The organism is Bacillus australimaris, from assembly GCF_001307105.1.
GTDB classification, from domain to species: Bacteria; Bacillota; Bacilli; order Bacillales; family Bacillaceae; genus Bacillus; species Bacillus australimaris.
On sequence record NZ_LGYN01000012.1, the window covers coordinates 461,374 to 507,519 of the forward strand.

42 protein-coding genes (1 of these 42 only partly in view) are annotated in these 46,146 nt (G+C 42.0%); 18 read left to right on the top strand and 24 right to left on the bottom strand.

Annotated elements, in window-relative coordinates; genetic code table 11:
- The 3 genes from AKG37_RS08940 to tagD form a co-directional block, all read right to left on the bottom strand.
- A protein-coding gene (locus AKG37_RS08940; protein WP_060698479.1) for a CDP-glycerol glycerophosphotransferase family protein crosses the window boundary here: on the bottom strand, positions 1 to 775 show its start. Its footprint begins 1,490 nt before the window's first position; only the first 775 of its 2,265 coding nucleotides appear in the window; the start codon lies at positions 773 to 775; the stop codon falls past the left edge of the window.
- A gap of 43 nt (positions 776 to 818) precedes the next feature.
- Positions 819 to 2,285 carry an alpha-glucosyltransferase N-terminal domain-containing protein gene (locus AKG37_RS08945; protein ID WP_060698480.1) on the bottom strand — a complete coding sequence of 489 codons (1,467 nt, stop codon included), beginning with the start codon at positions 2,283 to 2,285 and terminating at the stop codon, positions 819 to 821.
- 96 nt (positions 2,286 to 2,381) lie between these two features.
- Positions 2,382 to 2,771, bottom strand: coding sequence for a glycerol-3-phosphate cytidylyltransferase (tagD, locus tag AKG37_RS08950; RefSeq protein ID WP_008343212.1), 390 nt, complete (start codon positions 2,769 to 2,771; stop codon positions 2,382 to 2,384).
- 359 nt (positions 2,772 to 3,130) lie between these two features.
- Between tagD and AKG37_RS08955 the strand changes: the two genes are divergently transcribed.
- Together AKG37_RS08955 and AKG37_RS08960 are read left to right on the top strand one after the other, a co-directional pair.
- Positions 3,131 to 3,901, top strand: coding sequence for a WecB/TagA/CpsF family glycosyltransferase (locus AKG37_RS08955; protein ID WP_060698481.1), 771 nt, complete (start codon positions 3,131 to 3,133; stop codon positions 3,899 to 3,901).
- Between the two features lie 11 nt (positions 3,902 to 3,912).
- On the top strand, positions 3,913 to 5,097 hold the full coding sequence (locus AKG37_RS08960; protein WP_078060993.1) for a CDP-glycerol glycerophosphotransferase family protein: 1,185 nt from the start codon (positions 3,913 to 3,915) through the stop codon (positions 5,095 to 5,097).
- Positions 5,098 to 5,114: 17 nt separating this feature from the next.
- On the opposite strand, the gene AKG37_RS08965 is transcribed toward AKG37_RS08960, so the two are convergent.
- The 12 genes from AKG37_RS08965 to AKG37_RS09020 form a co-directional block, all read right to left on the bottom strand.
- Entirely contained in the window at positions 5,115 to 7,745 is a 2,631-nt protein-coding gene (locus tag AKG37_RS08965; protein WP_060698482.1) for an N-acetylglucosaminidase, read from the bottom strand.
- Between the two features lie 124 nt (positions 7,746 to 7,869).
- The gene (gene manA, locus AKG37_RS08970; RefSeq protein WP_060698483.1) at positions 7,870 to 8,820 is read right to left on the bottom strand and encodes a mannose-6-phosphate isomerase, class I; all 951 of its coding nucleotides are present in this window, start codon (positions 8,818 to 8,820) and stop codon (positions 7,870 to 7,872) included.
- Between the two features lie 148 nt (positions 8,821 to 8,968).
- Positions 8,969 to 9,790 (bottom strand): carbohydrate ABC transporter permease, encoded by an 822-nt coding sequence (locus tag AKG37_RS08975; protein ID WP_060698484.1) that lies wholly within the window; start codon positions 9,788 to 9,790, stop codon positions 8,969 to 8,971.
- Positions 9,787 to 10,758 carry a carbohydrate ABC transporter permease gene (locus AKG37_RS08980; protein WP_149865073.1) on the bottom strand — a complete coding sequence of 324 codons (972 nt, stop codon included), beginning with the start codon at positions 10,756 to 10,758 and terminating at the stop codon, positions 9,787 to 9,789. Before AKG37_RS08980 ends, AKG37_RS08975 begins: the two co-directional genes overlap by 4 nt.
- Before the next feature lie 56 nt (positions 10,759 to 10,814).
- On the bottom strand, positions 10,815 to 12,080 hold the full coding sequence (locus AKG37_RS08985; RefSeq protein WP_060698485.1) for an ABC transporter substrate-binding protein: 1,266 nt from the start codon (positions 12,078 to 12,080) through the stop codon (positions 10,815 to 10,817).
- A gap of 103 nt (positions 12,081 to 12,183) precedes the next feature.
- A complete protein-coding gene (locus AKG37_RS08990) occupies positions 12,184 to 13,602 on the bottom strand; it encodes a response regulator (protein WP_060698486.1) in 1,419 nt (472 codons plus the stop codon).
- Entirely contained in the window at positions 13,602 to 15,038 is a 1,437-nt protein-coding gene (locus AKG37_RS08995) for a sensor histidine kinase (protein ID WP_060698487.1), read from the bottom strand. The genes AKG37_RS08990 and AKG37_RS08995 overlap by 1 nt, the downstream gene beginning before the upstream one ends.
- A complete protein-coding gene (locus tag AKG37_RS09000) occupies positions 15,035 to 16,039 on the bottom strand; it encodes a sugar-binding protein (RefSeq protein ID WP_060698488.1) in 1,005 nt (334 codons plus the stop codon). The genes AKG37_RS08995 and AKG37_RS09000 overlap by 4 nt, the downstream gene beginning before the upstream one ends.
- Before the next feature lie 65 nt (positions 16,040 to 16,104).
- The gene (locus tag AKG37_RS09005) at positions 16,105 to 16,560 is read right to left on the bottom strand and encodes a GNAT family N-acetyltransferase (RefSeq protein ID WP_060698489.1); all 456 of its coding nucleotides are present in this window, start codon (positions 16,558 to 16,560) and stop codon (positions 16,105 to 16,107) included.
- A 120-nt stretch (positions 16,561 to 16,680) separates the two neighbouring features.
- Positions 16,681 to 17,280: a bifunctional 4-hydroxy-2-oxoglutarate aldolase/2-dehydro-3-deoxy-phosphogluconate aldolase gene (locus AKG37_RS09010; protein ID WP_060698490.1), complete on the bottom strand. Its 600-nt coding sequence runs from the start codon at positions 17,278 to 17,280 to the stop codon at positions 16,681 to 16,683.
- On the bottom strand, positions 17,252 to 18,268 hold the full coding sequence (locus tag AKG37_RS09015; protein WP_077233704.1) for a sugar kinase: 1,017 nt from the start codon (positions 18,266 to 18,268) through the stop codon (positions 17,252 to 17,254). The genes AKG37_RS09010 and AKG37_RS09015 overlap by 29 nt, the downstream gene beginning before the upstream one ends.
- A gap of 86 nt (positions 18,269 to 18,354) precedes the next feature.
- Positions 18,355 to 19,365 (bottom strand): LacI family DNA-binding transcriptional regulator, encoded by a 1,011-nt coding sequence (locus AKG37_RS09020; protein WP_060698491.1) that lies wholly within the window; start codon positions 19,363 to 19,365, stop codon positions 18,355 to 18,357.
- Between the two features lie 258 nt (positions 19,366 to 19,623).
- Here AKG37_RS09020 and kduI point away from each other — a divergent pair, with 258 nt between their 5' ends.
- The 5 genes from kduI (at position 19,624) to AKG37_RS09045 (ending at position 25,048) form a co-directional block, all read left to right on the top strand.
- The gene (gene kduI, locus AKG37_RS09025; protein WP_060698492.1) at positions 19,624 to 20,451 is read left to right on the top strand and encodes a 5-dehydro-4-deoxy-D-glucuronate isomerase; all 828 of its coding nucleotides are present in this window, start codon (positions 19,624 to 19,626) and stop codon (positions 20,449 to 20,451) included.
- Between the two features lie 6 nt (positions 20,452 to 20,457).
- Positions 20,458 to 21,231, top strand: coding sequence for a 2-dehydro-3-deoxy-D-gluconate 5-dehydrogenase KduD (gene kduD / locus AKG37_RS09030; protein WP_060698493.1), 774 nt, complete (start codon positions 20,458 to 20,460; stop codon positions 21,229 to 21,231).
- A 104-nt stretch (positions 21,232 to 21,335) separates the two neighbouring features.
- Entirely contained in the window at positions 21,336 to 22,802 is a 1,467-nt protein-coding gene (locus AKG37_RS09035; protein WP_060698494.1) for a spore germination protein, read from the top strand.
- Positions 22,803 to 22,805: 3 nt separating this feature from the next.
- Positions 22,806 to 23,906, top strand: coding sequence for a GerAB/ArcD/ProY family transporter (locus AKG37_RS09040; RefSeq protein ID WP_060698495.1), 1,101 nt, complete (start codon positions 22,806 to 22,808; stop codon positions 23,904 to 23,906).
- Positions 23,903 to 25,048 carry a Ger(x)C family spore germination protein gene (locus AKG37_RS09045; RefSeq protein WP_060698496.1) on the top strand — a complete coding sequence of 382 codons (1,146 nt, stop codon included), beginning with the start codon at positions 23,903 to 23,905 and terminating at the stop codon, positions 25,046 to 25,048. The genes AKG37_RS09040 and AKG37_RS09045 overlap by 4 nt, the downstream gene beginning before the upstream one ends.
- A 13-nt stretch (positions 25,049 to 25,061) precedes the next feature.
- Here AKG37_RS09045 and AKG37_RS09050 read toward each other — a convergent pair whose 3' ends face one another.
- Both AKG37_RS09050 and AKG37_RS09055 read right to left on the bottom strand, forming a co-directional pair.
- Positions 25,062 to 26,459 carry a bifunctional glycosyltransferase family 2 protein/class I SAM-dependent methyltransferase gene (locus AKG37_RS09050; RefSeq protein WP_060698497.1) on the bottom strand — a complete coding sequence of 466 codons (1,398 nt, stop codon included), beginning with the start codon at positions 26,457 to 26,459 and terminating at the stop codon, positions 25,062 to 25,064.
- A 135-nt stretch (positions 26,460 to 26,594) separates the two neighbouring features.
- Complete coding sequence (locus tag AKG37_RS09055; protein WP_149865074.1) at positions 26,595 to 27,959, bottom strand: sugar porter family MFS transporter; 1,365 nt, start codon at positions 27,957 to 27,959, stop codon at positions 26,595 to 26,597.
- 268 nt (positions 27,960 to 28,227) lie between these two features.
- Here AKG37_RS09055 and AKG37_RS09060 point away from each other — a divergent pair, with 268 nt between their 5' ends.
- Together AKG37_RS09060 and AKG37_RS09065 are read left to right on the top strand one after the other, a co-directional pair.
- Positions 28,228 to 29,193 carry an LCP family protein gene (locus AKG37_RS09060; protein ID WP_060698498.1) on the top strand — a complete coding sequence of 322 codons (966 nt, stop codon included), beginning with the start codon at positions 28,228 to 28,230 and terminating at the stop codon, positions 29,191 to 29,193.
- 237 nt (positions 29,194 to 29,430) lie between these two features.
- Positions 29,431 to 30,312 carry a Cof-type HAD-IIB family hydrolase gene (locus tag AKG37_RS09065; protein ID WP_193391703.1) on the top strand — a complete coding sequence of 294 codons (882 nt, stop codon included), beginning with the start codon at positions 29,431 to 29,433 and terminating at the stop codon, positions 30,310 to 30,312.
- 55 nt (positions 30,313 to 30,367) lie between these two features.
- On the opposite strand, the gene AKG37_RS09070 is transcribed toward AKG37_RS09065, so the two are convergent.
- The 5 genes from AKG37_RS09070 to pgsB form a co-directional block, all read right to left on the bottom strand.
- Positions 30,368 to 31,591: a C40 family peptidase gene (locus AKG37_RS09070; protein ID WP_060698500.1), complete on the bottom strand. Its 1,224-nt coding sequence runs from the start codon at positions 31,589 to 31,591 to the stop codon at positions 30,368 to 30,370.
- A gap of 108 nt (positions 31,592 to 31,699) precedes the next feature.
- Positions 31,700 to 31,870, bottom strand: coding sequence for an extrachromosomal elements maintenance protein EdmS (gene edmS / locus AKG37_RS19000; protein WP_162838477.1), 171 nt, complete (start codon positions 31,868 to 31,870; stop codon positions 31,700 to 31,702).
- A complete protein-coding gene (locus AKG37_RS09075; RefSeq protein WP_060698501.1) occupies positions 31,867 to 33,039 on the bottom strand; it encodes a CapA family protein in 1,173 nt (390 codons plus the stop codon). The genes edmS and AKG37_RS09075 overlap by 4 nt, the downstream gene beginning before the upstream one ends.
- A gap of 18 nt (positions 33,040 to 33,057) precedes the next feature.
- Positions 33,058 to 33,507: a poly-gamma-glutamate biosynthesis protein PgsC gene (pgsC, locus tag AKG37_RS09080; protein ID WP_007497520.1), complete on the bottom strand. Its 450-nt coding sequence runs from the start codon at positions 33,505 to 33,507 to the stop codon at positions 33,058 to 33,060.
- A 15-nt stretch (positions 33,508 to 33,522) separates the two neighbouring features.
- Complete coding sequence (gene pgsB, locus AKG37_RS09085; protein WP_039181962.1) at positions 33,523 to 34,704, bottom strand: poly-gamma-glutamate synthase PgsB; 1,182 nt, start codon at positions 34,702 to 34,704, stop codon at positions 33,523 to 33,525.
- 747 nt (positions 34,705 to 35,451) lie between these two features.
- On the opposite strand from pgsB, the gene AKG37_RS09090 reads away from it, so the two are divergent.
- The 9 genes from AKG37_RS09090 (at position 35,452) to rbsB (ending at position 44,903) form a co-directional block, all read left to right on the top strand.
- A complete protein-coding gene (locus AKG37_RS09090) occupies positions 35,452 to 36,933 on the top strand; it encodes a spore germination protein (RefSeq protein WP_060698502.1) in 1,482 nt (493 codons plus the stop codon).
- A complete protein-coding gene (locus AKG37_RS09095) occupies positions 36,923 to 38,020 on the top strand; it encodes a GerAB/ArcD/ProY family transporter (protein ID WP_060698503.1) in 1,098 nt (365 codons plus the stop codon). The genes AKG37_RS09090 and AKG37_RS09095 overlap by 11 nt, the downstream gene beginning before the upstream one ends.
- Positions 38,010 to 39,152, top strand: a complete 1,143-nt coding sequence (locus AKG37_RS09100) for a Ger(x)C family spore germination protein (RefSeq protein ID WP_060698504.1) — start codon at positions 38,010 to 38,012, stop codon at positions 39,150 to 39,152. Before AKG37_RS09095 ends, AKG37_RS09100 begins: the two co-directional genes overlap by 11 nt.
- A gap of 117 nt (positions 39,153 to 39,269) precedes the next feature.
- Positions 39,270 to 40,256 (top strand): LacI family DNA-binding transcriptional regulator, encoded by a 987-nt coding sequence (locus tag AKG37_RS09105; RefSeq protein WP_060698505.1) that lies wholly within the window; start codon positions 39,270 to 39,272, stop codon positions 40,254 to 40,256.
- On the top strand, positions 40,253 to 41,131 hold the full coding sequence (gene rbsK / locus AKG37_RS09110; protein WP_060698506.1) for a ribokinase: 879 nt from the start codon (positions 40,253 to 40,255) through the stop codon (positions 41,129 to 41,131). Before AKG37_RS09105 ends, rbsK begins: the two co-directional genes overlap by 4 nt.
- Entirely contained in the window at positions 41,128 to 41,520 is a 393-nt protein-coding gene (gene rbsD / locus AKG37_RS09115) for a D-ribose pyranase (protein WP_060698507.1), read from the top strand. The genes rbsK and rbsD overlap by 4 nt, the downstream gene beginning before the upstream one ends.
- A gap of 15 nt (positions 41,521 to 41,535) precedes the next feature.
- On the top strand, positions 41,536 to 43,017 hold the full coding sequence (locus AKG37_RS09120) for a sugar ABC transporter ATP-binding protein (protein WP_060698508.1): 1,482 nt from the start codon (positions 41,536 to 41,538) through the stop codon (positions 43,015 to 43,017).
- 1 nt (position 43,018) lies between these two features.
- A complete protein-coding gene (gene rbsC / locus AKG37_RS09125; RefSeq protein WP_060698509.1) occupies positions 43,019 to 43,972 on the top strand; it encodes a ribose ABC transporter permease RbsC in 954 nt (317 codons plus the stop codon).
- Positions 43,973 to 43,985: 13 nt separating this feature from the next.
- Entirely contained in the window at positions 43,986 to 44,903 is a 918-nt protein-coding gene (gene rbsB, locus AKG37_RS09130) for a ribose ABC transporter substrate-binding protein RbsB (RefSeq protein ID WP_060698510.1), read from the top strand.
- A gap of 47 nt (positions 44,904 to 44,950) precedes the next feature.
- Here rbsB and AKG37_RS09135 read toward each other — a convergent pair whose 3' ends face one another.
- Together AKG37_RS09135 and AKG37_RS09140 are read right to left on the bottom strand one after the other, a co-directional pair.
- Positions 44,951 to 45,556 (bottom strand): VanZ family protein, encoded by a 606-nt coding sequence (locus AKG37_RS09135; protein ID WP_060698511.1) that lies wholly within the window; start codon positions 45,554 to 45,556, stop codon positions 44,951 to 44,953.
- A gap of 62 nt (positions 45,557 to 45,618) precedes the next feature.
- Positions 45,619 to 46,041, bottom strand: coding sequence for a hypothetical protein (locus AKG37_RS09140; protein WP_060698512.1), 423 nt, complete (start codon positions 46,039 to 46,041; stop codon positions 45,619 to 45,621).
- Positions 46,042 to 46,146: the final 105 nt, after the last annotated feature.

The window sequence follows — 46,146 nt, forward strand, 5'->3', positions numbered from 1 at the left end:
CTTCAGCTAAGAATTGATAAAGCTGTGGTACTTGTTGATCATCACGATATTCAACCACTTCATCTTTAACATCAGTTATATTTACCGGAAAACGATGCTCAATTGGTTCTTCACCATTTCTCTTCAATAGAAGCTTTACCTCTTTAATCAGATAAGGATGTTCTGCACTTAGAACGCCTGCATACCCAGATAAAGATAACGTACACTCTTGCTTGAGCTCGATGTGATCAAATTTCACAACCTTTAGCTCACGCTTGATTTTGAAAGATGCATTCCCTTTGTCTGTGCGATAAGGAATGACATAGAGCATTGCGTCTTTATTTTCTAAGAAAGTGAGCTCTGGCTTATCAATTTCCATTTTTAAACGGCGTTTATAGTATGGCTTTTTCTCTTCTTCTTCGGAGTTATCCGTTTCTTTTACTTCTTCTTCCTCTTCTTCAGAATCAGAATCATAGGCTGAGTCCTCAAGCTCATCCTCATCCTCTTCTTTGTTTGCGCTCAGATAGTCCGTGACATACAGGTTATATGTCTGGCCTTGCTCTAACGCAATCGGTAACGAGCCTTCACTTAATATCAATTTGAATAGATTCTCTTCTTGATGAACAAGCGGAAGGAAAAGCTCTTGTTTTGATACCCTTTCCCTCATAAACAAATAAAATTCCCTATCTGTTAATGGCATGTCATCATCGATGCGAATAAGCATTTCTAATTTCTCATGATGATTTTTTAACCCTTCAATAACACTCTTCTTCTTATGAATTCCCTCTTCAATCATTAATCGTTAATCTCCTCTGTTCAGAAATCTAACCGTTATATGGCTATTTCACTTTCCAAGAATAGTTCCCTTGTTTCGTTTGATACGACCACCCATCGATTGACGATGGTTTATTGGTGAGCAGCTCCCCTTCTACTTCTAGACGCTGCAAAACCTCTTGAAGTTCTACTGTTTTAAAACGAATGTAAAAATCCACAAATTTCGTTTGATTGATTTCAATGTTTTTCTTTGTTTGAAAATGGCCAATTGGGAAGCTGACTAGATGGTTTTCGTCAATAGTTTGAGCGATAATTTCAGCTCCGTTCACTCGATCATATCCTGCGAAATCGATTTGCACATGATCCGCATGACTCATTTCATCTTTTACCTCGAGTTGAAGGTGAAGAACATGGTGCTCAGAGCTCAGATCACGCAAGACCCATTTCATGCGGTCCACAAACCTTCTCAATTCATCTTTACGTATACGGTTATCGAGCATCTGATGAAGTGCTGTATTCCAAGCCGGCATTTCATGAGATGACACATGATAGAAATAAGCTTGTTCTCCAAGCACCTTCTCAACATCTTCTTTATGCTTAGTATCCCCAAAGAAGACAGCATCCAATTGCTGTTTTCTTATTTGTTTAAATAATTCTCCATATTGAGAATAGATTTGATGCGGGTCTTCTTCATAATGTGCGTCATGCACAAATGCAGCATAATAAGTTGTTTCAGACTGCTCCATTTTAAACAGATGGCGATCTTGATCCCGGTCTTCTGTCATCATCAGTTTCAAACGGTCATTTTGTGATTGAATGCTGGATAGCCATAATTGCTTAATATCCGTCTTCTTTACAAATGTTTGAATTCCTGTTTTTTTATACCAATTAATATGCCGAACTGGATTCTTTTTTGCATCTCCAGGATAGATGATCTCCATATAGATGCTGCCGTCCTCTTTGATCAATTCCTCTAAGTAAAGAGCACCTGTATGAGGTACAAAGCTTTGTACTCTGCACAGAACGCCCTGCCAATTGTATTCTTCCCTCTTCACTAATTGCTGCTCTTCATTAAATTGGTCAACATAACAAATGGGGGAAGAAGGTAATTCATATCTCGTCACTTGAATCAAGGGCTCATTTTCTGAAAAAACGGCTTCATTGATCTGATGCGATGCTTCACCGGCAATACATTCTGAATAACGCCTTTTACTTCCGCTTTCCGGTAGAATATAGTGTTCAAATACATTCAAGATGTCAACTTGGCTAGGAAAGGACTCCTCCAAGCTGTGAATACGTTCTTTCATATTTACATCGTAATTCAACGTTAGTATTGCAGTACGTTTATGTTCATCAGCCAATGGCTTTATTCTTGCCTTTAAAGATTTCGCTAAGCTCTCATCCTGTGTTGGCACATCACCCATAATAAAGTAGTAGTCCATATCAGGCATGTCAACTGATGTCATTGTTTCTTGTTGTTCAGGTTGATCTAATGTGTGTTCAACTTTTTTCTTCATCCAATTTTGAAACAAAGGAAGCTCTCCTTAAAAATAATGATGGCTTGCTCATTGTATTTTACATGAAAAAGTACTTCTCACCAAAAGATAAGAAGTACTTTTTTCGATCTATTAAAGTCCCGCAATTTCTTCCTTAATTTGTGTTGTCGAGATGCCTTCTGTTCTCTTCAAGTACACGACTTCGCAATGCTCTTTTAAGAAATCGAATTTACCTTCCCAGTCATCTCCCATGACAAACACATCAATATCGTGCTCTTGCACATCACGGACTTTTTGATCCCAGCTGTTTTCTGGAATGACTTCGTCTACATAACGAATGGTTTCAAGAATCAGCTTTCTATGCTCGTAGCTATGGTAAGCTTTTTTTGATTTTTGTAAATTAAACTCATCTGTAGAGATGGCCACTACTAGGTAATCTCCAAGCTGCTTTGCACGCTCTAACAGCTTAATGTGCCCCCAGTGTAATAAATCAAATGTACCGTAAGTAATAACTTTCTTCATTGCAAACATTAACTCCTTTCTTCAATCCTTATTCGACTGCATCCGTGCAGTAATTTATCCTTAATCCTAATATCTTCGATTCGCTCTTCGGAATCTCATTATATCACAGCGCCCAACAAACGTTAAGCGGATGTAAAGACAAACTATTTCCAATTTATTGGGCGCAAGAGGAAAAGTCCGAAGAATCAATGTTTCACAAAGGAACACTGTGATAAATTGATGAAAATGTCATGAAATTTAAAGGTTTGTAAAGTTATTGTTAATATTTCATGGAGCATCTATGATAAAATGATGAATAGGCGAAGAATGAATTTACAATGAACGTTCATAGATAACAAGATAAAAAGGAGGTCTAAACGATGCAGACAGAAGTGGTCTCTAACCTTTCTTATGTAAACGGCGATTTAGATGAATTTATCAGCTATTTGAACGAGCACCACATTTCTCAAAAAAGAGGCGCCATGATTGCGACTGTCAATCCAGAGATAGGCTATGCCGTCATGAAGGATCATGCGTATCATCAAGTCGTCTCTTCTGCGGATTATGTGCTGCCGGATGGTGTAGGTGTCGTATTGATGTCACGCATGACCCAAAGCCCGCTTAAATCAAGAATTGCTGGCTTTGATGTCTTCATGTCTATGCTTGATCTAGCAAACCAGCAGTCTAACAGAATCTTTTTATATGGTGCGAAAAAAGAAGTGCTTGAGGCTGTTAAACAGCGGATTGATACGGAATATCCAAATGTGATTCTTGCAGGAAGCTGTGACGGCTATCAAGCCGATAAGCGTTTCGTAGCGAAGCAGATTGCACGCTCGAAACCAGATATGGTGTTCGTTGCTTTAGGTTATCCAAATCAAGAGAACTTTATTTATGAATACCGTCATTTATTCCCGCAGGCTGTTTGCATCGGTTTAGGCGGAAGCTTTGATGTATTTAGCGGAACGGTGAAACGAGCACCACGCTTGATGATTAAGACAAATACTGAATGGCTCTACAGACTGATTGTGAATCCATGGAGATGGAAACGAATGCTCAATATTCCTAAGTACGCTTTTGCTGTATTGAAAGAAAGCAAAGGAAAAAAACGCTACTATCCTGAGCAAGTAAAGGATCAGACGAAGCAGCTGTGAGAGACTGACAAATGATGAATATACGCTCAATGATCATTTCATGCTACGCAGCTTTCGTTTCTTTTATTGGATGGCTGATGAGCGGCGTGAAACCGCGTGAAAACCAGGTGACGCTGCTTGTTTCATTTCAAGAGAATGCGGCTGCTCTCATTGATACTTATCAACAACAGGCGAACATGACGATGAAGCTTACGGTCCTCTATACGAAGCATGCTTCCGTGATAGAAAAGGACGGGCCTCATCTGTCATTTCGCTATTTTCATGAAAAAAATCCTCTCCATCTCATTCACTGTATTTATACGATGTTTAAAAGCAAGGCTGTCGTGACGGATAATTACTTTCTCATGACTAGTGTACTCAGAAAACGTCCTTCGACAACCTGTATTCAAGTATGGCATGCTAATGGGGCTCTGAAAAAATTCGGGCTTGAAGATGCTTCAAATTCAGATAGGAGTCCACGTGATATTGAACGGTTCAAACGCGTCTATGCGTCTTTCGATTATATTGTTACAGGCTCAGATCACATGCGGGAGATTTTCAAAACCTCCTTTGGTGTCAGTGACGAACGTTTTTTACCAACTGGTGTCCCACTAACGGATGTGTACTATCAGCGCCCGCCTTCCTTGAAGCAGTATCATATTCCTAAAGGGAAAAAGATTCTGCTCTATGCACCGACCTATCGCGACTTTGCAATGGACGGTCTTGTCCTGCCTTTTTCAAAAGAGCAATTGCAAACAGAGCTGAATGGCGACTATATTCTGCTCGTCAAGCTTCATCCTGCGGTCAAACATTTAGCGAAAGCAGAAACAGACGGTGAATGGATCTTTGATGTGTCCGATCAGCCGCTCTATCCATTGCTTTGTGCTTGTGATGTCCTGATAACAGATTACTCGTCGATTGTGTTTGAATATGCGCTGCTTGAAAAGCCTGTCTTGTTCTTTACTTATGACTTAGAAACGTATCGAGAAAAACGAGGCTTAGTTGATCAGTATGAAGACATCATTCCTGGCAAGGCTTGCGTCACTCAAGACATGCTCTTGCAAGAGCTTCTGCATCTAAACGCATCAGCCAATAGAGAACGAATCAAAACCTTTGCTGAGGAATGGAACCAATATTCAAAGGGACAATCAAGTCAGCAGCTCCTATCCTTTATTGAACAGCAGCTCTTACACAAAAAACGTCCGGCTTCTCATTAGGAAGCACGGACGTTTTTTTATTTGTTATAAACCGGAATATCGTAATACAGGGTATAGTTATCAAGCAGGTTATACAAACTATACATACGAGTGACTTGCTTATATGCCCAGCCAATATCTGTTGCATATTGATGAGTGGCTGAAGCAGACCAGCGCATTTTATAAATCGTATCTTGTTTGTATGTCGCATTATTGATGTAGCTGTTGCCAATGAATTTGGCCCCGCCAATAATGGCGGCCTCTGGCGTGAACCATTGCTGTTCATATGCATATTTTGCCCCGAGATAATTCGGGTTGCTGTCGTATGCGCCAATGCCATACATGTTATATACTTTCTTTCCATTAAACATTGTACCGTTCGCTAAAATGGAACTTCCGTTACCTGTTTCAAGCAGCGCATGAGAAATGAGATAGATTTCGTTAATATGATACGTTTTCGCTGCTGTAATAAAGGCTTGTCCTTTACCCGCAAGAATCCCTTTGCCTGCTAAAATCTTTGTATTAACTTCTGCCGGATCAAGATTTGCAGCTTCAGAGAGTTTCAGAAATTGAAAATAGGATTTAGTGCCCTCAACAATATTGGCTGGATCTACATATTTTTGCACCTCTGCGGAACTTGCATTTCTCCAGCCAAGGTTGATCTTGATCCAGTTTCCTTCTTTTCCGAGCTGCTTCACTTTTGTTCCTTTATTCAGCTGTGCCACAATGTTGCTTGAAGAGCTTGAATCAGGTGTAGAACGGACATTTAAACCGTCCGTATTCACAGTTGACGTTGCCGTGTCTACATAAGGTGCATAAACATAAGCTGCACCGTCAGTCTGTGGCGACACCTTCATTTGTTTGTTCACCATCTCATTGACCGTGAGGTTGTAGTTCGTTTGCATGACCATTGGGCCATTTTTAATTTTTACAGCTGTGGCTGTCCAGCCATATTGGCTTTTCACAAAAGAAATGGCATCATTTACAGTTTGTAATCCTGTAAATTGCTGCGTCAAGTTGATTTTATAAGTTGGTTTCGTTGTTGTGGTATACGCAGCTGTTTCATTCCGTTTTTTGAAAAATGCGATGCCTTTGTCACGCAATGCAGCTGTTGAGATGACACCTGTTTTGATCTGATATTGACTATAATCAGTTGCACCTGTTTTTTGAGTAGCTGCCTTCATTTTTTGTTTTGTCAAATAGCTGATTGCTTGATTCAGTTTTGTCTGATTCACTGTCGGCTCTGTCGTGATACGGTATTGCTTGACCGCTTCTGTCAGCGTTTTTGTACTGCTGGCAACACCATTTTTCTTGATGATGTCTTGAGCCTGCTTGACTTTACTTTGGTCAAATACAGGTGTTGTCTTGAGACTATATGTTTTGCTGACAGCTTGTCCCTTACCTGTTGTGATGCTGCTTGTCATTTTTTGCGATTTTAAGTATGCGGCACCTTTATCTACTTTCGCTTTGTCCACTGCTTGATTGACGACAAGTCGATATGTGCTGTCAGATACCTTGCCTGTTTTTTTCGTTGTCGCAGATACCTTTTTCTTTTTGAAGAAATCCGATGCTTTTTTCGCTTGAACATCTCCTAAAAGGTTTCCTGTCACTACTTGGTATGGCTGTGTAGAAGAGATCTTTTTGGACGTGTAGCGCCATTTCTTTTTCTTGAAAAAGGCTACCGTTTTTGCGTAAGCTGTATCGTTTAATTGATTAAGCTTCACGATATAATTTTTTGTTTTCCCCACTCGCTGCACAGTACCTGCAGCACCGGTTTGTTTCTTAATCTGAGCTGCAGCTGAAGCGGCTTGTTTGTTGTCTTTGAAATAGCCCGATTCCATGCTGTAGACATTTTTTAAGGCGCCTGTCTTTTGAATCTTCCCGCTGATCTTTGCTTCTTTTTGCAGCTGGGTTAAAAGCGTCTGCGCTTTCGACTGGTTGGCTTGCGCAGCAGATGTAACAATGTAATACGGCTTGCCTGCCGTCACTGTTTGAAGCGCTGGTTTTAAACCAGATGCCTTTTGAAAGCCTTGCAGGATGGTATTTGCCTTACTTTGTCCAACAACACCGCTTGAAATCAGCTGATACACAGTACCAGCTTTGGTTTCGGTTTGGTATGTACTGTTGACGCCTGCCTGCTTTTGTAATTCGGTTTGAATGTTTTTGACTTTCGTTTCAGAATCAATGGTTCCTGAGATGACCTGATAAGAAGGTTTGCTTTGATTGATGACTTCATAGGTGCTATTGAGCCCTGATGTTTTCGTTAGCTCAAGTGAAAGCTTTTTTGCCTGAGCTTCATCATTGACTGGGTCAGATACGACCTTTTGTAAAGGAAGGAGGCCACCTACTGGAGACACCGTACCGCTCATGCCCACCTCTTTTTTTAATGCAGCTGCACTTGCACTTGCTGCTGCTTGCGACTCATATCCTGAGGCAGTGAGCTGATAGGTCGTCGTATTTCCTGAAGTTTGATATGTCGCTGTCCAATTTTTGTCCTTCTTCAGTGTTTCCACTGCTTTTTTCACTTCTGATTCTGTTGTAAATACCTTTGTGGTGTTCATCGTGTAAATGGATTGATCGACATAGGAGGCTGCTTGCACTTCTTTACCTGTGTGGAATGTCATACCAAAGGCAGCTGCGAGTAACATAATCTTGATGGTTTTTTTCACGTTCCCTGTCCCTCTCTTAACTTTGCATAATAGTCTACTAATCTCTTTATCGACAAAAACAAGTACTCTTTCAAGTCGTTTATGCAATCGAAAAATAGAGGACTCACTCGAAGCCCTCCATTCCTTATATATGAGATACAATCAGTTCACAAGATCCTTCAATTGAGAAGCTTCCTGTTTCAGCTGGCAAGATAAAATGAGCTCCTTTAGGCAGTGGATATGTGTTTCCATCATGCTCTAAAGAGCCTTCCCCACTAATCACACTGCACAGCAAAAATGGATAATCTTGCGAAAGCTCTACTTTTTGATCAATCTCCCATTTATACACGGAGAAATATTCTGCTTCGACAAATGTTCGAATGGTGATTCCCTGACGTGTTTCAACTGATTCATCTGCATAACCGTCTACATGAGGGACCGTTGTGACATCAATGGCTTGCGCAAAATGAAGTTCACGTTCATTGCCATCCTGGTCTTTTCGTTCATAATCATATACCCGATAGGTTGTGTCTGAGCTTTGCTGCGTTTCAAGGACAAGCGTTCCCTCGCAAAGTGCATGAATGGTACCGCTTGGCACATAATAAAAATCACCAGGCTTAATCTTCACCCGCCGCAAAAGACCTTCCCAATCTCCACTGTTCATCATGGTTACGAGCTCAGTTCTTGTTCTTGCATTGTGCCCATAGATCATTTCTGCTCCTTCATTGCAGTCAATGATATACCAGCACTCTGTTTTTCCAAGCTCACCATTTTCATGTCTTTCCGCATAATCATCGTCTGGATGAACTTGAACGGACAAGTCTTGATTTGCATCTAAAATTTTGGTTAAGAGCGGGAATCGATCGCCTTCCATCCCTCCGAACAATTCTCTGTGATTGTCCCACAGTTCGATCAGCGTTTTCCCTTTATACGGTCCGTCTTGCACGACATTTGGTCCGTTTGGATGAGCAGAAATTGCCCAGCATTCTCCCGTTTGATCAGAAGGAATATCGTAGCCAAATTGATCCCTTAAGGCTGTACCTCCCCATATTCTCTCCTTCAATTCAGGCAGTAAAAAAATTGGTGACTGCTTCATTCAGAATGACTCCTCCCTTTTCTACCCTTTGATCATCCTTACCTAGTTTCATTGAAAACTAGTAAGTCTCAACTTTTATTATGACGCTATCTAAAAAGAAGTCAATCCTTTCAGTACACCTAATGAAAACGATATCACAAAACATGTTTTACCCTTTGACAGAGCCTGCGAGAAGCCCTTTGACAAAATATTTACCAAGGAGAATATAGACTAATAGTGTCGGCAGTGCAGCCAATATCGCCCCTGCCATTTGGACATTCCATTGCACAATTTGACTCCCTGATAGATTTTGCAGCGCGACCATCACTGGCTGATGCTCCGCAGTGGTCATCGTGACGGCAAATAAGAATTCATTCCACACATTGGTGAACTGCCAAATGGCCACCACCACAAATCCTGTGATCGAAAGCGGAAGAATCATGTGTCTGAAAATCCCGATAAACCCTGCGCCATCCATTTTCGCCGATTCAATCATTTCATCAGGGATGCTCACATAGAAATTTCGGAACATGAGTGTTGTGATTGGAAGTCCGTATACAACATGGACAAGCACAAGCCCTGGGATTGAATTATACAATCCGACTTCACGCAAAAATTGAATGAGCGGGATGAGAATACTTTGGTATGGAATGAACATTCCAAACAGCATCAATGTAAAAACGACTTCTGATCCTTTAAAGCGCCATTTTGACAGCACATAGCCATTCATCGCACCTAATGCAGCAGACAATAAAGTAGCAGGAATGACAAGATACAGTGAATTCATTAAATTGGGAGAAAGCTTTTCAAAAGCGATTTGATAGCTTGAAAAATCAAGTGTAGATGGAAGCGACCACATTCGCTCAAGGGTCACTTCACCTAATGGCTTTAAGCTTGTGACGAGCATGACATAGACCGGCATGAGAAAAAACAGACTGCACAAAATCAGTAAAGCATAGAGCACTGGGCGTACAAACCGTCTTGCGGTCATGATGATGCCCCCTTTCGGCTAGACAGAAGATACGGCACGATAAAGACCGCAACAGAAATCAGCATGACGATCGCAATGGCAGCACCGCCTGCATAATGATTTCCTCTAAAGGTCATTTCAAACATATATACGCCTGGTACATCCGTGACAAAGTTCGCACCTGGTCCTGTCATTGAATAAATCAAATCGAAAATTTTCAAAGAAATATGAGCCATGATAATAATGACACTTGCTGTAATCGGTTTTAAAAGAGGGAAAATGATCTTCCAGTAAATCTGCCACTCCGATGCGCCATCCATTCTAGCAGCCTCTCTCACTTCCTCAGGAATTCCTCTCAGACCCGCCAAATACATGGCCAGAGAAAAGCCTGTCATTTGCCAAACAGCTGCAATCACAACGGCAATCATCGCCGCAGGTACACCAAACTCAATTTTACCCCAGACAAATCCGGCCAATATGTTCGTATCCGTATACCACTTAGGCTGGATACCAAGCGTTTTCAAAAATAAATTCACCCCAGTTGATGGGTTTAAAATCCATTGCCATACGACTCCTGTGACAACGAAGGAAAGGGCCATCGGAAAGAAAAATAGATTCCGAAAAATAGATTCACCCTTGATCTTCTGATCTAGTAAAATCGCAAGTGCCAGACCAGAAACAATGACCGCTCCAATAAAAAAGAGAGTAAAAAAGACCGTGTTTCGAAGATCTGATTGAAAGCGGAAATCTTGAAACAGCATGACATAATTGCGAAGACCTGCGAAAGAGAAATCAGGAACAAGCGAGGTCCAGTTTGATAATGAAACATACCCTGTCCAGCCGATAAAGCCGTAAACAAAGATAAATAATAAAACCGCTGACGGGGCTAAAAATAGCAGCGCCAGCAGCTGGTCCCCATTCCACTTTTTCCGAACACATTTGACCTTGGGTGCGGGTGTTTTGGTGATCGGCGATGTGTCCATGCGCATGAAGCTACACTCCTTTTTAAAAAAGAGGCGGTGCTAAGTCGCCGCCTCCTTCGTCTTTATTTCATTGAATCTTTTAAAGATGACACAAACTGACTGCTGTCTTTTTGTGTCACGAAGATATTGACGGCTTGATTTGCTTTTGTCACAAACCCTTCTTCAGCAGCTGAGCCATGAGCAAGAGACGGCGCCAGCTTTGACTCTTTAAAGGCTTTCATCGCCGATTTTCCGTATTCATCATATTTTGATACATCTGCATCCACACGTGCCGGAATCGATCCCTTTAGCGGATTAAACGCATCCTGTCCTTCCACAGATCCTAAGACAGATAAGAATTTCTTCACGTTTTCTGGATGTTTGACCCCCTTTGGCAGCCCGAATGTATCAGTGATCACCATAAAGCTTCCCTCCGTACCCGGAGTCGCTACGTATCCGAAGTCTTGATTGACCTTCAAGTCTAAATCATTCACAAAGTATCCCTTCGCCCAATCGCCCATGACATTCATCGCAGCTTCCCCTTTTGCCACGAGCTGTGAGGCATCCTGCCAGTTACGTGAGCTGTGGTCATCATTGACGTATTCGAGCATGCGCCCAAAGATATCTGCCGCTTCCTTCACTTTTCCGTCGTCCATTTTCAAGTCGCCCGCCCAAAGCTTTTGATAATCATCTGCACCTAATACACCAAGCAGAACGCTCTCAAACAAATGAGTCGCTGCCCAAGGTTCTTTATCCCCAAGTGCAAGCGGCGTAATTCCTTTTTTCTTTAATGCATCTGCTGTTTTGAAAAATTCATCAAATGTCGTTGGCGGCTCTAAGCCTGCATCATCAAATACCTTCTTGTTATACCAAAGCACATTGCCTCGGTGAATATTCACTGGAACAGAGTAGATCTTTCCATCTTTGCTCACGAGATCAATCAATGATTCTGGAAATTTGTCTTTCCACCCTTCTTTTTCATAAAGATCATCCAGCGGCTCCATTTTACCTGCCGCAACCCAGCTTTCATTCAGCTCTGCCCCGCCGTGTACTTGGAACGTAGCTGGCGGATCATTTCCCTGCATTCGGCTAGTCAGTACAGCCTTTGCATTCGTACCGGCACCACCTGCGACGGCGGCATTTTCAATTGGGATGTCTTTATTTTTCTCTTCAAACAATTGAATGAGTGCCTTCAGTCCATCTTCCTCACCTGCACCAGTCCACCAAGAGAAGATTTCCAGCTTCTGTGCTCCGCCTTCTTTTTTTGCATCTGAGTTCGTTGATGAACTGCAGGCAGTGATAATAAGCATACAGAGTGCTAACAGCGTAAAGCCTAATTTAAACTTCATGATTGATCCCCCTATCCCCATTTTGTAAGCGTTATCAAAATAAGTATAATGGAAGATCCTTGCTTTTTTTCAGGTAAACTTCTTCACTTTTTTATGAAATTCTTCATTTTTTTACGACTTGTTTTCGATATTCCTTCGGTGAACAGCCAACCATTTTTTTAAATACTCGGCTGACGTAGTTCGGATCTGTATATCCTGCTTGATACGTAATTTCTTTTAAACTGAGCGTACTGTCTTTAAGAAGCTTCTTAATTTTATCCAGCCGGCAAGTTGTCACATATTCTTTAAACGTAAGACCGGTCTCGTCTTTAAAGCGCTTTGTGAAATAGGTTGGACTTAGATCGACATAAGCAGCGGTTTGCTCCAGCGTGATGTTTTCACAAAAATGCGTTTGAATATATCGTTTAGCCCGCTCCATGTCATTTACGGTCTGCGTTCTCGCTTCATACAGATCAAATAGATGCTCACAGCAACGGCGGCATTCTGATGCTGTGCTGATGGTCAAAATAGGCAAGTCTGCACGAAGTCGTGATTTTAGTAAAATGAGCAGCTCTTTTACTTGAGAAAGTGTCGCTCCTTCTAATTCAAAGGCATCATAGTAAGCAAGGGCATCCTCTCTTCTCCCTTCTTCCAGTGCCATCATCATGTCATCAGCAAGCTCAGGCAGGTGAATCAAGACATGAGATTGTAACGCTGTATTGTAAAAGCCATAACGAACAACCCCACCCTCCTTTTTTCGCTGATAATAAGAGAGCTTCGCCTCTGCTGCACTCTTTTGAAGGTGAAGCGGGTTCGACACGGGATGACCCATGCCTACAGTAGGGGAAGGATATTCATTTGTCATGGCAGCCCGAATGGCTTGCAGGACATCCGCCTTTAGCTGACCTGGCGATTGGTTGCTATAAATGAGGGATGTAAACAGCTCACCCCTCATTTGAATCGGCACTGTATGAAAAAGTAAGGTTTTCTGTAAATCAGCCAACAGCTGATCCCCGCCAGCCCGCTGAACAGCAATGACAAGACCTGATTCATATTCGTGAAACAGTTGTTGAAACTCTATGGAGGTGTCGGATTGACCTTGTATGACATGGGCTTCAAGCCACTTTGACTGCTGATCGGCCACTGCCGTCTCCCGTTGTGATGCCTCCTGCTGAATGTCTGCCGCAACCGCTCGGATCGCTGCAATGGTTTCGTCTTTGTCAGCTGGTTTGACGAGGTATTGTGTCACTCCTTCCTGCATCGCTTGCTTGGCATAATCGAACGTATCGTAGGCTGTCAGCATGATAAATTTTGTATGAGGACTGCTTGCTTTGATTTCTTTGATCGCAGTCAGACCATCCATTCCAGGCATTTGAATATCCATGAGCACAAGATGAATGGGCTCGGATTGCACGAATTCAACCGCCTTTTTTCCATTTTCAGCTTCTCCTGCTACATGGCACTCTGGAAGCCATTCTGTCATGAACTTTCGCATGGCTAGACGCTCTATTTTTTCATCATCTACAATCAATACGTTCAGCATTAAGGTCCCTCCTTTATTGGAATGGTCAATTGAATGGTGGTGCCTTCGTTTGGTCTTGATTCAATTTGAAGGGCATCCTGGACTCCGTAAAACAAGCGCAGCCTTGACATCACATTTCGAAGGCCGATCCCTGTCGAATGGCCTTTTCTCAGTGTGTTTGAATCTTTCTCTTCTTTTTCTGACAGCAATCTGCTAATCTCTTGTTCATTGATGCCCATCCCATTGTCCCGAATCCTTATCATCACATAGCTGCCTTCTTGATAGATCGAGAGCTCGACAAGTCCCTCTTCCTCCTTTGGTTCGACGCCATGAATAAAGGCATTTTCGACAAGCGGCTGTAAAGTAAGACTTGGGATGTGAACAGATAAACATGATTCATCTATGAACGTTTTGCACATAATACGATCGGCAAATCTTGTTTCTTGTATATGAAAATATTCTTTCACCACTTTCACTTCTTGTTCTAATGTAACGGATGTACCGAGAGTAGACAGCGAATACCGCATTAGTGTGGAAACGGATTGAATCAACCTTGATGTGGCTTCCGCCGATTCTAAGTAAGCCATGCGTGAAACGATGTTTAATGTGTTAAATAAAAAATGCGGGTTCATTTGGTTTTGCAGCGTTTTTAGCTTCATGTCTTTGATTTTTTGATCCAATGCCGCCTTTTGTTTGATCTCTTCAATCATCATTTTCATTTCTTGACGCATTCGTTGAAAGGCCTCATTTAAGACAGAAATTTCATCCTTTGAGGTGACGCGCAAATCCGCTCCATCAAAATTCCCTTCTGATACTTCTTTTACGCTTCGAGACAGATGGACAATCGGCCTTGATATCCCGCCGGCAATCATATACGCCATCCATAATGCGACCCCAATGGATAACACAAACAGACACAAGGTAAAAAACGCATAGGTTTGGTGTCTTTTTTGAAGAGATTGATAGAGGACCTGATACTCAGATAATTCATCATCAAGCAGTGTCATCGTTTGCTCTTGTATATAGGAGGAAACGGTTCTCACTTCCTTCACACTTGCAGCATATTCTTTGATTTCCCCTTCTTTTACATGTGTCATGGTCGCATCACTTTCATTCATGAGCGTCCGCATCATATATTGGTATTTCTCAATGGAGGGAATCTCAGCATGCAGTCCGGCATCCTTTCGCAGCGCCTGATCGTAGGATTTCATTTTCTGTTTTGATAAAAGATATTCTTTGGCAAACTGCCGATCCTTTTCAATCGCATACGCATTGACCTTTTCATACATCGTTTTCGCCTCTGTTGATATATCATTGAGCAGGAGAAAAGAACGAAAGCTTCTGCTATATTCTGATGTGATGTTCGAGCTGCTCCAATAGATAAAAAAAGCGGCCACGTTACCAAGGAGCACAAGGATTAAAAACGCTAATAACAGCTTACTTCGAATCCTTCTCACGGCTGCACCCCTTGCTTTCTGTCTGCTTGCTGCAAAGGCAGATCCCCGCGGCGAATCACACTCGTTCCCGTGTACTGGAGCGGTTCTTCTTTTTCACCTTTTTGCAAACGCACAAGTGATTCAACCGCTTGATAGCCCATTTCATAAGGATGCTGCACGACCACGGCATCAATTCTCCCATCATCAAGCGCCTGAATTGTATCAGGCAATGTATCAAATGCGAGCACATAGAAATCAGTGGATGGTCGATACTGCGCTGTTACTTGAATGATGCCTGCACCATCTAATGCACTTGTGCCATAAAATGCGGTCAGCTTCGCATGATCATTTAATAGCTTATAAGCGGCTCCAGATGCCCCTGATTTCGTAATGGCTGATTCTTCTATTCCAGCAATATGAATGCGTTTTTCAGCAGCAACGGCATCTCGAAATCCCTTGACGCGCAGCTTTTGGTGAATGGCATCAAGCCTGCCTGTGACAATTCCTACATACTGTTCGCCTTTTGTATCTGCGATGAGTGCCTGCCCTGCGATAAAGCCTGAATAATAATTATCCGTTCCTACATACACTTGACGCTTGCTCCCCTCTGCATCCGTATCGACGGTGACGACATCAATGCCTTTTTCCCTCGCTTTTTGAAAAAGTGGTTTGTATTTCTTCGCATCAAGTCCCTGTGTCATAATGCCATCAACATGCCCAGCAATGGCCATATCAATGGTTTTTAGATGATCATCCACATCCGCTTGCTTCGGTCCTAAATATTCAAGATACACGCGATGAACATCTGCCGCATCAGCAGCTCCCTTTTGTACAAGCTGCCAATATTCGTTATCAAGTTCCTCCGGTACAAGGACAAAATGATATTGAAAGGTGGACACATCCTTTTCGGAAGCGTTTTCAATTTTAAATAAATCTTGACCTAATAACGTTAAAAAGATGACTGATACCACACAAAATGTGAGAAATGCACCCATTCCGATCCACTTAGATAATGTCACCATAACCTCCTCCTTTCTCATATTTCCGCATAAAAAAAGAGCTGCTTATAAGCATACTCTCTCGACCTCTATAATTCCTTTGTCATAAATAAACTGTTTGGATCTTCTTCATATGAACCAAAAGGCGGGCAATACCGGAAACCAACACTCTCATATAGTCTTCTTGCTGGTTCAAAGAAAGCCATTGCACCTGTCTCTAAGCTCACACGTGTATACCCGCGCCGTTCTGCCTCTTGGAGAAGATGGTTCAGCATATACCTCGCTACACCTTTTCGCATATGGAGGGCTGCGGTCCTCATCGACTTGATTTCCCCATGTTCATTTGACAGCTCCTTTAATGCTCCGCAGCCAAGAAGCTCCTCTCCATCTCGCACACTCCATACAGTGACATCTGGCTTTTTCAAGTCAGCTAATGGAAGGGCATGAATGCTTTCTGGTGGCGAATGCTCCTTCATTTCTTCTACATGTGCGGTGATCAGCTGGCCGATTCGTCCATCCGTGAGTTCATCTTGTTGAATGTACATGACAATCACTCCTTCACGATCATTGTACGTGAAGAGTTGAATGTTGACCTGCTATTATGTCAGATAAACGAACAAACAACCGGCTGATGGATGCCAGTTGTTTGTTCGTTTTACACATATTTATGAAGAAAGAACGGCTTGTAATTCTTCTTCTGTACTGCTTTCAAGCTGACTTCCGACACCTACAGCCACCGCACCTGCTTTGAGCCATTTTGGGACATCTGCTGGATGAATGCCGCCCGTTGGAATAAATTCAATCTCTGGAAATGGACCTTGCAGGTTTTTCATATAAGTTAAACCGAAGGAACCGCTTGGAAAAAGCTTGAGCAAGCAGTAGCCAGCTGCTTTCGCCTGCATGATTTCACTTGGGGTGAGGACACCTGGTACATAGAGTGTGTCGTGAAATGAGAGATGCTCTCCGATTACAGGGAGATATCCTGGACTGACGATAAATTGTGAGCCTGCCTCAATGGCTGATTGTGCCTGCGCCAGCGTTGTAACCGTTCCCGCTCCTACAATCAGATCTTGCTCATGCTGAAAGGATGCGATGATGCGTTCTGCATTGGGTGTGGTATACGTCACTTCAATGGCACGAACCCCTTTTTTCTTTAAACGTTCAATGATCTCAATGCCTTCTGCTTCACTTCCCGCTCTCACCACTGCGATCAACTTACAAGACGTAAGCTGCTCTTTAACGCTCAAACTTGCTGACTTTCCCATATCTCTCATCCCCTTTCATATACTCCCGCCTTTGATAACGTTTGGCTTCTTTCATAAAAGCCTGAAGCTCCTCCCGGGTAGGCAGTCCGTCTTTATCGCCAGGAGACATCACCGCAAGTGCCCCGATAGCATTGCCTCTTGCCACCGATTTTTCCTCTGATAAGCCGTCAAGTAATCCGCTGATGACCCCCACTGCAAATCCATCGCCAGCACCGACTGTATCTACGACATTCTGAACATAAAATCCATTGACACTCCCCTGACCGGCTGCGCTTTTATAAAAGGCACCTTCTGCACCTAGCTTAATGACTACTAGCTTGACACCTTTTTGCAAATAAACATCTGCTATCTCCTCTGGCTCATGACAACCCGTGAGCCTTTGCCCTTCTGCGAGCCCCGGAAAAAACCAATCCACTTGAGAGGCGATATGATTCAAAGTATGAATCATATCTTCCTCCTCTTCCCATAGCTGAAGCCGGAGATTTGGATCAAATGAAATGGTTTTGCCCGCTTTCTTCATCTCTTGAAGGGCGTGCAGGGAAAACGCTCTCATTTCACTGGATAGTGCAGGCGGAATACCTGTCATATGGAGATGGCCAGCTTGCTTGAAATAGCTGCCCGGAAACTCGCTTGGACTCATTGTACTCGCAGCAGAGCCTTTCCGATAATACGTTACGTCAGGATCTCCAGCGATCACTTTTGATTTAAGTAAAATGCCTGTTTGAGACCCATCATTGGAACGGAGCACTGCACTTGTATCGACTCCTTCTTTTTGAAGCTCTTCTAAAATAAACGAGCCCAGTGAATCAGCTCCTATTTTGCTCATCCAGCCCACCTCAAAGCCAAGTCTCGCCAAGCCGACAGCCACGTTACTCTCAGCACCAGCAAGCGCCTTTTGAAATGTATGCACTTGATGAAGTTCTCCGACTTCCTTTGCATAAAACATCGCCATTGATTCCCCAAATGTGACCGCATCCAATGCTTTCACTCATTTCTCCCCTTTCTTGGTACCGGTTTCAAATTAACTTGAAAAGAGAGAGCATGCACGTCTGTATACTCTTCTCTGCCTTTCGTTTATAAGGATTTCCTCACAATAATTTCTCCATCAAGCTGAATGGTTTGGGGCGCACTTTCATCCCCTTCAAGCCGTGTCTTGATTTTTTGCATGGCTGCTTTCCCCATTTCATGAGATGGCTGGGCAACCGTTGTGATTCCTGGTCCAATCAACTTATACCATTCTGTATCATCAAACCCTGCAATGCCTATCTCCCCAGGAATCTTTATTCCAAGCTCTACAAGTTCATTAATCAGCTTCAGCATGAGTAATCCATTTCCTGCCAAAATTGCTTTTTTCTGTTCGTTTGATTGTAGAAAACGGACAAGCTCTTCGCGCATTTGTTCCTTTTGCTTTAAATCAATTTCTGCAATGATCGGCTTCTTATGTTTACTCATAGCTGTCAGTTCATATGCTTCTTTTCGTTCTTCACGTGGACTGATTCCATCGACTGGCTCAGTAAAGAAAGCAATGTGATCATAGCCTTTCTCATACATTTGTTGAAGCAGCCGGATGGTGATATCGCGGTTATTTGTTGTCACTGTGTCGACTTTTAGTTCAGGTAACTTCCGGTCCACAAGGACAATTGGTACACCGTTTTTCTTAAAATCCTGCAGAATGTCATTGTTCTGACCTGTCGTATTGATGATGAGTCCTTCAATATAGTGTGCATTCAGCTTCAGGAGCATTTCCCGTTCTTTTTCAGGACGGTTATCTGTGTTGCACACCATGATGCTGTATCCATATTCATCACAAATCTCTTCGACCCCGCGAAGTGTTGCCACCGAGAATGGATTCGTAATATCAGCTACAATAAACCCAATGACCTTGCTTTTCCTTACTTTCAGTCCTTGGGCGAGCTGACTCGGACGATAATGGAGCTCATCGATGGCTTTCTTGATTTTTCTTACCTTTTCAGCAGAAATTTCATTTGTTCTGCCATTGATATATCTTGATACAGTTGATTTTGAGACACCGGCATAAGCTGCAACTTCGTTAATGGTGACTTTTGTTTGTTTCTTCTCTTTCATTCAAAAAACTCCTACAATCAATCTTCTCTTTTGTTTCGAAACCGATTTCAAATAAACTTAAAAAGAGCATACCATAATTGCATGAATATCAGAAGATTTTTTTGCATGATGCTGGCAGAAATTTGTTCAATTAGATAAAAAGAAAGCGATTTCAAATTAACGGTTGACGCAGCTTTCTTTTTCCTCTAAAATTTTCCTTGAAACCGATACCAAATAAAATAACATTTTGTTTCAGATGAAAAGGGAGGCTTATCTCAAATGGAAAATCGTTATGCTGTACATCCTGAACAGGTCAAACGTTTTACAACAGAGGAACTTCGTCGTCATTTTCACATTCCTACACTATTTGTCAGTGGTGAATTAAAACTCTACTATTCACATGAGGACCGCGTGGTCATTGGCGGCGTCATGCCAGCAGCAGAAGCGCTCACACTAGATGCTGGAGATTTTTTACGTACAGAGTATTTCCTTGAAAGACGAGAGATCGGGATTGTGAATGTCGGCGGACAAGGAACGGTCACTGTTGATGGCGAGGCCTTTATGCTGGAGCATAAGGATTTCTTATATATTGGTCTTGGACACAAAGATGTACAGTTTACTAGTTCATCAGGTGAGCAAGCCAAATTCTATCTTGTATCAGCCACGGCTCATAGAGCGTACCCTACGCAAAAGGCAGCCATCGCTGAATTAACACCAAATCACTTAGGCGAAGCAGCTGCCTCTAACGTACGAAACCTGTATCAATTCATCCATGCAGATGGTATTCAAAGCTGTCAGCTTATGATGGGCATCACTCAGCTGGAAACGAATAACACGTGGAACACGATGCCAGCCCATATTCATGATCGCCGGATGGAAGTGTACTTATATCTGGATATCGAAGAAGATGCACGTGTCTTTCATTTTATGGGGGAACCATCAGAAACACGACATCTCGTTGTCGCAAATGAGGAAGCAGTGATTTCACCTGCCTGGTCCATTCATTCAGGCTCAGGTACAGCGAATTATTCATTTATTTGGGCAATGGCGGGGGAAAACTATACGTTCAAAGATATGGATTTTGTCCCAATGGATCAGCTGAGGTAACGAGGGATGACGACGACATCTTATGTAGCGTCCCTCTTTTCCCTTGAAGGAAAAACAGCCCTTGTGACAGGCCCTGGAACCGGCATCGGGCAAGCCATTGCCGTGGCACTTGCTCGGTCAGGTGCAGATATCATCGGCACCTATCACCACACACCGCTTGAAGAAACTAAAGCGCTAATCGAACAGGCAGGCCGATCATTCCATGCGGTTCAGGTTGACTTTTCTAACCCTCAGTCTGCAAAGCAGGATGTCGATGCCATATTAAAAAAGCATACGATTGATATTTTAATCAATAATGCTGGAACCATTAAAAGAGAGCAGGCGGCACACTATTCAGAGGAAGATTGGCATACGGTCATGGATGTGAATATCAACAGTCTCTTTTTCCTCACTCAAAAGGTTGGACAGCAGATGCTGAAAAACGGGCAAGGGAAAATCGTCAATATCGCCTCCCTTCTATCGTTTCAAGGCGGCGTCTTTGTCCCTGCTTATACAGCAAGTAAGCATGCTGTCGCAGGTCTGACGAAAGCTTTTGCAAACGAATGGGCGAATCAGCATATTCAGGTGAATGCGATTGCGCCTGGGTATATTGCAACCAATAACACACAAGCGATTCGTGAAGATGAAAATCGAAATGAAGAGATTCTCAAACGAATCCCTGCCGGGCGCTGGGGGAAACCCGAAGATCTAGCAGGTGCTGCTGTTTTCCTTAGCTCACCAGCTTCCGATTATATGAACGGTCATATTTTGGCCGTTGATGGCGGCTGGCTTGCGAGATAAGTATACGAGAGAATTCCTATTCGGGGAATTCTCTTTTTTCTATTTGCATAATTCTCCACCTTACGAGTCACTCTATAAAAAACATGTGATGAGGGTGAGGTATTATGAAAAGTCGTATTGAACAAGATATAACGTCCGTCATCAAGCGCGTCAAAAGCTTTGTCGGGAAAAGTGATGATATCGTGTTCCACTCTTTTTCATTTGGTCCTTCCGCTGTCTCTGCATGTCTCGTGTACGTTGAAGGACTCACAGAATTTGAGATGCTATCCAAGCAGATTATTTCACCAATGCAAAAGGAATTAGATATCACCGAGGTTGGTCCTGCTACACTTTCCTCCTTTTCTAAAACGTTCTTTGGTATTCAAAATGATGTGCTGGAAGATATGAACCTTGCCATCGAGCAGTTATATAGCGGCAAGGCTATTTTATTTGTAGATGGAGCGGCTCAAGCACTTGCGCTCCATACGAATCTTTTTCAATTTAGAGAAGTAGAAGAGCCGCAATCTGAAGTCCTGGTAAGAGGACCGCGGATCGGATTTATTGAAAATCTTGAAAAGAACACAGCTTTACTCCGGGAGCGGGCAAACGACCCTAATCTTGTGATTCAAAAGATGAGTATAGGTACTCGCAATAAAAAATCTGCTGCTCTTGTGTACGTTCGTGATATTGCTAATTCTAAACTAGTAGAAGATGTTCTATCTCGCATGGCACAAATCAAAATGGATGACATCCCTGAAACCGGCTATATTGAACAAATGATTGAGGACAGTCACATCTCCATTTTTCCGCAGATTCAAAACACAGAACGTCCTGACCGTGTGATCGCATCCGTCCTTGAAGGGAAAGTCTCTATTTTGCTTGATGGGACTCCTTTTGCCCTCATTTTACCTATGACCTTTACTGCATTGATGCAATCGCCCGAGGACTATTATCAAAGATGGACTAGCGCGACTCTTTTGCGTCTACTCCGTTATATTGCTGTGCTGCTCACGATTTTTTTACCAGGGCTTTACATTGCTCTTGTCTCTTATCATCCCGGTTTATTACCGACAAGAATGGCACTCACCATCGCAGGCAGCCGGCAGAATGTTCCCTTTCCTCCCGTTGTCGAAGCCATTCTCATGTCTTTTACGATAGAGCTGCTGCGGGAAGCAGGGCTTCGTCTTCCAAGAGCCATCGGGCAGACCATTGGACTTATTGGCGGCGTCATTATTGGGCAGGCGGCTGTTCAAGCCAATATCGTCAGTGCCTTAATGGTCATTATTGTATCGCTAACCGCATTAGCTGACTTCACGGCACCATCATATGACTTTAGTTTTCCGCTGCGCATTTTGCGGTTTATGGCGATTTTTAGTTCAGCACTGTTTGGATTATACGGCTTAATCATGTGTTATTTATTTGTGCTTTGTCATTTGATGCAATTAAAGACCTTTGGTTTTGACTATTTCACACCTGTGTTGTCTTCACCGTTTTCAGATTTAAAGGATACGTACGTTCGTTTACCAATTGGGTTATTTAAATCAAGACCGAAAACAGCAAAGATAAAAAATCTCAAAAGACAAGGAGAGTAAACGATGTACAGACCTGAAAAACTATCATTGTTACAAGTCACCATTCTGTGCAGCTCTACAATGATAGGTGCTGGAATTTTAACGATTCCACGCAGTTCTGCCAATTCAGGATACCCAGATGGCTGGATCATTGTATTAATACAGGGAGTCATCTTTGCTTTCATTGCTTTTTTGTTAGGCTGGATTGCCGAAAAGAATGCACCAGACACCATTTTTGAGTCAAATACAAAAGGAGCAGGGGCATTCTTTGGCACAATCTTTAATTTAATGCTAATTGCTTATCTACTAGGCATTGTCGGCTTTGAAGCACGTGTGCTCGGGGAAGTCGTTCAGTTTTTCCTGCTGCAATCGACTCCCATGGCAGTGATTGTGATGATTTTTTTACTCGTGGCGATCTATCATTTGAAAAGCGGTATCTTTCCAGTTGTCAAAATGGTGACATATATTTATCCGATTACCATGATCATTTACATAGCGCTCATGCTGTTTTGTTTAAAAATATTTAATTTTGATTATTTGCGTCCTGTGATGGCGCATGGTTTTAAAGATTTTAGTAATCTGTTCTCTCAAACCTTTATTCAATTTACAGGCTTTGAAGTGATTTTGTTTGTCGTGCCGCTCATTTATAAAGACAAATGGTCGAAGGCGAAATGGTCCGCTGCCATTGGAGTTGGTATTACAAGCCTCGTATACTCGCTCACACTTTTTATTGTGATCGGCTCCATGACAGTCGGAGAAACGAAATCTCTCACTTGGCCGACGGTTTCCCTCATTCAAGCGCTTGAACTTGAAGGAGTGTTTATCGAACGATTTGATATTTTCCTACTGACGATTTGGACGTGCCAGCAGTTCATTTGTATGCTTGGCTTTTTCCAATTTGCCATTAAAGGCTGTCATACCGTCTTTAAAACCACCAATTTAAAGAGATTGTTATGGCTGCTGTTTTTAATTACCTCAGCCCTTTCTCTTTTTCCGAAGAATATCAATGAGGTCTTTTATTACTCTACTTTACTTGGCTATGCGCTGTTCGCCATTTTAGCCATTCCATTTATAACAGCTATTCTCCTAATGATACGTAAAAAATGGGGAGGTCGTTCTGCATGAGAAGGCATCGTTTATTACTAGCCTTTCTGTCCTGCTTTCTTTTGCTGTTATCGGCAGGCTGCTGGGACTTAAAGGATATTGAAAAATTATCGTTTGTGCGCGGCGTTGGCATTGATGAGGAAGAGAATCAAGAGGTCAAACTCACCTATCAAAATCTTGTCCCTAAAATGGGCGGGACGCAAGAGGGCGATTCCCCTGGTTATGTCAATGTGGTCTCAAAGGGAAAAAATGTACTGGAGGCAGTCAGCAATGTCGCTTTGAAGGATCCACCGATTTACAGTGATCATCTCAAAATCTTTTTATTCGGCAAAGGTCAGGCGGAGCATCACGATATTCAAGGGACACTCAATCACTTTATACGAGATGATGAGGTGCGGAGAAGCAGTTACTTCCTAGTATCAAGAGATGATGCAGCAAAAGTGATCAATCAAAAGTTAAAGTCTCAACAGAAGGTTCCGGTTGAGCATATCTTTGAAACATCCAAAAACCGAAGCTTTAACGGAAAGATCTTACCGCCCACACGTATTGGCCGGGCATCTGATTACTTTCAGATGGGCGTCAGTTTCCTTGTGCAAAGTGTAGATGTGATAAACGGTGAACTTATCTATGATGGGGGCGGTATCATACATGGAAAAACAAGAAAGCTGATCGGTTTCATCCCAGCAAAAGATGTACAATCTTTAAACTGGGTGATGGATCGTATTTCAGGCGGCGTTGTACCTGCCACCTACAAAGGATATCCAATAACATATGAAATCAAGAAAGCAAAAACGAAGGTTGAACCCCATCTGAAGGATGGTAAGGTTTCCTTTCACATTCATGTACAAACAAAAGGAAAATTATCAGAGGATCAATATCCTCCTGAAAACTCCTATGATGAGCAGTACATCAAGCGATATGAACGAATTTTTTCTCATAAAATAAAAGAACGTATTCAAAAATCGGTCCAGCATCTGCAAAAAGAAGTGGGCGTTGATCCTATATTATTAAACCAGCAGTTTCGTATGAAATACCCTGACTATTGGGATCAGCATGGAGATGAGTGGGACAGACTCTTCCAAGAAGCAGATTTTGATTATGATATCAAAGTCAGTATCTTAAACTTCGGTGCAGAAGGCGCAACGAAAAGCTTCAAATGGTAAAACAAAAAGGTGGTTATCCCGAAGGAGAGCCGCCTTTTTTACGCACGACGAAAAGAAGCTGATACAAGGTCACTTGGTCAGACAACGCTTTTGTTTGAAAGCCAAGAGACACGCCTATTCTCGCCACTTCGTCAAAAAATAATTGAACGTTTTGATCAATCTGCACATCGATCCGCTGCTCGATCACACGTTCAAACAAATGGTCTGGGAAAAGCGCTTGCATCGTGTTTGGTGTGAAAAACCGCATATGGGTTCGGTCTAAAATTCCTACATCTTGATACGTAAAATCCCCTGTCATTAATGGGAGAAGCACCTCTGCATGCATCATGTTAGGCAGACAGCAAACGATCACACCGCCTGGCTTTAAAGATGCGTGCGCTTGCTCAATGATGCGCCAAGGATCTGACACATGCTCTAAAACATCCGAAAAAATGACCGCATCAAAAAAGGCCTCTTTCTCTGACCATGGGTACTCATCCGCATTTGCCTCAATCACTTCTTCGTAATACGCCTTTGCGACCGCTGCTTTTAATGCATCCGCCTCTACCCCGTACATGGCTACAGACTGCCGGTTCATCAATTCAAGCCCGGTTGCCCCAGCGCCGCATCCAACATCCAGAACACATGCAGCGTCCTCAGGGAGTAATGCCGCAAAATACGGATGAGGGGTGATCAAATTTAGGTCAATCCCCCATTTATCTAAAAAACGAAGTCTGTTCTCAGTAAACAGTGTAGAGATGTTCGTTTCTTGATTGGCATTGAAGGTGGCATGACCATGATGATGCACAAAGGAATCATGCACAATTTGCAGCTGATACCCTTTCAGTAATGAACGTAAGCAAAGATCGTCATCCTCAAATGATCCATATACAAATCGTTCATCAAATAACCCTACATCCTCGATCAGCTCTCTTTTCACAAGCAGACAAAACCCCACAAGCCGATGCACATAAGTCCTCTGACCTTTTCTCGCCGCTGTATATTCTTTAGCAAAGGCTGGAAGCTCCTTCACATCTGTATACGATGGCTGAACCATCTGAGGACCACTCACATAATTGGAGACCGGCCCCACCATCCCAATCCGTTCTGATGCAAACAACGCCTCTTTTAATGGAAAGAGCCAGTTTTCCGTCACGATCGTGTCATTATTTAAAAAGAGAATGCTATCTCCTGAAGCTTCTTTTGCTCCTTGATTACAGCCCTTTGCAAAACCTTGATTTTCTTCGTTTTCAATAAAAATCACATCTTCCAGCTCTCTCACATATTCCTTCGTGCCATCAGTTGACGCATTATCGACAATGATAAGTTCATATTGATCACGCCGGGTATGCTGCTTGATACTGTCGATACATTTTTTCGTTAAATGCAGTTCATTGTACGTCAGCACGACTATGCTAGTTTTCCCTTTCATCTCATTTCCACCTTTCGCCCGCCTGTTCCATATGTATGTCATATGCAGCACGTTCAGAAGATGAGAGATTGTCCTTTCTTGATTAAACGTTTGTTTAAGAAAGGAAAACCAGCTGCATGCGGCAGCTGGTCATATTCACACCGTTTTTCCTTCGTCACCAGCGATGGCACGGTTTCTCTTTTTTAAATCCTCTTCAATTTCTTCAAGGCTTTTCCCTTTTGTTTCGGTTACTAAGTATTTTACAAATAAGAAGGCGCCTACGCCAATCACCCCATAGATGAGGAAGAGATTACTGATGCCAATCGCGCTTAATAAAGCTGGGAATGTGAGCGAGATGATTAAATTTCCTGTATGCAGAAGGAAGGTTGAAACACCTGTACCGATTCCCCGGACATGGACTGGGAAAAGCTCTGGAAGCATCACCCAAACGACCGGACCCCAGCTGACAGCAAAAATGACGATAAAGAGCCCTAAACAAATAACGGTTGTCCATCCTGCAGCTGTTGATCCCTCGAAAAATCGATTGACCACTGACAAGACAATTAAACTAAGGATCATTCCCGTATTCCCAAATAGCAGCAGCGCTTTTCGTCCTACACGGTCAATGATTTTGATCGCAACAAACGTCATTATGACGTTCACTGCACCAATTCCGACGGTTCCTAGAATCGCCGCTGAATTACCAAAGCCAACGCTTGTAAAGGTTTTTGGTGCATAGTAAATAATCGTATTTGTACCGATAAACTGCTGTAAAAAAGCAAGACCGACACCTGCGATCAATGCAGGGCGTACCCATGGTTCAAATAATTCCTTAAAACCGCCTTTTTCTTCACCTTCTGCCTTTTGAATATCTGAAATTTCATCTTCGACTTCTTGCTTGCTTTTTCTGAGTTTAGAAAGAATCTCCTTCGCACGGTCAGCCTGTCCATGAACAAATAGCCAGCGGGGGCTTTCCGGCATAAATAAAATCCCAAATAGTAAAAGAACAGAAGGAACAACTGCAATTCCAAGCATCAGGCGCCAAGCCTCTGCATCCGATAAAGTGTAGTTCACAATATAGGCAAGGAGAATACCAAACGTGATCATTAGCTGATTTAAAGAGGACAGAGCTCCCCGTGATTCCTTTGGAGCAAGTTCGGATAAATATAATGGCACGATCGTTGTTGAGCACCCAACCGCGAGTCCTAGTACAATTCGGAATAACACCATCACTACCGTATTCGGGGCAAGGGCTGTACCAAATCCGCCGATAATAAATAGAATAGCTGCAGCGATGATCGCTTTTTTCCGCCCAAATTGGTCTGTCAGCTTACCAGAAAGAGAGGAGCCGAGCATCGCCCCGATTAAAATGGAGCTGACGACAAGTCCCTCTGTAAACGCGTTTAAACCTAAATCCTCTTTCATAAATAAAATGGCGCCCGAGATGACACCTGTATCATAGCCATATAAAGCGCCGCCAAGGGCGCCGAAGAAATAAAGCCATCCATTCCGATTTTTCATATTCATAACCCCTCTTTGTCTCTGTATACGAGATGTTTCTCTATGAAAAATCATTTTCCTCACTTCCTGTCATTTCAAACATTTCGATGTTTTATGACAAATATATTTCATTTGCGAATCATTGAAACTTTTTATGATAAGGAAACGTCAATTAAGCGTTAGTGAAAAAAATGTCGCACTATATCCCGTTTTAAGGTATATTTGTTTTAGTTTGTAAGCAAGAAGCAGGACATATTTACTATAAAATTATAGCGAGGGTTTAAAATATATGGATCAATCACGAAGTAAACGCAAAGGGAAAAAGCGTTTAAAACCATGGGTGAAAGTCACTCTTTTTATATTTGGTATTCTTTTACTGACAACCGCTTCGGTCACAGGCTACGCCTACTATAAAGTAACAAATGCTGCTAAAAAGGCTCAAGTGACTCTAGATCGCGGCGCACAATCTGTGAAACGGATTGAAGCATTCGATCCAGGAAAAGACAGCTTTTCTGTCTTGCTGCTTGGAATTGACAGCAGACCGGGCGAAACAGTGAAACAAGCACGAAGCGACGCAATGGTTTTGGCGACCATTAACCGCACCAATAAAACCGTTAAATTATTAAGCATTCCAAGGGACTCATACGTTAATATTCCAGGTCACGGTTTTGATAAAATTACTCACGCACACGCATTTGGCGGTGCAGATTTAACAGTGAGCACTGTTGAAGATTTACTAGACATTCCGGTCGACTTTGTCATCCAAAGTAATTTCAAAGCATTTAAAGAAATCGTAAATGAATTAAACGGGGTTCCGATTAACATCAAGGATGAATACCTTGTGAAACAAATTCAAAAAGATACAAAAGGCAAGGTTGTGCTTCAAACAGGAACGCATACACTTGATGGTGATCAAGCGCTCGCTTATGTGAGAACAAGAAAAGCAGATAGTGACTTAATGCGCGGACAGCGTCAAATGGAAGTGTTAAAAGCCATTTTTGATAAATCAAAATCATTAACGTCTATTCCATCATACGACAATATTATTGATACACTCGGCGATAATGTGTCAACCACCCTTTCGATGAAGGAGCTAGTCGGTCTTTTCCCGCTTCTAACGTCATTGAAATCAGTTGATACCATTCAGCTCAAAGGATCTGATTACCAGCCAAACGGGGTTTATTATTACCAATTAGATCAAAACCAGCTGAACGAAGTGAAGACTGAATTGAAGAAGCAGCTTGAATTATCATAAGTAGAAAGGGCTAAAATGATGTTTATTTTAGCCCTTTGTCTTTTTTCAAACCAACCGAGGATATGTCTATACACTGAGAGCGTCCCTTTGGGGCGCTTTTTCTTATTTCCTTGATCATTCGCTCAATTTTGTTTAGCCTTGATAGTGAGGAGTCAACCATCCTTTTTTTATGAGAATGAAGGAAATCGTACATACTTTGAAGAGGCTATTGCATGAATGAAGGAGGATTTGACAGCGATGAAAAAAATGATTGCGATTGATTTAGACGGTACACTTTTAAATACCAAAAGTGAAATATCCGTTCAAAACCGAGAGGCATTGATTCGTGCGAAGGAAGCGGGATATATTGTCACCATCTGTACAGGGCGGGCAACTTTTGACGTGAAGGAGCTTCTTGGCGATTTGGACATCCCTATTATTGCGGCAAACGGCGGGACTGTTCATACTGAAGGATACGAGCTCTTCAGCCGAATCACACTGGACCAAGAAGCCGGGAAACGAGCTGCAAAGGCATTAGTGGAACGGAACATTTACTTCGAGGTCTATACAGACGATGCCCTCCTCTCTCCTTTTGATGGAAAAGAGAAGCTGAAAGCAGAATTTGATCTGATCAAAAGCGCAAACCCAAATGAGGATTTAGCTGATTTATGGGAAGGCGCCATGACGCAATTTAAACAATTTGGCATCAAACCAGTAGATGATATTCGTGAGATTTTTGAGTCAAACGATCCGACCTATAAATTACTCTGCTTCTCGTTTGATATGGACAAACTGCACGAAGCACGACATCTTTTGGCGGACATGCCCGAGCTTTCATTGACCTCTTCTGGAAAACACATTATTGAGGTGCTACCAAAAGAGTCTGGAAAAGGACATGCCTTGAAAAAGCTCGCAGCCCATTATGGTGTAGACCGCTCTCATATTTATGCGATTGGCGACAGCCCAAACGATCTATCCATGTTTGAAGAAGCAGGCCACCGCATTGCAATGGGGAATGCCGTCGATGTGATTAAAGAAAAGAGCACCTACATCACAAAAGGGAATCATGAAGATGGCGTCGCTTATTTTATTGATCTTCTTTTACAAAATCAATTCCATGAAAAAAAGACGCTTGTCTGATCAGCGCCTAGAGAGAAGTCAGTAGTCCAATCCGAGTGCGGATCGGGCTTTTTCTTTATTTTTTTATTCGAACAGCCGTCTCATATTTATCCTTCCAGTACGTACTTGTTTTCATATTAGTCAGGACAACACCGTTTGAGACAGTGACATGAATGACTTGATTTGATCCTGCATAAATCGCCGGCATCAATGATGTCCCGCTGAAGAAGACAAGATCTCCCGGTTTAAGCTCAGAACGTTTCACTGGCGTACCTGCTTTGACTTGACCTGATGCATAGCGAGGCAGCTCAATGCCAAGTACTTCTTGATACACATACTGTGTGAACCCTGCTGTATCAAATCCTTGCTCTGGACTTGTACCGCCTTTAACATAAGGGACTTCACCAATATATGTCGCAGCTTTTGATACGATAGGGTCTTCTTTCGCAAGCTCCAAATCTGTTAATCGTTTCGCACCTGTCCATTTCTCACGCCAATACGATTCAGACAAATAAGAGATCGTCACGCTTTCAGAACGGCTCGCATGAATAAAGCGGTCGCCCCCAATATACATACCTACATGGGAAATTCCCGGCTTATATGTGTTACTAAAAAAGACAAAATCTCCGGGTCGAATATCGCTTAATGCCACTTTTTCTCCCACGATCCACTGCTGTTCAGCACTTCGAGGTAAATATATGCCAAGTGATTTTTCAAATAAATACTGTAAAAATCCTGAACAATCAAAGCCATCCTTTGGATCTGCTCCACCAAATACGTAAGGAATACCTAAATATTTCATCGCATCTTTCACAAGAGGGTCATCAGAAATTTCTTGCGTGCCAGGCAGTCGTTTGACTGCATAAAACCGATCTGTCCAATATTTGCTTTTGCTGACATCCGTTTTTACAACACCTTGACTAAGCGTGATATGGATGACCTGATCGTTCCCTGCGTACAACGCCACGTGTGTCGGAATATCCTTCGTTTCTTCAAGGCTTCGGAAATACACAAGGTCACCCGGCTGCGCTTTGTCCCATGATACCTTTTCTCCAATCTGATATTGATCAATCACCTTCCGCGGCAAATCAAATGTTTCAGAGGTCTTGTACACATATTGAATAAACCCAGATGCATCAAAGCCGGTTTTCGGATCGGTTCCACCTTTTTGATAAGGGGTGCCAATGAGCTTTTCGGCTTGCTCCAAAAGAGACGGTGTTTGAGCAGATACCGCTGATGGAGACATGAACATCAGCCCTATGAGCGCACAACCTCCAAGCAGCATTCCTTTCCATTTCATGATCTATTCCCTCCTTTCTTCTATAGTTTTGGCAGGACACCTTTCATTTTACACCCTTTTTTGACAAAAAAAGAGCACGCAATGTGCGTGCCCTTTTATGCTCTTTCGTTATTGACCTGCTTCCGCTTTTGACTGCTTTTGCTGTTCAATTTTCTGCATTTCAACCGAGATCTTTTGTTTTTCATGATCTGTCAGGCTGTCACTAAATTTAAAAGCAGACATAAAGACAAATACTAAAATTAACGCAACAAACGGCCAGCTTGCTTTTACGAATTTCATTTCTTCTCTTTCCCTCCGTTTTCATTTTCTTTTAGATTTTTAACTTTATCAGCGTGATCTACTTCAAAGAAAATGTGTCCGTCTTTTTCTTTCCAGTCCGCATTCGTTCCATTGGTCAGCATACGGATAATCGCTTTTGATTCTAAAGATCCTGCTTTTACTGGGGCAGGTGTTGCTTCTTTGATGTACATTGGGACAACTTCAAATGTCGCTTTTCCATCTTCATTCAGATGATACTGAACAAGTGCAGAATCACGTGTTCTTGACCAGCCTTGGTCAAAGATAAAGTTTCCTAGGCTATAGAAAATCGCCGTTCCATTATAAACTTCCATCGGTTCAAGGACGTGCGGGTGAGCACCGATAATGATATCAGCACCTGCCTTGGACATCGCTCTTGCCAATTCTCGTTGTCTGTCGTTTACTTCATTGTTGTACTCCTGTCCCCAGTGAGCATGAACAACGACAATATCTGCCTTTTCAGCGGCCTGTGAAATCATCGGAATAAAGATAGATGGATCGGCTGGCAGAATACCCGCCTGACGATTCGTTGCTTTAAAATCTTTCCCATACACATCTGTAAAACCAAGTGTAGCAATTTTGACACCATTAACTTCTTTGTACGAAATGTTCTGCTTCGCATCTTGGAGGTTGCGACCTGCACCTGTATAATCCATGTCAGCTTGTTCAAAGGCATCAATCGTATTGTTCAGCCCTTTTTCACCATAGTCTGCCGCATGGTTATTCGCAAAGTTTAACACTGAAAAATTTAAATCCTTCAACGCTTGGACAGAATCTTCATCTGTTTTTAAATGAATATTCTTTTGCGCCGCCTGCTCCTTATCAGATGCAACTGGGTGCTCAAAGTTTCCTGTCACATAATCTGACACATCAAAGTATGGCTTGGCATAGCGAAAGAGATGCTGTTTCCCATAGCGGTCTGTCACTTTCTCTACGTTTCTTCCAAACATAATGTCGCCAACAAACGAAGCGGTCAGGATGTTTTCTGAATTCTTTTGTACAGTTGGCACTTGTGCTTTCCCGATAAACGTAAATAAAAATGTACAAGCAATGACGATCGGTAAAGCAATCAGTACGTGTTTATTCGTCTTTTTCTTTTGATTCTTCGTGATTTTCAGCAGCTTTTCCTGAAAGCTCAATTTTTTATTCATCATTGGACACACCTTATCTTAAAATAGATAGTAAACATACATGATGGCAAATGTTGCACCACTTAGAAGTAACGTGCTTCCAAGGGTAATCGTAAGACCTTGCTTTTGAATTGTATTCGCAATCAATCCAGGGACGATAATTCCGATTCCGCGGAATTCTGCTATTTCAAATGGGACCACTGGATAAAAGAAATCAAATATCAGCTTTAAGGCAATCCCTGTAATCAGCATCGCAGCAAACTTTCTACGTCCGTATAAAATCATGAATTTTGATAGACCAAAACGAACGATCACATACGTAAGCAAGCTGACAGATAAGACGACTAAAATGAAAACTGGCTGGTTAAATACGAGCGCCAGATAACCTGGAACAACAAGTCCAGCTGGTACGATTCCTGTTTTTTCTGCAAAGATTAAACTAAGTAGAACACCTAAAATTAACGAGATATAAAGATCTGATCCGAACATTTTCTATATTTCCTCCTAGCTGACAAGCTGCTTAATTTTGTATTCTTGAATTTTTTCGATTAACGGTTCAGCGGCACCATGGATATTGCCGACTCCATAAACCACTCGATTATGAAGCTTTTTCTCAAGCATATTCATAATTTGTTCTGTAGATTGATATTCAAGGTTGTGTAAGTGGTCAGCCGGAATTTTCCCTTCCTCATATGCCTTTACGATTGGATCTGTTGTTTCACCAATTAAGACAAGATCACTTGCTTCAATATAAGGAAGTACATCCTCCGCAAACTGGATCGTTCTATCTACACGATCCGCACGGCAGTTCATGATAATAATCGGTTCATCTGTTGGATATCCAATTTCTTTCACACGCTTCCAAATATTCAATGTAGATGATGCGTCGTTTGCCGCAAATCCATTTACAAAGTGTCCAGGTGTTTTTGCGTCCATTAATGGTAGAATTCTCATCGCTCCTGGATCAGGCGGTGCATTTAACATTCCTCTAAATGCCGTATCTTCATCAATCCCTAATGCTTGGGCAACACCAAGCGCAAGTGAAGCATTATCTGGGAAAACCATGTACTCAAATTTCCGCAAAAACTCATCGGAAATCTTGGAATTATCTGCAACAATCACTTCTGTATTGCGTTTTTTCGCAATCTCTTTAAAGAAATCCGTATATTCACTATCCGTAATAACCAAGTGTCCATTGTAAGGAATTGTCGCTGTAAAGGCTTCTGCTATTTCATCAAGTGTCGGCCCCATGACGTCCATATGATCTTCAAGAACGTTTACGATTACGCCAATGTTTGCTTGAAGCAGCTCTTCCTGAAAGATAATTTGGTAATCTGGATTTACCGCCATACATTCACTAACGATGGCATTTGCTCCTCTTTCAACTGTTTCTCTCATAACTTCCTTCTGCTCTCCGATATTCGGTCCTTGCGGTTTCCTTTTAATCGGTTTCTCCTCTGGCGTATCCCAATAAATCATTCTTGCATCCGTTCCCGTTGTTTTGCCGACAGTTTTATAACCTGCCTCCATTAAGATACCGGTTGTCAATCTTGTGACGGTAGACTTTCCGCGAATACCATTAATATTGACGCGCACCGGCAGGGCATCGATATTTTTCTGATGACGCTTCTTTTCAATAAAGCCAATCCCCAACATGATGACACAGGCTATAACGATTAACCACATCGCTTATCTACATCTCCTTTTTTTATGAGTGTGATATGTAAATTCAATCAACAGTATATCTGTTCAGCATAAAATCACAATCGGTATTATGTAACATAATCTTTCACTTCCTCGTATGCCAAATTCCTCTAATCAGAAGGCTTTTTTGCCTACCCATCCATCAAATGAAAAGGCCAAAAGGCGGACAAAAATCAGCCTGAATTTCTGCTTAATTCAAGAGAAAGCGTTACCATCAATGATCGAAAAATCTTTTGTCCTTTTCTCCCTAATTTTTTCGACAATTTTTAAGATGTATTTTGAATCAATGTTTTAAATCCTTCTCTGCTCTATAACATCAGTCATATCAGCGCTTTAAATGAATAATGCGTGTTTTGGAATGTTTTATATTTTTGAACGAACAGGTTAGAAAGTCATCCTCATCTGCCAGAATGCTATGTGTTGACCTATGACAAAGGTCACCTCCAAAAAAATCAAGTCATCTGCTTCATTTCAGGTCACGAAAAATTGGGATAAGATGTAAAAGTTTAATCATTTAGGTGTATCTTCTCTTTACGAGATTCGCTCCTAATGACCTAAACAATGAAACATTATTCATTTGTTTTTATCAAGATTCATCATTTCTTAACATTTTTAATATGAATTTAGTTGAAAGTTGTCTGCTCATGTCATGCTTTCCCCAAAGGTGACGAATAAAATTCGCGTCTCCGCTTACACTAAGGTTAAAAAAACTGTGAGAGGAGGCTAAAGATGCCAAACACCAATGAGCAAACACGCTTGCATTTTTTATCAGGCAGCTTTGAAGAGAAAATTAGGATCCTGAAAAAAACCTTTCAGCAAAGCGGCGATTTTGAATACCGAGAGTTAATGGTCAATGAAACGAAATCTGTGCTGTTTTTTATTAAGACAAGAGTGGATGAAGGCAAACTAAACGATTTCATCATCGGAAATTTGTTAGGTACTCCTGGACAGCAGGATTATACAAAATCGCTTAGCACACTCGAAACAGGCGATTTGACGCTGATCACAGACAGTATTATTGCAGGAAGTATCGCCTTTCTTGATGAAAACTCCTCGCAGATCAAGTTATTTACTGTCGGACAGCCGCCGCTGCGCTCTATATCTGAGCCGTCTTCTGAAAGCATTATCGCTGGCGCACATGATGGATTTGTCGAAAGTTTGGACACAAATCTATATTTGCTACGATCCCACTTAAATGATCGAAAGCTTGCCATTCAGTATCATAAGGTCGGTACAAAATCGGAAACAAAGCTTGCAACGGTTTATATATCTGATATTGCCAATAAAGAAAATGTCGAAGAAATCAACAAACGGATTTCTTCTATTAAAGTAGACACACTGATAAGTCCTGGTTCTATCGTTGAGGCCATTGAGGAAGATTCATTTTCTATTTTCCCTCAGCTGATTGATACAGAACGTCCGGACAAGGTGAGATCTGCAATCCTTGAAGGCAGGATAGTCGTACTCATGGATGGCAGTCCAATGGCCATCATTCTGCCTATCACGTTTTTTAGCTTCTTTCAGTCACCAGATGATTATAATAGCCGCTGGATACCAGCTACGTTTATTCGTATTCTTCGCTATCTTGCCTGTATCATAGCAGTCATTTTGCCTTCTTTTTATATTGCTGTTATTTCGTTTCATTATGAGGTTGTCCCAGATGAACTAGCCATTACGATGAAGAACTCTATTATCGGCATTCCCTTTCCTCCATTAATAGAGGCTATGCTGATGGAGATCACGATTGAACTCATACGCGAGGCCGGGGTGCGTCTGCCTAAACCAATCGGGCAGACCATTGGAATCGTAGGTGGTTTGGTTATTGGGGATGCGGTTGTACAAGCAGGACTTATTTCGAATGTCCAAGTTATTGTCGTTGCTGTGACGGCTGTCGCTTCATTTGTACTTCCGTCGTTTGAAATGACGTCCACCATCAGGATGCTTCGGTTCCCGCTCATGTTTATGGCATCGATGTTTGGATTTATTGGCATTTCATTTGGACTGGCCATCGTCCTCATGAATCTATGCCGCCTAGAATCACTTGGGGTGCCGTACTTATCACCTGTTGCTCCATTTAACTGGCAGGACTTAAAAGACACCATCATTCGATTGCCTATGTGGATGTACAAACAGCGCCCAGTGTATTTGAATCCGCAAAAGAAAGAGCAAATTAAAAATTTGAGAGGGTGGAAAAACAATCATGAAGAATAAGATATCTCCCCCTCAGGCTGCTTTTTTTATCATTCAATCTCAAATTGGTGTTGGTATTTTAGCGCTCCCCCATTTGCTCATGAAAGACATGGGGCATGATGGCTGGATGGCGATTATTTTAGCGTGTTTTTTTATCCAGATCATCAATACCATTTTTCTTTATATCATCCACAAGTATCCTGAGACGTCATTTTTCCAAGCGCTGATTGAGGTCTTTGGAAAATGGATTGGACGCCTTTTGGTCACGCTCTATATGGTATACTTTGCCTCAGTTTGTATCGTGGTGCTGTCTATCTTCACAAGGATTCTTGGCATATGGGTGCTCCCGCTCACACCGAACTGGGTCATTAACCTATTACTCATGATATGTATTATCTATATCGCAAAGGAGAAAATTACAGCCATTGTCAGGTTTAACTTTATTTTGACACCCTTTATACTCTTCCTGTCTCTATTGATGTTCTATGCATTAAAAGGAACCAATATTGATTATCTCATGCCTTTTTTCCAAACGGATATTTCTCAATTCCGGCTTGGATTGAAGGACGTGGTGCTGTCAATGAATGGATTTGAAATGATTCTTGTCATCTCTCCACTGATGAAGGGCACCATTAAGCAACGATATAAAGTGATGACCATTTCAAATATATGTACGACGCTTTACTACCTATTTATTACATTAATCTGTTTTATGTTTTTCAGTCCGGCTGAGCTTGATATCATCCCGAATCCTGTGTTGTATCTATTAAAAACCATTACATTCGGAGTCATTGAGCGGACGGATTTAATTTTCCTAAGCTTTTGGGTCTTTGTCATTCTAGCCACACTGAGTAATTATCTGTACTTTTGTGCAAATGGTGTGTCCAGTATTCTGAAGAAGAAAAATCACAAAAAATATGTCTACTATTTTGCCATTTTGATTTATGCTGCCAGCTGTTTTCTTTCAACTGATAATTTTAGAATTCAGCGCTTCAATGACTTTACCACCGTTGCACAATATTCATTTATTTACACACTTCCGATCATTATGGCCGTTATCATTTTGATCAAACACCGAATAGGGAAGGTGAAATCACATGCATCATAGGTACATGTTGACACTGCTCATGTGTGTTTCCCTCTTTTTCATGCCAGGCTGCTGGGATCAAAACCTATTAAAAGATATCTCTCTTGTTTTAACTTCAGCTGTTGACAAAGGAGAGGATGACAATGCAAAATACTCGATTACCTATCGAAAGGTGCAGCAGTCTCAAAGTATGCAGCAAGGGAATACTGGCAGCTATTTAACCACTGTTCTCACAACCGAAGCGCCTACTTTAAGAAAAGCAAGAAGTAACTTTAGCCGGAGTGTAGACCAAAAAATAGATATGTCGAAAATGCGGGTGATGCTGATCGGTGATGATTTTGCCAAGCAGCGGATGCTCCCTTACTTAGATATGTTTTATCGCGATCCGAAAAGTCCTTTGCTCGCAAACATGGCTGTGGTGCAAGGAGGAAGCTGTGTGGAATTGATCAATCAGCTGCTCAAAGAAAAACTCATTGTAAGCGACTATTTAAACAACCTGATCACTTCTGCATCACACTCCTCTCAAGTTTCACCTAAAAACATTCAAAACGTAAGATCCAAAATGCTGCAAACCGGGGAGGATTTCACACTGCCGTTGCTCTACTACGATAAATCAAAAAAGTTAACGAGTGTGAGAGGGGTTGCCTTATTTGATAATGAGAAAAAGAAAGGTGAACTGTATGCTCAGGATGCCATCTTGCTCACCATCATGGATGGGAAAATGGGCAATTATGCAAACTTCACTAAAAAAGTAAGAAATGATATGAAATCAAAGGAGAACAATTACATCACCATTCAAGTAACCGATTCAAAGAGAGACATCAAAATCGTCAATCCTGATCACCGAAACGTAACCTTCTCTCTTGAGTTTGAATTCACCACCTCTGTTCTTGAATATCCGAAAGACAATTTAGATACTGACAAGAAAATTGAAATGTTAAACAAAAGGCTGTCAGCTATTTTGACAAAAGACGCCGAAAAAGTCATTGCAGCCCTGCAAGAGGCGAATTCTGACGTCCTCAGTCTTGGCAGAAAATATCGGGTAAGACACTATGATGAATATATGAAAATGAACTGGGTCACCGATTATCCAAGTGTGAAAATTATTCCAAAAGTGAAAGTGAACATTACACAAACAGGTATTATTAGTTAAGAAAAGGAAGAAGGCATCTTTCTTTTCTTTTTTTATTTTTTTTAGATTGTCATTTCGATGCATTCGTGATAATCTATCTCTGTAAACGGTTACACATTCACGAAGGGAGGCACTCCATTGGCTACAATTAAAGATGTTGCAAAAGCTGCACAAGTGTCTGTTGCCACTGTTTCACGCGTGCTCAACGATACTGGCTATGTCCATACAGATACGAAAATCCGCGTGACACAAGCGATGCAGGAGCTGAACTACTTTCCCAATGAAGTCGCTAGATCCCTTTTCAAAAGAGAATCACGCTTAATCGGTTTGATCTTACCTGATATCACAAACCCCTTTTTCCCTCAGCTGGCTAGAGGCGTTGAGGATGAGATTCATGCACACGGTTTTCGGTTATTATTTGGGAACAGTGATGAAGACCGTGAGAAGGAAATGGCTTACTTACAAACCTTTAAACAAAATCAAGTGGTTGGTGTCATCGCGGTCACAAATGAACCCGAATCAGATATATACAAAGATGACGATCTGCCTGTTGTGTTCTTAGATCGAACCGTTCCACATGCACCTTCCGTCTTTGCAGATGCTGCAGCTGGCGGGAAAATGGCCGCTATGGAATTAATCAACCGCGGCAGCCGTCAGATCACATTGCTGAAAGGACCTGCACACCTGCAAACAGCGAGGCAGAGATTCAAAGGCGCACTCGACGTTCTCACGGAAACAGGTGTCGATTTTCATGTGATGTCTAATGCTTCATTTTCCTTTCAAGAAGCCCAAAAAAGCGCCAAAGCCCTTTTTCAGCTGTATCCTGAAACAGATGGCATCATTGCGAGCAATGACATCGTTGCAACAGCAGTTATACACGAAGCGCTTCGGACTGGAAAAACCATTCCTGGAGACGTTCAAATCATTGGATTTGATGATATTCCGCAAAGTGAGCTGCTCTTTCCTTCCTTATCGACCATTAGGCAGCCCGCCTATGATATGGGAAAAGCAGCGGCACAGCTGTTAATCAAAGCGATTCAGAAACAACCGATAGATCAATCAGTTATCCAAATGCCCGTCTCTTTTATTGAACGAGAGACCACAAGAAAGGTGGATTCACAATGAGTCATATTGTCGTAGTAGGAAGCTGTTCAATGGATTTAGTCGTCACATCAGATAAACGGCCAAATGCCGGTGAAACGGTTTTAGGCGAATCTTTTAAAACTGTCCCCGGCGGAAAAGGGGCCAATCAAGCAGTCGCAAGTGCCAGACTCGGTGCAGATGTATACATGGTCGGCCGAGTTGGTGATGACACTTATGGTCAGGATATTCTGAGTAATTTACAAGCACAAGGTGTCCGCACCACTTATATGAAACCGGTTACCGAAATGGAGAGCGGCACAGCTCATATCATTTTAGCAGAGGGTGATAACAGCATTGTCGTGGTCAAAGGAGCAAATAATGAGGTCACTCCTGACTATGTCAGTGATGCTCTTTCTACGATTGATGATATTGGGATGGTTCTTATTCAGCAGGAAATACCTGAAGAAACGGTCGAAGCTGTCTGCGCGATTTGCAGTGAAAAAGAAATCCCTGTGATTTTAAACCCTGCACCAGCACGCAAAGTATCGCAGCAGGTTTTAGAGCAGGCTGCCTACATCACGCCGAATGAGCACGAAGCTGTTCTCATCTTTGATGGTCTCCCAATCGAAGACGCCTTGCGTCAATACCCTAACAAATTACTGATCACAGAAGGGAAAAATGGCGTTCGATATTTTGACGGATCAAAAGAAGTATTAGTTCCAGGCGTTCCTGTCGAAGCAGTCGATACAACAGGTGCTGGCGATACCTTTAACGGAGCCTTCGCTGTAGCCCTAACAGAAGGCAAACCCCTCTACGACGCACTTGCCTTTGCCAACCTTGCAGCATCAATGTCTGTCACAAAGTTTGGTGCACAAGGCGGCATGCCAACAAGAGAAGAATTGGAGAAAAAGAAATGAAAAAAAACGGTATCCTAAACAGCCATATCGCCAAGGTGCTTGCTGACCTTGGCCACACAGATACAATCGTCATCGCAGATTGCGGTCTCCCTATTCCAGAAGGTCCAGTGAAAATTGATCTGGCGTTATCGATCGGCACACCGTCCTTTCAGGAGGTTACCTCCCTCCTGCTTCAGGAAATGGCCGTTGAAAACATCACCGTGGCTAGTGAAATCAAAGAAGCCAATGAGCGAGATCATCTATTTCTAAAGAAAGCGTTCTCAAAGTCATTACATGATGTAGACCATGAGACGTTCAAAGACATGACCAAACAGGCAAAAGCAGTCATTCGAACGGGTGAAGCCACCCCTTACGCAAACTGCATTCTCCATGCCGGTGTCATCTTTTAAAAGGAGGAACCAGATATGAACATTGAGATGCATAACATTCACAAGGCTTTTGGAAAAAACACCGTTCTCTCCGGGGTCTCCTTTGACCTCGTCACTGGTGAAGTTCACGCACTTATGGGCGAAAATGGAGCGGGAAAATCAACTTTAATGAACCTGCTCACAGGTCTTTATTCATTAGATCAAGGATCGATTCAAATCGACGGAAAAGAAACCGCTTTCAAAAATCCGAAGGAAGCGGAACAGCATGGCATCGCCTTTATTCACCAAGAGCTTAACATTTGGCCAGATATGACCGTCTTGGAAAACCTATTCATCGGAAAAGAAATATATACAAAGCTTGGACTGCTGGACACAAAGAAAATGAAGGTCCTCGCCCAAGCGCAGCTGAACCGATTGTCTGTGAACCTCTCGCTTGATCAAGAGGCAGGCAGTTGTTCTGTTGGGCAAAAACAGATGATTGAGATTGCCAAGGCATTAATGACCGATGCAAAGGTCATCATCATGGATGAGCCAACGGCCGCTCTAACAGAACGTGAAATTGAAAAGCTCTTCCAAGTCATCGAATCTCTCAAAAAAGAAGGCGTTTCTATCGTCTATATTTCTCACCGTATGGAGGAAATCTTTGCAATCTGTGACCGGATTACGATTATGCGTGATGGGAAAACAGTCGATACGAAAGCCATCCCTGAAACGAATTTCCATGAAGTCGTCAAAAAAATGGTCGGCCGAGAATTAACAGATCGATACCCTGAGCGAACGCCTTCGACAGGAGAGATTGCCCTCGAGGTGAAACAAGCGACGAGAAAAGGGCAATTTGAAGACATCAGCTTCTCAGTCAAAGCTGGAGAAATCGTCGGTGTCGCAGGCTTAATGGGCGCTGGCCGGACCGAAATGATGCGGTCGCTGTTTGGTCTCGATCCTCTTGATCAAGGGGAAATCTGGGTTCATGGGAAAAAGGCTGTCATTAAAAAACCAAGTGATGCCGTCAAGCTCGGCATCGGCTTTATCACAGAGGATCGCAAGGATGAAGGACTGATGCTTGATGCATCCATCCGAGAAAACATTGGTCTGCCGAACTTAAAAAGCTTCTCTCCAAAGGGACTGATTGATAAGAAAACTGAACAGGATTTTGTTGATCTGCTCATCAAAAGATTGACGATTAAAACGGCTTCCTCTGACATTTCTGCCCGAAGTCTCTCAGGTGGAAATCAGCAAAAAGTCGTCATCGCCAAATGGATCGGCATACAGCCAAAGGTGTTGATTTTAGATGAACCGACACGAGGTGTTGACGTCGGAGCGAAACGAGAAATCTACCAATTAATGAATGAACTGACCGATCGAGGTGTTGCCATTTTAATGGTCTCCTCTGAACTCCCAGAAGTTCTAGGAATGAGCGATCGAGTTCTCGTCATTCATGAAGGAACCATCAGCGGAGAATTAGACAAAACAGAAGCTACACAGGAACGAATCATGACACTAGCTACAGGAGGGAAGTAACATGAAACCACTTACTTCAAATGGACGATTTGACAACATCATGCAAAAGCTTGGGCCATTCTTAGGACTCATCATCCTTGTCGCCATTGTTTCTATTTTAAATCCGGCCTTTTTAGAGCCATTAAACATTTTAAACTTACTGAGACAAATCTCCATTAATGCCCTCATTGCCTTTGGGATGACGTTTGTTATTTTAACTGGAGGCATTGATTTATCTGTCGGGGCCATTCTAGCACTGTCCAGTGCACTGACTGCCGGCTTTATCGTTTCTGGCCTGGACCCGATTTTAGCCATTATCGCCGGCTGTATCATCGGTGCCGTTCTTGGGATGATCAACGGTCTTTTAATCACAAAAGGAAAAATGGCTCCTTTTATCGCAACACTTGCTACGATGACAATTTTCAGAGGATTGACACTCGTTTATACAGACGGAAACCCGATTACTGGACTTGGCTCTAACTATGCATTCCAATTATTCGGCCGCGGATATTTCTTAGGTATTCCTGTTCCAGCAATCACGATGCTTCTCACCTTTATCGTACTTTGGGTGCTGCTTCATAAAACGCCTTTCGGCAGAAGAACATATGCGATCGGCGGGAATGAAAAAGCTGCGCTCATTTCAGGAATAAAAGTACCGCGCGTAAAAATTATGATCTATTCATTAGCAGGCTTCATGTCTGCTTTAGCAGGTGCAATCTTAACATCTCGTCTAAACTCAGCCCAGCCAACAGCTGGTACGTCCTACGAACTTGATGCAATTGCTGCCGTTGTACTTGGCGGGACAAGTCTGTCTGGCGGAAGAGGACGAATTGTCGGTACACTGATCGGGGTGCTCATCATCGGTGTCCTGAACAATGGTATGAACTTACTTGGTGTTTCATCATTCTATCAATCTGTTGTAAAAGGGATTGTCATCTTGATTGCAGTCCTATTAGACAGAAAGAAATCTGCTTAAGGAGGCAGCTGCTATGAAAAAATATCTTATTCTTATCCTGACTCTCTCATTATTCATGCTTTCTGCCTGCTCACTTGAACCGCCAGAGTGGGCCAAGTCATCAAAGGATGGCAAGAAAAAAGACATCAAAATCGGGCTGTCGATCTCGACGTTAAATAACCCATTCTTCGTTTCTTTGAAAAACGGCGTGACAAAAGAAGCGAAAAAGCTAGGCATTGAAGTTGTGATCGCAGATGCACAAAATGATTCAGCTAAACAAACAAGTGATGTAGAAGACCTCATTCAGCAAGGAGTTGACGCATTGCTCATCAACCCAGCTGATTCATCTGCTATTTCAACCGCTGTCGAATCAGCGAATGCTTCAGATATACCGGTTATCACATTAGACCGCTCAGCCGAAAATGGAAAGGTAGAAGCCCTTGTCGCCTCAGATAACGTCAAAGGCGGCGAAATGGCAGCTAACTTCATCATCGATAAGGTTGGTAAAGGAGCAAAGGTCGCTGAACTAGAAGGTGTACCAGGCGCTTCCGCGACACGCGAGCGCGGAAAAGGATTCCATCAAATTGCGGATAAAGATCTAAAGGTAACAGCCAAACAAGCTGCTGATTTCGACCGGACAAAAGGACTGAATGTCATGGAAAACCTCCTTCAAGGAAACCCTGACATTAAAGCTGTTTTTGCCCACAATGATGAAATGGCACTTGGCGCGCTAGAGGCAATTCAAAGCTCTGGAAAAGACATTCTCGTCGTTGGCTTTGACGGAAACGAAGATGCACTCAGCTCAATCAAAGCAGGAAAGCTCTCCGCAACGGTCGCACAGCAGCCGGAGCTGATCGGTCAGCTGGCAGTCGGCGCTGCAAACGACGTATTAAAAGGGGAAAAAGTACAAAAGAACATCGCAGCTCCACTGAAACTAGAACAAAAGAAATAAACAGAAACCCCCGATTTCCCTCGGGGGTTTCTGTTTATCTGCCAGCTTTATTTTTTTAATGGCTGGCCAGCATCATAAATATGGCTAATAATTGGATTGAAATCTATTTCAAATTTACTCAATATTAGTTTGAAAAACCTTATAAATAGTTTAAACAAGAATACATAGCCAATTAATGTACCTAGAAGGTTATAAATTATATCATCGATATCTACCACCCTAAAGGAATAACCCGCATATAATCCAACAATCAGTTGGAAACCTTCAAATAATATTCCAACTAACAAACCTACTGAAAAGATCTTTTTAAATGTTGCCTTAATTAAAAATGGTAAACCAAAACCTAAAGGTATTGTCATGAATACATTATAAAAACTGGCTAAACTAACACCTTCACTAAAAGGAATTACATTCATTTCTACTAAGACATTATTTTTCCCACCGAATACTTCTTTGAAATTCTCTCGTTGAGTTTCATCTATAGTAATTGGGAATTGTGTTAAATTTATAACATGATATACATAGAAAGTCATAATTGAAAAGAACAATAAATATGTATAACTTTTCTTATACTTAAGTTTGAGCAAGGCTGCAAAAGCTATATATATAAATAAAAAACTATAGAGTATCCAGCCTTCAAAAAATATAATCATAATGTAGCTCTCCTAGCAAATAAAACAGAAGAGAATTTATAAATAAATTCTCTTCTGTTTTATTAATTATATACTTTCCCAGAACCTTTTAAGTGTCTTCCGTCTATTTCTATTTTATATACAAACAAATAATATTTATTTCCTCCACCAAGACCTTTAAATGTACCAGAGACCTTATTGCTACTTCCATTCGCATTAGGTCTAGATGTCACTGTACCAAAGCTGTTTCCTGTTGTCTTGTTTCTTAGTTCATAATATACTAAATTAGGTCCCTTCGCATTAGGTAATTTTTTAGATTGCCATTGACTTCCTGAAATTTTGGCTGATCCTTTACTTAGAGTATAATATTTCCCTAAATCAGATCCATTCACAGCTCTCTTTTCCATCGTAAAACTATATTGATTAGTTTTAGCAAATGTCGGGACAACCATCACAAAAGAAAATAATACTAACATCACTACTGAAAATACTCTTGATTTTTTCAACTTTCACAACACCTTTTCTATAAATTTTGATGACTATCAATTCCAAAATTTATAATACCATATGTTCATATTAAAAAAAACCCTTAATTTACATATTTATCTTAT

Bases quoted from the DNA above. Each gene is read 5' to 3' on its own strand.
- tagD (WP_008343212.1), bottom strand. From the start codon at position 2,771: ATGAAGAAAGTTATTACTTACGGTACATTTGATTTATTACACTGGGGG.
- AKG37_RS08955 (WP_060698481.1), top strand. From the start codon at position 3,131: ATGCAGACAGAAGTGGTCTCTAACCTTTCTTATGTAAACGGCGATTTA.
- AKG37_RS08960 (WP_078060993.1), top strand. From the start codon at position 3,913: ATGATGAATATACGCTCAATGATCATTTCATGCTACGCAGCTTTCGTT.
- manA (WP_060698483.1), bottom strand. From the start codon at position 8,820: ATGAAGCAGTCACCAATTTTTTTACTGCCTGAATTGAAGGAGAGAATA.
- AKG37_RS08975 (WP_060698484.1), bottom strand. From the start codon at position 9,790: ATGACCGCAAGACGGTTTGTACGCCCAGTGCTCTATGCTTTACTGATT.
- AKG37_RS08980 (WP_149865073.1), bottom strand. From the start codon at position 10,758: ATGCGCATGGACACATCGCCGATCACCAAAACACCCGCACCCAAGGTC.
- AKG37_RS08985 (WP_060698485.1), bottom strand. From the start codon at position 12,080: ATGAAGTTTAAATTAGGCTTTACGCTGTTAGCACTCTGTATGCTTATT.
- AKG37_RS08990 (WP_060698486.1), bottom strand. From the start codon at position 13,602: ATGCTGAACGTATTGATTGTAGATGATGAAAAAATAGAGCGTCTAGCC.
- AKG37_RS09000 (WP_060698488.1), bottom strand. From the start codon at position 16,039: ATGGTGACATTATCTAAGTGGATCGGAATGGGTGCATTTCTCACATTT.
- AKG37_RS09005 (WP_060698489.1), bottom strand. From the start codon at position 16,560: ATGTACATTCAACAAGATGAACTCACGGATGGACGAATCGGCCAGCTG.
- AKG37_RS09010 (WP_060698490.1), bottom strand. From the start codon at position 17,280: ATGGGAAAGTCAGCAAGTTTGAGCGTTAAAGAGCAGCTTACGTCTTGT.
- AKG37_RS09020 (WP_060698491.1), bottom strand. From the start codon at position 19,365: ATGAAAGAGAAGAAACAAACAAAAGTCACCATTAACGAAGTTGCAGCT.
- kduI (WP_060698492.1), top strand. From the start codon at position 19,624: ATGGAAAATCGTTATGCTGTACATCCTGAACAGGTCAAACGTTTTACA.
- kduD (WP_060698493.1), top strand. From the start codon at position 20,458: ATGACGACGACATCTTATGTAGCGTCCCTCTTTTCCCTTGAAGGAAAA.
- AKG37_RS09035 (WP_060698494.1), top strand. From the start codon at position 21,336: ATGAAAAGTCGTATTGAACAAGATATAACGTCCGTCATCAAGCGCGTC.
- AKG37_RS09040 (WP_060698495.1), top strand. From the start codon at position 22,806: ATGTACAGACCTGAAAAACTATCATTGTTACAAGTCACCATTCTGTGC.
- AKG37_RS09045 (WP_060698496.1), top strand. From the start codon at position 23,903: ATGAGAAGGCATCGTTTATTACTAGCCTTTCTGTCCTGCTTTCTTTTG.
- AKG37_RS09050 (WP_060698497.1), bottom strand. From the start codon at position 26,459: ATGAAAGGGAAAACTAGCATAGTCGTGCTGACGTACAATGAACTGCAT.
- AKG37_RS09055 (WP_149865074.1), bottom strand. From the start codon at position 27,959: ATGAAAAATCGGAATGGATGGCTTTATTTCTTCGGCGCCCTTGGCGGC.
- AKG37_RS09060 (WP_060698498.1), top strand. From the start codon at position 28,228: ATGGATCAATCACGAAGTAAACGCAAAGGGAAAAAGCGTTTAAAACCA.
- AKG37_RS09065 (WP_193391703.1), top strand. From the start codon at position 29,431: ATGAAAAAAATGATTGCGATTGATTTAGACGGTACACTTTTAAATACC.
- AKG37_RS09070 (WP_060698500.1), bottom strand. From the start codon at position 31,591: ATGAAATGGAAAGGAATGCTGCTTGGAGGTTGTGCGCTCATAGGGCTG.
- edmS (WP_162838477.1), bottom strand. From the start codon at position 31,870: ATGAAATTCGTAAAAGCAAGCTGGCCGTTTGTTGCGTTAATTTTAGTA.
- AKG37_RS09075 (WP_060698501.1), bottom strand. From the start codon at position 33,039: ATGAATAAAAAATTGAGCTTTCAGGAAAAGCTGCTGAAAATCACGAAG.
- pgsC (WP_007497520.1), bottom strand. From the start codon at position 33,507: ATGTTCGGATCAGATCTTTATATCTCGTTAATTTTAGGTGTTCTACTT.
- pgsB (WP_039181962.1), bottom strand. From the start codon at position 34,704: ATGTGGTTAATCGTTATAGCCTGTGTCATCATGTTGGGGATTGGCTTT.
- AKG37_RS09090 (WP_060698502.1), top strand. From the start codon at position 35,452: ATGCCAAACACCAATGAGCAAACACGCTTGCATTTTTTATCAGGCAGC.
- AKG37_RS09095 (WP_060698503.1), top strand. From the start codon at position 36,923: ATGAAGAATAAGATATCTCCCCCTCAGGCTGCTTTTTTTATCATTCAA.
- AKG37_RS09100 (WP_060698504.1), top strand. From the start codon at position 38,010: ATGCATCATAGGTACATGTTGACACTGCTCATGTGTGTTTCCCTCTTT.
- rbsK (WP_060698506.1), top strand. From the start codon at position 40,253: ATGAGTCATATTGTCGTAGTAGGAAGCTGTTCAATGGATTTAGTCGTC.
- rbsD (WP_060698507.1), top strand. From the start codon at position 41,128: ATGAAAAAAAACGGTATCCTAAACAGCCATATCGCCAAGGTGCTTGCT.
- AKG37_RS09120 (WP_060698508.1), top strand. From the start codon at position 41,536: ATGAACATTGAGATGCATAACATTCACAAGGCTTTTGGAAAAAACACC.
- rbsC (WP_060698509.1), top strand. From the start codon at position 43,019: ATGAAACCACTTACTTCAAATGGACGATTTGACAACATCATGCAAAAG.
- rbsB (WP_060698510.1), top strand. From the start codon at position 43,986: ATGAAAAAATATCTTATTCTTATCCTGACTCTCTCATTATTCATGCTT.
- AKG37_RS09135 (WP_060698511.1), bottom strand. From the start codon at position 45,556: ATGATTATATTTTTTGAAGGCTGGATACTCTATAGTTTTTTATTTATA.